Raw genomic sequence first — 57,671 nt, forward strand, 5'->3', positions numbered from 1 at the left:
TGAAATGAAATTTCAGAAAAATACAAAAAATAAAGAAATTAAATTTCGTTTTTTGATAATTTTGTGAAATCCCTCAAATATAAATCATTTTATCATTCCCGTTCTATAGCTTGGATTGTCTTAAATTGGTAAAATATTGATTGTAAGTATAATTGCATAAATTAAAGGTCATATAAGGAAAGAGCATACATAATTTATTCAAATTTTACGAGACAAGAGAGGATAAGAATTTGAAAATAAGTCAATTAATTGCAAATAATATTAATAAATTAGATGCAATTTTACCTGAGAATCAGTCATTGGGAATTGCTGGATTATCTGGCTCTGGCAAAACTACTTTTTGTCAAACAATTGGTGAGGAGTCAAAAAAACGTCTAGTATCATTACTTCCAAAAGCTGAATATCAATATTTATTCCCAAATATAATGGAAACAAATTTTAGTGCGATTAAGATGGAAGAAATGCCATTAGTACTTTTCCTAGGCAAATCATCCATTTCTACTAATCCACGTTCAACACTTGGAACACATACAGGTGTTTTTAAAGACATTCGTGTAAGCATTGCAGAAAAGTTTAATCTTTCTCCAGAAGTTTTTTCATTTAATAATGAATTAGGCTGGTGTCCGGATTGTAAAGGCCGCGGAATTACAAAAAATATTGAATGTAAAAAGTGTAAAGGAAACCGTTATAATCAAAAAATTGAAGAATATACAATTGAGTTATTTAATCGTCCACATTCTATTTCGGATATTAATAACTTAAGTGTAGAAACAATCTTATCACTAGCAGAAGAATTACAAATAAGTGAAGCTAAACAACATTTACTAAACAATATAATCAAAATGAATATTGGCTATTTATCACTAAATCGAATTACTGGAACATTATCAGGTGGAGAAATAACTCGACTTTATTTAGCAGAATTTATGGCAACTAGTGAAAATACTGTTATTATCATCGATGAAATTTCGGTAGGACTTGATCAAGATACTTTAAATAGAATATTAGACGAGATAAAAGAATTAGGATTTAAAAATCAAATATGGTTAATTGACCATTCTGATACTGTACTGGATGTAACAGATGATCAAGTATTTTTTGGACCTGGAAGTGGCAAATATGGCGGGAAAATTGTTGAAGAATCTCCACGACCTAAACCAATTTATTGGGAAAGAAACGAGACTTTACCAAATGAGTTCTATGAGTTTAAGGATCTTCATTGTCGAAATATCCAAATTCAAGAAATACAGATCCCTAAAAATAGACTAGTAACATTTACTGGCGAATCTGGATGTGGTAAATCTACTCTAGTAAATGAATGTATGTCAAAAGACTTTGTAAAACGATACCCAAAAGATAAATTGGTGATGGTAGGTCAGGATCGGAACCAATCGATTACGAGTCGATCAACAGTTGCTACTTTCCTAGATATAAAGAGAAAGTTAACAAAATATAGCGAAGAAATAGATGATATTTTCCTACGTTCAATCGAGGATATCATTGAAGAACTACCGAACGAAGACATTGCACATAAGCGATTAAGCTTATTAATCAAACTTGGGCTTGGGTATCTTACTCTTGAGAGAAAAACACAAACACTATCAACTGGTGAATTTCAATGTGTACATTTAGTTTCTGAACTATTTTCTAATACAAGAAACCCTCATACATTATTCATTTTTGATGAGCCCTCAAAAGGATTATCACAAAATATATTAAATCAATTTATCGATAGTGTTCGAGAAATTCTAAAAGATGAATCAATCTCTATTATGATGATTGAACACAATGCTTACATGTTAGAAAGCTCGGATTATATTGTTGATTTTGGAAAAAGAAAAATTGCTCCCGTTGAACATCTCGATGTTGTAAATCATGATGACTATTTTAATCAGATAAAACAGGATCATGAAAAGCCACAGGCGCAAATTTCATCATCACTTAAAATACAAAAGGGAGTTCAATATATACAAGAAAATAATATAAATTATTTCAAAAATGCAGAAAACATTTATAAAGGTGGAATATTAAAAAGTCTATCATCGATGGCACGACTTATTTATGGAGAATATGAATCTGATGCTATTCTTCCTGTTATTGCAATTGATTTAGAAAGACATTTATACAGTCAATATACATTTTTATATGAAATAGGCGGACTAATCAATCAAATCGTTGCTTCACATCCGACTAATAAGGATACAAGAAGTTTTGACTTTTATAGCCAAGAAAATCATTGTCCATCCTGTTCTGGCCGTAGAGTAATTGAGAAGTTTAATATTGATGTAGTCATTCAAGATAAAACAGTATCTTTTTGGGAAGGTTTATTACATTCAGATGTAATGGAAGTTTTAAAATATTACCAATATCCTAAAATACAATTCCTCTTTGATGAAATAAAAAATGAACTTGGCCAAGACATTAGCAAAAGTTTTAATGAGATGTCAGATGCAGAAAAGCATACTTTTTTATATGGTTACTATGAAAAAACTTTTTATGATAAAGCTGGAAAGACACAAAGATTATGGGAAGGCTTTAATACGATTATTGGACGATATATGTCAATTTCAAAATCGGCTATCAAAGAACAAATGAAGGCTTCAAAAGAGCAAATTATATGTCCTATTTGCGAAGGCACAGTTTTAAACCACCACAAAAAACTAATGTTTGGCAAATTAAATATTCGTGAAATCATCAATCAACCTGTCGATCAAGTAATTAAAACAGTTGGACAGTTAACAGTCTTAGAAGAAATAAAATCAATTGTTGGTGGAGAGACAGCATTAACAGTAGAAGTTTCTTTACTTTCTCGAGAACAACAGGTTGCTTTAAAAATGTTAGAAATAAAACAGGCAAGTTTCGTTGGATATGAAGTTGTATTACAAAATGCACTACCGTTCTGGGAGCGTGTTAAGACGAATATTGAAGAAGTAAGCAATAAAAACTTAATAACGATAACTGATTTTAAAGATATATTTGAGACTAGAGAAGACATTATAGACAAATATTTTACGAATGGTAAATTCAAAAAACTAACATATGTTTATGAAGCATTTGGATATAAAAAAATCGTTACACTAATTAATAAAGTAAAAGCAAGTAACCCTTGTCCGTTCTGTAAAGGAAAGAAAGTAATTTCTGAAGATAATTTACATGACGGAGTATATAAATTAACAATACCTTGTGTTAGCTGTTTAGCTAGTGGAATCAATGAGAGTGGACGCCAACAGCTAGTTGAGGGCATTGCGGTTCAAGCATGGCTCACTGGTAAAGTAAGTGAAATAGTTCCTGAAAACCAACTAACTGAGGAAGTTATGGATATACCGATATTTAATCGTATTAGAGAACTAAATAAACGTGATATGATGGCAGTTTATCAATGTTTAATTCAAAATAATTAACAATAAAAAAAACTCATTTTCAAAGATCGTTTTGAAATGAGTTTTTTATTTTGTTGCTAAAAATATATGTGTCAATATAACAGGTAAAATTGTTGGGAAATTTTCATAGAATAATGTTCACACTTTATACATGGAAATAAAACAGAATACTTTGTATGATTATTCTGTAGCAAAAAACGAATTTTCTAAAAATATATTTTTAAAATAATAATATTTTAATTGAAAGTAGGAGATATGATGAATCATTTAAACTTAGGTAGGAACTTAAAAATTTCATCGGGTTTAACAGTATTTGTAATATTCTTGATGACATATCTTTTAAACTAAAATATAGTATTTTACATCATAATTTGATCTGAAAACTCATTTGTTAAAAATACAAATGAGTTTTTTATTATATTTCTTTTATAAATAAAGAAACTATTATATCATTTCATTTGTATAAAAATAGAACTGTAAATTAGAACAATGGTTTTTTCAAGATTATATAAAGATAACATACATACAAATGTTCAGAGCTACTTTGATATTATTGGTTTATCTTAAGCATGCCTTTACACAATATAAAAATCAGAGAACACTGCTGATATTGAATTTACTGTATATTTTAAATACGTTACTTTTAATAAATTACAATAGAAGAAATTAAATAGAGAATCACACTTAAGTAGTGGTCCTCTTTTATAAAAATTCATTTATTCACTCATTAAATCTTTCTCTTTCAAAAAACCTTTTTCAATGCAAAAAGGAGATAGCATGCCAGTATAGAATATAAGCATTGTAAGGAGTGTGAGGGGCATGATAGACGGAGATGTAATATTAACTAGTACTCAAATAAGAGAGCAGTTGGAGTTGAAACCAAGCACCTTTAGAAAGTATCAGGACATCTTAGAGAATGTTGGTTATACAATCAAGAAGAATAGTAGAGGACATCGACAATATTCAAATTATGATGTCTTGATCTTCGAAAAACTAATTGAATTAAGTAAGCATGATGGTATGACGTTAGAGAAGTCTGCGAGAATGATAAAAGAGCAAACCAATAGAATAATACCTCATACTGACATGATAGTTGAAGAAAAGTCTTTAAACTTAACAGAGCACTTAATACAGATAAACAATGAACACCAGCTGCAAGCAATTGAAAAACTTATGAATGAAATGGAAGAAAGACTTTCTAAAAAGATGGATCTACAACATAAAGAAGTATTAAAGCAACGAGAAAAGCAAACTAGCTTACTGATAGAAGAATGGAGAGAACAAAGAAAACAAGATCAACAACTGTTATTAGAAACGGCAGCCACTCAAGAAAAGAATCCATTACTAAAGAAAGTAAGTGAAAAAATAGAAGAATTAAAAAAATGGTATTTCGAAATATAAGCTTATATTACATTCTAGCGATTTCGCGTTGCTTTTATCATTGGAATGATAATAGCCATCTTATATGGAATTTTACACTTAATAATGAATAGCAGAAATTAGGGAGCACTTAAAACAAGTGTTCTTTTTTATATATTTGAAATTATTATGTAAACTTGTTTTTAATTGACCGTTCTTCAGGAATGATGGATTTTCATTAACTCATCATTCTAGTACCCTTATTAAGTTTAAAAAATGCAGTGGAGGTAATGTTACTGACGAAATGGATTGTAATTAAATATCTTAAAAACAGAACATACATTCTGGTGTTTTGAATATACTTATGGTAAAATTAGGTAGAGTAGAGTTGTGGTAGGTGCCTTTCTTCGCTAAGAAGGGAGGTGAGAATGTGACTGGTTATGAGATTGCAAATTTAATTATTCAATGTGTTGGAATAACTGCAACTGTAATCTTAAGCATAATCGGTATTATCATTTCTATTAGCAAAAAAAAATAACCACCCTACCCCTCGAAATGGTTGTGGTGATTATTTCTTCACTTGATCCGAGGAAAGCAACTTTACCAATTACTACTCGGAAGGGGTGTGTTCGCAGCACATCCCTTTTTAGTATATTCTTTATGACTTCATTATAGTCCTTTTAGTATAGTTTGACAATGAAAGTTAAAGTTGTTTTTAACTGAATGAATCGTTAATTTGCAATTTTTTCATTTGAATTTTGCGACACCTTTTTCGGTGAATTCAGTAGCAATATTAAAGCGATACCTAAAAATGTCATAAAAATTCCAACTACTTGGGTTGGTGTTGGTTTAAAACCTGTTATGACTGTATCTAACACAATGGCCACTGCAGGATCTAAAAATGTTAATACAGCAATCATATTAGAAGGTAAAAATCGAATATTACCAAAGAATAATGCATAAATAATGCCTGTATGAACAAATCCAATAATTAAAATAAAACTCCAGTTTTCAAAATGCAAGTTTTGAAATGAATCAAATTTAACAAAAGGAATTAAAAGTAGAAACCCTAATGTTGTCTGAAGTAATGTCGTAAAATATGAACTTGTTTGTGTAATCCCTTTATTCACAATCATTAATAATCCATAAAAGATAGCAGCAAGAAATGCCCAAATGACACCAGACGAAAGAAATTTATCAAGTGTAAAATCAGAATTAATACCGGATAAAAGAATTGAGCCGATAAAACTACTTAAAACTCCAAGTAAAGGAACTACCGTGATTTTTTCTTTATAAATTAAACTACCAAATAAGAATAAAATAACGGGAGCTAAGTAATAAATTGAAACTGAAATTGTAACTGATAAATTTTCAAATGATTTAAATAAAAATATCCAATTCAAAACTAATAGGATCCCACTAAATAATGAAAGAGTTATATCTTTTTTATTAAATATTTCTTTTTTAGCTATCCCTGAAAAATACCAAACAGAAAATAAAAAAATACTTGCAAAAACACATCGAATAAAAACTAAATCAATGGCTTTTAGGCCTGTTTTAGGAGCGACAAAACCTACTGTTCCAAAAGTAGCCATTGCAATAATGATACTAATTGTCGCCTTTTTATTTACCGCCTTATTCCCCAATATGTATCACATCCATTTCATATGTAATTTCAATATTCTGTCAAATAAGTATATACTAAACTTTAGTGTTATATCAATCGAATTAATCATAGATATGGATATACCTTCCTCATAGGGTGTTCATGAAGAAGTAACATGTCAAAAAGATGAGATTAACTTCCTCATAGAGTATTCATGAGGAAGTAAAAAGGGAAGAAGATGAGACATAGTTTCTCATAGGGTGTTCACGAGGAAGTAAAAAGGCAAGAAGATGAGATATACTTCTTCATAGGGTGTTCATGAGGAAGTAAAAAGGCAAGAAGATGAGATATACTTCCTTATAGAGTGATCATGAGGAAGTAAAAAGGCAAGAAGATGAGATATACTTCCTCATAGGATGTTCATGAGGAACTAAAATGCGAGAAAGATGAAATTTACATACTCCTAAAGAGTTCATGAGTAAGTAAAAAGCCAGGAAGCTAATAATTCCTTATGCATAATAAGTTCATAATAGATAGATTTCCCAAGCCTTTTAAGAGTTTTAAAATCGAAGTTTTCATTAAATTCTGTTTAAATTATTAGGCAAATAAATAGATTTCATTTATACTATAATTTGTAGTTTTAAAGTATTATTGGTAATAAATTGTCAATTAAGTGACAACTATTTTAAATAGTGAGGGGAATTTAAATGAATATCGTAGTAGTAAATGGTTCACCTAGAGCAAATGGTCGAACTAGATTCTTAGCAAAACAAATCGCAGACTCTAATAATTTTACAAATTTAGATTTAGCATTTGAACAAGTTCCTCTTTATAACGGGGAAGCTGAACAAAAAGAAATAGAAGCAGTTAAAGCTATTAGAGAATTACTAGTTAAAGCTGATGGAATCGTTATTTGTACACCAGAGTACAATAATGCGATGAGTGGAGCTTTAAAAAATCTAGTTGAGTTATTAGGCTCTGAGCCATTTAAGAAAAAGCCAATTTCATTATTAGCAGTAGCTGGTGGTGGAAAAGGTGGTATAAACGCTTTAAATAGTATGAGAACTGTAATTCGTGGTGTATATGGAAATGCATTACCAAAACAACTAGTGTTAGATCCAGTTGATTTTGAAAATGATACAGTTGTGAAGCCTGAAGCTTTTGCAAAAGTAGCTGAAGTAATTGATGAATTACAAGAATATGTACAAAAAGAAATTTTATATAAAGAATACATAGAATCAAATAGTGTTTCTAAGTAATAAAAATGGTCCTAATCAATGATTGGTTAGGACCATTAAAAATAGCTTAACATCTTTGTTAAGCTTAAAGTAAATTATCATTTACATTTCTAATAGGAAAGTTCACTTTGTATCGTACAGCGATAATTCTAATTGCGGTTGTAATTAGAAAACAAATATACAAAGATTGCAGTTTAGTAAATTCACCATGTGTAAACAAAATTGTTATCGAGCCAATAATTGCTGCAATTGCATAAATTTCTTTTCGGAATACAAATGGAATTTCTCTTGCGAATACATCTCGCATAATTCCACCACCAATTCCAGTGATTAAACCCATCGAAATAATTAAAAAAGAACCTTTTAAACCATGATCAATTGCCGAATATGAACCAACAGCAGTAAAAACACCTAGACCAATTGCATCAGTAATGATTAAAGTTGATTGGAACTGCATTGTTCGTTGATAAAATAACCATGTTACAATTGAAACGACTGTACTTACGATAAAGTATTGAGGTTTTGCGAAAGCATTCGGTACCGTTTGACCTAAAATAATATCACGAATTAACCCTCCGCCAAGCGCAGTACAAGCTGCTAAAAAAACAACACCGAATAAGTCCAATTTCTTTTGAATACCAACCAAAGTACCAGAAATGCTAGCAGCTATAATCCCTGCATAAACAAAAACCTCGAGCAAAATCATCCATTCTATCCCCTTAATTCCATTTTCTATGATTCATTTTAGCAACAGGTAAGGACTATTACAATATTAAAATAACTTTGAAAACGCTTCATTTAAAAAAAATTTTTTACATAAAAAATTTACAGTATTTTACATGAAATTCACTTGAAATTTATAGATTGGAGAGGTTAAAATGCAAAACAAAATTAAACAACATAAAAATAAAATTTTATCAAAAGAAATTCAATTAATAATGGATAAATTTAATATTGTCGGGTGTCAAGCTACTGCGGTTTTAAAAGATAAACTGATTTGGTCTGATGCTTATGGTTATCGTAATTTAGAAACAAAAGAATTAGTTACAGAAAATACGATGTTTCGAATTGCTTCTATTTCAAAACTTTTTACTGCTACTGCAATAATGCAATTAGTCGAAAAAAAACTAATCGATTTAAATCAAGATATTAGTCAGTATTTAGGTTTTAAAGTAAGAAATCCTAAATTCCCTAATTCTTATATTACGTTGAAACAAATTTTAACTCATACATCTTCACTTAACTCAGACGATGCTTCAAATAGTGTATATGCTAAATACATTAAAGATGGACATTCAAATTTTTCTTTACAGCTTACTGAATTATTAGATGAAAATGGAAAGTATTTTACGAAAGAAATATGGGGGGATTGGGAACCAGGAGATCAATGGATGTATTCAAATATTGGTGCGATCATATGCGGTGCAATTATTGAAAAAGTCACTAATATACGCTTTGACCAATATATCAAAAAAAATATTTTTGAACCTCTAGAAATGAAGAATGTAGCTTTTTCATATTCTAATTTTAATAAAAGCCATGAACTATCAAATATATATGAAAAAAATAAAGATACAAACGAATATAAAGTATCAATTGACGATGTTAGGCAGAGTGGCTATTCGAAAACTCATTGGGATCAATACATCATCGGTAATCATGGAGGATTATTTGAACCTCAAGGTGGACTAAGGGCATCCGCAGTTGAATTAAGTAAATTTTTACGGGCACATATGTTAAATGGGAGTTTAAATGGACAACAAATACTTGGACAAAAACCGTCAAAATTAATGACATCAATTCAATGGTCTAGAGAAGAAAATAATCACTTCTATAGTAAAATGGGGCTTGGATTTCATATTAGCCATGACTTCTTACCGGGTTACAAAGAAATGATTGGCCATGCGGGTGAAGCTTACGGATTAATCAGCAATTTATACTGGAATGTAGAAAAACAATTCGGCATTATTTTTATTTTGAACGGAAGTCAGTTTGATTTATCTGAAGATTCAAGATTTGAAGTAGAAAAAGAATTAGCTGAAGTTATTTATAAACATGTTATTGAAGAACGATTATAAAAACAGATGTAGGGTAAATAATAAAAAATAGTGAATCGTTGTTTCCTAAACTACAATTTTTAATTTCTGTTCGATTGCGGAGTAGAAATACAGACTTAAATTGTTTGAATAACTGCACTCTCAGTTAAAAGGATCTATTTTTCAATAGGTCTTTTTTTATTTGTAATAGAAAATCCCAATTAAATTTTCATCAATTTTTCATAAAACTTTTATATAATAATTTCCGATCAAAAAAATGGAGGAAATTTAATGAACTACTCAATATTTAAATTAATAAATAGTTTTGCAGGCATTTGGCCTGCATTAGATAATGTAATGATATTTTTATCTAAATCTGCCATTTTAATCGTAATAGGACTTTTATGTTATTTATGGATTCAAAAAGGTAGCGAACGTAAGTATACAGCTTTTTATATCGTTTTAACACTTATTTTAGCACTAGGTGGTAACTTTATTATCCATCAATTTTATTACCACGCACGACCATTCGTTAATCACCATGTGACGAAACTGATTTCACACTCATCCGACTCATCTTTTGTAAGTGATCACGGGACATTAGTATTTTCTACTGCGCTTATTTTATTGTTTAGAAAAGATCGATTAGGTTTGATTTCATTTGTTTGGGCGATCTTAGTTGGTATTTCAAGAATCTTTGTTGGAGTACATTATCCATTTGATATAATTGGTGCATTTATTTTGGCTGGTATAGTTGCAATTGTTGTTATAAAAACATCAACATTAACGGAACCATTAATGAAAATATTATTGAAAATATATGAAAGAATAATAAAAAAGTTACCAAATAATATGAAAAAGAAATTAAGTTCCTGATTAAGAACTTAATAGAGGAGACATCTTTTGAAAATTTTATTTGCTGAAGACGATCAAAAATTAGGAAAAATGACAACCCATTTATTAAAAACACAAACTCCATTTCAAATTGAATGGACTACTAATGGGAAGCAAGCATTGGAATTAGCTAATCACTATGATTTTGATTTACTTATTTTGGACTGGATGTTACCAGAAATTAGTGGTTTAGAAATATGCAAAAAGCTTAGAAGAGATGGATTTAAAGGTCCTATCTTAATGTTAACAGCGAGAGATAGTATTAATCACCGTGTTGAAGGATTAGAAGCTGGAGCGGATGACTATTTAATCAAACCATTTGATTTTAGTGAGCTTTCCGCAAGAATTAAAGTACTTAATCGAAGAAATTTTGCGCCACTTCAAGATGAAATCATCACGATTGAAGACTTAACATATAATCGGACAAATTTTAGTTTAAGTAGAGGCAATGAACAAATAATTTTAACGCAAAGAGAATTACAACTATTTGATTTATTAGTAAAAAATAGAGGGATCGTGCTTACTAGAGAAGTTATTTTTGAGAGAGTTTGGGGAATTGAATCAGAAGTAACAAGTAATGCTGTTGAAGCGTATGTAAAAAATCTTAGAAAAAAAATTGATCCGCCAAATCAGAAAACTTATATAAAGAGTGTTAGAGGTGTTGGATATACAATCGAAAAATGAGATCTCATTATTTCAACAAATTAGCAAGCGATTAACATTTTTCAATCTTAGAATTTTAATGATTTTCATTATTTTATTTAATATTTCAGTAGGAATTGTATTGTCGTTTTACATTTACTTAGACCAAAAGAGTGATCTAATTACAGTATTAAAGCAAGAAATAAAAGAAGTAAAAATGAATGCTGCATCTCAAGGTCCAAATGATGACATTGCTCAAAGAAAACATAAACGTAAAAATGTTTATTTTAATTATTTTTTAAATAAAAATAACCGATATGAAATCTATGATGAAACAGCACCCGGGTATACAAAGGATATAGAAAAAGTTTTAAAACAGATTAATCCTATTCATAATAAAGTCGTTATTAAACGAATTGATCCTCATGATAAAGAAGAACTAAATTTAATGATTGCTGCAGAAAAGGTTTATGATTCATCAAATCATTACCTCGGTACAATCTATAGTGGTAAAGATTTATCGTCAGTAATTTATTTAATAAAGCAGTTTATCAGTATCTCATTTTTACTTTCAATTATCTTTTGTTTTATGGCGTACTACTTCGGCAAGAAAATTACAAATCAGGCAATGGAACCAATTATTGCGTCTTATAAAGAACAGCAAGAATTCGTGGAAAATGCTTCACATGAACTAAGAACACCGTTATCTGTATTACAAGCCGGTATTGATGTATTAAGCGTTGAACAAGATCGCCTATCTGATTTTGGAAAAGAAACCTTATCAGATTTAAAAAAGGAATTAAGTGATACACGTAATCTAGTCCATCAATTACTTTTTCTAGCAAGACTTGATCACAAACAAATCGCCAAAGTAAATAGAGAAGAATTTAGAATCGATGCCTTTTCGGAACAAATTCAAAAAGCATGGCAATATAAAGCATCAGAAAAAAAACAAATAATCAAGCTATTAAATGAAGAAAAATTTATTGTTAAAACAAATCAAGAAAGTTTAAAACAATTGATTAATATCTTTGTTGATAATGCAATTAAATATTCAAATGAGGACCATACCATTTCGTTAAATTACTACGTAAAATCAGAAAAAAAAGCAAACTATTTCTATTATGAAATAAATGATAATGGTATTGGAATTCCAAAAGAGCTACAAGAGAAAATATTTAATCGGTTTTATCGAATAGAAGAGCATAGGTCAAGAGATGAAGGGAATACTGGACTCGGTTTATCGATTGCAAAATCGATTATAGAGTCTTTAAATGGAGAAATTATTGTTAATAGCGAATTCGGTAAGGGAAGCAGTTTTAAAATTAAAATTCCGATTTCAAATTTATTTCAAATTAAGACAAACATATAGAGAATGATTTTTAAGGGAGTTAGAGTTATATGGAGATTATTAAAAATATTATTGATCTCATATTGCATTTAGATCAACATTTATTAACCTTTGTGAACAATTATGGGGCAATAACTTATTTCATCTTATTTTTGGTTATTTTATTGGAAACGGGTCTTGTTGTGACACCATTTTTACCAGGAGATTCATTAATTTTTACAGCAGGTGCACTTGCTTCCTTACATTTATTAAACTTTTTTGGATTATTAATCCTTTTCATAGTCGCAGCTAGTTTAGGTGATTCTTTAAATTATTTTATAGGTAAGAAATTCGGTAGTAAATTAAGTAAGAGTAAAAAAATAAATACTAAATACATTCATGAAACTGAAAACTTTTATAAACAAAAAGGTCCTAAATTTATTGTATTAGCAAGGTTTATTCCGATTGTTAGAACTTTTGCTCCGTTTGTAGCCGGGATCGGTGAAATGAACTATTCAAAATTTATTTCATATAACATTTTCGGAGCGACGCTTTGGGTTGGACTAATGGTATCGATTGGTTACTTTTTTGGTAATATTCCTTTTGTTAAAAATCATTTTGGCATATTAACGATTGGGATCATTTTCGTATCAATCATTCCAATATTAATCGATGTCATTAGAAAATTTATTAAGAAAAAATAAATTGAATCCAAACAAATTAATCAATTTTAGGAAAACATAATACTATTTTCATTAAATTTTCACTTTTATTTTGTACATTAGTTGTATATAAAGGGAGGCGAAAATGGATAATGTATTTTCTAATATTTTTTCAAAATTTAAAAGGAACAAATCAAAATGATTAGTAATTGGATAAAAAATAAATCTGAGAGAAAATTAATTTATATAGCATTAGCAATTTCGATCATTATTTTCATCATTGCTGAGTGGAAAGTCTCGCATCGAACTGAATTATTAACGAATATAGGACCACATATACAAAATGGAATACAACAAGGTTTTCATAAAATAAATCCTTTAAAAATGTATGCGAAAGATAAAGGTTCCCTTGGAAGAATAGGTGTATTTGCGGCATTTATTCTCTTTCCACTATATTTTTTAATTAGATTTAAAAAATTAAATGACAAAAAACAATTTAAGAAATACTTAGCTAGATTATTGAAATGGTGCAAGTTAATACATGTCCCAATCTCGTTAATTACTTTTGCTTTAATTACAGTACACTCTGTGATTATGACTTTTTTTGAATGGAAAACAGATGCTGTTTATATTTCAGGTGTTATAACTTATTTGCTCCTTATCCCATTAGGAATATTCGGTTTTTTAAGATATAAACGAAAAGATAAAAACTGGCATTACTATCTTTCATTTGCAGTTGTAATCTCAATGTTAATTCATACATTCGTTTAATTAATTTGTCTATTCTGAGAGGTTGATTAGTATGGTATTGCAGCCTAAAATACTTGTCGTTACATCGAGTTTTGGAAATGGGCATAAAGAAGTATCTAAAGCGTTAAAAAGTGAGTTTGAACATATTAACTTTAACGATGTAACAATAATTGATATATATGAAGAAGCATATCCAACTATAAATGTATTTGCAAAAAATATTCATTTGCAATTATTCCAACATGCCCAAACAATTTATAAATGGTTCTTTTATGGGACAGAGAAATTATTCAGTACAGTCATTTTTGACAGGCTTTTAGAATTATGCGGAAAGAATATAAAAAGTATTCTTCAAAAAGAGAAGCCAGATATTATCATTACTACATTTCCAGTTGGGTCTGTAGCAAAATGGAAAAAATACTCTTCACATCCTTGTAAATTATATACAGTTGTAACCGACTATTATATTCACCGTTCATGGATTCATAATGAAATCGATCGCTATTATATAGCGACGGAAGGATTAATACATCAAATGGTGAATTTAGGCGTTTCTTTATCGAAAATATTTGTATCTGGTATACCTCTTCGCCAAGAATTTAAAGAAATAGATTTTTTAAATGAAGGTACAAGTAAATCGAAATCCAACGATCAAATCTTAATAGTTGCTGGGGCAGTTGGATTATTAAAGGATGTAGAAAAAATGGCCAAGCAGTTACTTGCTGAAACAAAACTTAAAGTAGCAGTTGTTTGTGGCTATAATCATATACTTTATAATAAATTAAGTAAGTTAAATGAAGAATACAAAGATCGACTGCAAGTATTTGGCTACGTAAATAATATACGTAATTTGTATAAAATATCTGATCTCTTAATTACGAAGCCTGGTGGTATTACATTATCAGAATGTATTGCATGTAATTTACCGACTATCCTATATAAACCAACACCAGGTCAAGAAAAAGAGAATTCCCGAATATTTGAAAATGCGGGGGCTTCAGTTACAGTTAAGTCGTTAAATGAATTAACTTTTTATATTAATCGAATTCTTTTCAAATCAAATCATTTAGAACAAATGAAATCATCTTTAACTGCATTAAATAAAGGATTTAGTTCACAATTAATTGTCAATGATATTTTTAGTTCAATTTCTTAAAAGTTTAATGACTAATAACTTTATGAATACGTAAAAACACCACAAGGTATTGAGTTTCCTTGTGGTGTTTGGGTTTAATTAGCTAATGATCAATTCTAACAAATTGATATTGGTTTTGTAAACAATGTTCAATAAATCTCTCTAATGCTTTTATTGTATGAATAGGCGCATCCTCATCTGCACCAAATGTATCTCCATTATCATGTAATAAAATAATTGCTCCTGGTTTTGTTTGATTTAACAAAAGAGTATAAATGCCTTCACTTCCTTTTTTACTACTCCAATCATTTGCCATTACAGACCATAAAATAATTTTAAGCTTTTTCTGAAATAGGAGAGGCAGTGAAACTAACCCCCAAGGTGGTCGATAATAAACTGGATCACTGTTCGTTATTTTCTTAATAATACTTGCAGTCTTTTCTATTTGATTTTTTAATTGTTTTGGACTGAGAAACCAATTACATTTATGTTTATAATTGTGTATTCCAATTATGTGACCATCTTTATGTATTCTTTTAATGATCGTAGGATACTTTTCTGCCTCTGAACCTAATACAAAAAAAGTTGCTTTAATCGAATGACTTTGGAGTAAATCTAAAAGTAAATTCGTATAAACTGGATGTGGACCATCATCAAATGTTAAAGCAATTCGTTTTTGATTATTAATTGAAACTGTATGTATTGAAAAAAATTTAAATAAACGTGTTAGTAAACTCGGGATTGGTCCGTAAAGAATAAATAATAATAATAGTACGCCCCCGATTATGATGAAAATTCTAAGCATAAATTCTCCTTATGTAACTTTAAATAAAAATAATCATATAACATTATTATAGTCCAATTTACTATTTGGTGGTAATTAAAAGAAGAAAATATTATGATGAAATAAGATTGTATTGTCGAAAAGTGAGTAGGTGGTAAAATGAGTAAGATTATATCGATCCAAGGCCCAATGGCTGGTGGAAAAACAACACTTGCGAAAAGATTAGAAAATCAATTAAAAAATTTTCAAGTAATCTATGAAAATCCTTATCCTATTGTTCAAAATAGGAATAATTTAAAACTTGATATACATACAATAGAGGGGTTTATAAAAAATCAGCAATTATTTATTGAAGCTGAAATTAAGGGATTTAATCATTTTTTTAATGAAAATATTCTTTTTGATCGTGGACCAGAAGATATCGAATTCTATACGCTCTTTTTTCCGATCGCAAACGGTTATTCATGGGATATAGAATATTATTTAAAAGATGAATTAAATCAACTTAGAAAATGCAGATCTGATTTAATTATTTATTTAGATGCTGAATTTGAAACTCTTGAAAGAAGAAAACAAAATGATTTGTCAAAAAGAAGAGGTTCATTTGACCAAAATATGAAATTATATCAATATGAAAAAGAGTGGTATAAGCAGTTTAACACTAAATTTATTGATGTAAATGACAAGGCATCAATTGAAGTAGAAAAATCAGTCTTGGAAATATTAACGAATAATAATTTTCTAAGAAAATGAATTTCACTTTAGTAAAAAGGGATTAAACCTATTACATAGAATTAATACATTATACGTTTCAAATTTTCCATTTTTAACTAATGAAGTTTAAAAATGGGATTGAAAATACATACACAAAATTGGATAAATATATTTGTGTAAAGAATAAAAATTTTGAGGTGAACAATATGATCGTAGTTACAACTGAAAACATTGAAGGGTATAAACTAGTTGAAGTAAAAGGACCTGTATTTGGAGTAATTGTACGTAGTAGGGGACTAGGTGGCGATATTTTAGCTGGTCTAAAAAGTCTTGTTGGTGGAGAAATCAAACAATACACTGCAATGCTTGAGGATGCGAGAAAAGAAGCAATGGATCGAATGACTAAAAATGCGAGTGAAATGGATGCAAATGCAATTATCATGATGCGCTTTGATTCAGGTGAAATAGGGCAAAACATGAGTGAAATTGTCGCATATGGTACGGCTGTTTTAGTAGAGAAAATATGATGGAAAAAACCTTGTAAATTCAAGGTTTTCTTATTTTAATTTAAATAGAATTAAATATAAATAAAAAAAGTGCGGACAATTTCACGGACAAGATTTAAAAAAAACCGTACAAAAAATCTCCGTTAAAAAACACGTTGCGTATTATAGTAAAAAAAACATATTACTCATAAAAGAAATAGCACTGTAATACAAAAATAAAATTGTTTTATAACCTCATGCATTAAACTGACTGCATTTCTTTTTTTAAAATTTATTGACCTATGCTTCTTCCGGATTTTAGATCATCTTTATAATTTAGGGGGAGGAAATAGGGTAATGAATGTCTTAGAAAAAATATAAAAGAAAAGAAATTGAAAAAGATAGATCGAATTGAAATAAACCTAGATCCTGAACTATCTAATTTGTTTACAAAGTATTGCAAACAAAATGGTACAAACAAAACTAAAGTAATATCTTCTTTAATAGAAAATCTTCGCAATAGAGTTGAAAAACAGGTGCACAAAAATACAATATTTTATAATGAACTCCCGAATTCTAATGAAGAAGCAATAGAGAATCTAATTAAAGTCTTACAAGAGGAACTGGTCAATGCTCGGGCACAAAAGGTTGAAACATTTACCAAAAGTGATTAAAAAGATACGAAATTGAAGCAATAAATGAGAAAAATTATTTTTATTGTCTTTTATGTAAGATATGGTTACAAGCCAAAACTTTCAGACAATATCGCTCCGAAAGAACTCATAAAATCTTGCCCGAACTAATCTATCAGGATAATCAATACCACGTTATTACAGAATATAGAAATGCAATTATAGTGGGATCTATTAATATTTCTAATGGAAAAAATGTTCAAATTAAACCAAAAAAATCTTCCGAAAAATTTAGTCAGTAAGCCGACACTGTGCTTAACAATCGAAAATAAAAAATATATTGTAGAAGAAGATCAAAAATATATTTTTGAATTTAAGCCTGGTTATGAACTTGGAGATTTCAATAATCCGTTTAGTAAATGTATGGTAATGGAGCTTTCACTAAAAAATGATGTTTATGAATGCTTAATGCCAATAAATAGTCTATAAAAAAGAACCATTCATATTTTTGTGAATGGTTCTTTTTCTATTTTTGGGGTAGTTCAGTATAAAGCGTTAATCCAATATGGATTAACGCACTTTTTGTTTTTCAAAATAAATTAATTTATTTTGATTGACGATAACACTAACATTGTTTATATTAATATTGTTAATATAAATAATGTTAATATAGTTTTAGGCGATATATGTATAAAAGAGGGGGATAATAAATTGAAACATTTATATTTATCCATAATAAAAACACAAAGCGTTATGATTGGTTTAATAACAGCAATAATATTTCAAGTTCTATTTAGCATTATCTGGCTTACAGGTTACGATCATGTTACTGATCGAATTAATAAATTTAAAATTATTATTGTAAATAGTGACTCTAAAATTGGTGATCAAATAGCAAATAGTTTGGAAGAAAACTTAAAATTTAAAGTTACGCAATTGTCGGATATAAAAAGTGCAATGAAAAAGTTGGATGATCGTAAAGTTCAAATGGTTATCCATTTACCTGAAGATTTTACTGAAACGCTTCAAAATAACGAAAAGGCAAAAATTATATATTCTTTAAATGAATCAAACCCAAGTATGTTAAAAGGTGTAATGCAAATAGTACAAAATAATGTAACTAGTACGATTAATAAAGAAATGGTGAAGTCGGGATTACAAAATACTTTTGAACAAATGGAAGTACCTTCTTATACAGCTAATGAGTTAGTACAAGGTCTCTCAGATCGTGTACATCCTGTTGTTAATAATATTAATAAAGTTTCAAATTTTTCAAAATTGATGGTTCCAATGATGTTAGTAATGGCATCTTTTACTGGGGCAATGTTATTTATTTTAGAAATGAATAAAGCGTTTAAACCTTATAAGATTTTATATAATCGTTGGCAAAGATTTGGGACAAGAGTTCTTTTAATATTTACGGCTGCTATATTAATCTCTACTTTTGGAACTATTATGGTTAACTTAATGGGTGTACATTCAGATCAAGGTTTTTTTACAATGTGGTTTTTTCAAATAATATATGTGCTAACTTTCTTATTTTTAGCCCAAATTCCATTTTTTATTGTGAGCGATGCAGGTGGATGGGTTAATATTGCTATGTTATCTATTCAACTTTTATCATCTGGTACAACTATACCGAGAGAGTTATTGTCAAGTTTTTATCAGACTGTAAGTAACTTTTTACCTGCAACATATGCAGTTGAAGGTATAATGAAACTTGTTACTGGAGGTTCATCCATTTATCATGAAATAATTATGCTTTGTAAGATATTAATGGTTATTTTTGCAATTACCTTAATACTAGTAACCATTCAAAGGGAAAAAAGGAAAGGGAAAGTTATAACTATATAATATTGGTATAAATAAACTTTGAAATATATAAAGTGCAGAAAAAATAGAGGTGTAAAAAATGAACATACAAAATGTTATTCTGGGATTTTTATTAGAAGAACCAATGAGCGGTTACGATATTAAACGGATAATGGAGGTATCTGTCGCACATTTTTTTGATGCATCTTTTGGAGCAATTTATCCAGCTCTAAAAAGAATGGAGAAAGAAGGGTATGTAAAAAAGGAAATTATTCAACAAGAAGGGAAACCGAATAAGAATTTATATGTGATTACAAATAAAGGAAAAGAAGTTTTTAATACGTATATGGAAAGTCCTATAAATCCAACAATAATGAGGTCAGATTTTTTAATTCGTTTATTTTTTGGGAAATTTACAAAAAAAGAAAATATTATTAAATGGATGGAAAACGAAAAAAAGCATCTAAAACAAGAATTAGAAAGTTTATTAGAAGTGCAAACAAATTCACCTGATACTGATAAATATAAGAAAATAACAATTGAGTACGGTTTGGAATATTCTAAAATGACAATAAGTTTACTAGATGCAAAAATAAAGTTTTTAAGAGAAGAAGATCAGGAAATATAAGTGTAGTTAAGAATTCAATGTCCTTTTTCGACAGTACAATAGAAGTGAAGATAAGAGTGGAAATTGAATACTAACAAAAAAGTGGTTGGCGTATATGCCAACCACTTTTTTAATTAATTAATAATCAATTTATAAGGCATTGCGCTTGCATTTCCGTTAAAATCTTCAACTTTAATATAGTAGTTTCCTTTTTTGAGATTAACATTAAAGATTTCATTGTCTCCATTGCTGTAAAAGTCAGAAAAAGCGACTTGTTTTCCTTTTGAATTGTAAACTGTCACGACTCCGTCAAGGTCAAATGGGACTTCTAACTTTATTGTTTTGTTGCCATCACTTTTTTGAACTAGTTTGTAATAGTCAGCATCGCCTATGTTGTTTGTCATGTTTATAAAGCCAACATTTGAAAACTTACCGGACTGGAACTTTAAAGAGATTGGTTTAGTTGGTACATTGTTTTTTACAATAGAACCAGCATCTTCATCTTTCGTTACTACTTCTTTTACTGTAAACGTATATGGTGTTAGATTTGTTTCTCTATCAAAGTAGTTTTGTATTTTAAAGAAGTAGCCGCTTCCTTTTTTCGCTCGGAAGGAACTGATTTCAGGTTGATTATCGTATGAAAAATCTACAATCGAAACGTTTTCTTTCTCTTTTTCTTCAAGTTTCTGATTTCCATTCGTATCCTCATAAATAAAGAACACAGAATCAAGCTCTCTTTTCAATTCTGTATGAGCGCTATTATATTTAATAGGAAGTGAACCTGGTTGTTCAATTGCACTGTAAATACTTGTTTTATTTGGCTTGAAATAGAATGTATCAATATCACCAATAGATGATAAGTTGCTTACTATAGGTTTAGTAGTTATCTTCTTAGCTGTTTCAAATGTATCGTTATGCTCAAAATTATCATTTGTGTTTTTAAATGCAGTAGAAATTTTGAATTCATACGGGTCAAAGCTTGATCTATAGGATGAATCATTCAATAGGATATAATAGGTTTCACCTTTTTTTAGGCCAATATTGAATGAATTATTCCCCTTCAATCCTGTACCATCGACCGAATTCGTATCCAAACTTGAGTATATTGAATCAAGATCATTTATTCGGTCACTGTACTTATGTACAAGGGCAATTGGAACATTATATCCCTCTTTATTCGTAAATTTCATTTCAAAAACAGAGTTATCTTTTGGAGTAAACTTAAACCAATCTTCATCTCCTCTGTACTGAAAATAACCTTTCTGTGCTTTATCTAATTCAAGAGGAATCGCTTTATCTTTAATAAGATCAAAATAACTAGTTCCTTTATGATATTGGTAGTCCATATTCGTGAATTTATCGTAAATTTCCTTGAATTTATTAATCCCATTTTCTTTTGATTCCATATTTACGCTTACTTTTCCAACTTGTCGAAAATTATCTTCATCCTGTGAAATATCTTTGATATCAATGTCAACTTGATATGGCTTTTGAGAAGTATAGCTTCGTGTAAAATCAATCTCTTTTCCGATTAGTTGATCGTATTCACTTAGTAAAGGCTTGTTTGTTACTTCAAAAATATATTCCATTCCAGGAAGTGCAGTCATTGAAGCTGTCTTTGATTCACCGTAACCTTTAACTTTAAATTGATCAACAACATTAATACTTTCAGAGGTTGTACCATCCTCGTTTACAACTTTATTAACCATATGTAGCCTAAAAGATGGATCTATACCTTCGACAGCAGATACATGGAATTTTAATACTTTTTCTGGATCACCTATATTTCCGGGTACCTTAAATCGATAAAAATCAGAATCGCCAGGTATAGGATCTTCTTGTCTAGACGCTAATGAAGTTGTTAATTCATCTGTATAATAATTCGAGAGTGATGTTTTATATGGAAGAGAGTCGATAACAAAGGGCCTTTCCAAAGTATTTCCATCATCGTGAAGTAAATCTTTACGACTTACAGAAAGTGAGTAGGTAGATTTTCCGTCTTCATTGTATTGCCCAAAGGAGTCCTTTAAAGCTATTACAATTGTTCCTTTTTTGGGAGCTTTGAAGTAAGAACCTTCAGCCTTTCCTGCCTTTCGATCATTAACTTCTAGAGTATACTCAGGTTTCCTTGCTCCTTCTGGATAGAATTGTAATTCGTATTTCAAATCATATTGGCTTGCTCCTTGAAGGCTTATTTGGATATTTTGATTCTTTTCCACATCAAACTTGTAATAATCTATTTGTTCAATTTTTTGCAAAGCACCAGTAACTGATGTTTCCGATGATAGAGTCAGCGGTTTTGCTTTATCTAAAATTTGATCATCCTTAATAACTGATTGAGCTGGTATCTTCTTAGGATCGAAAGAAAGAAGTTTAACAAGGTCGATCATACCGTAACCATATTTTGCATCATATCCTTTTTCCCCTAAATCTTTCGCCGTTTGAGTTAAAATATAGTTTACTTGATAAGGTGTAAGTTTAGGATATTTAGATAATAATAGTGAAACGGCACCAGTTACCATAGGAGCTGCCATAGATGTACCGCTCATATGTACAAAAGTTGATCCTTTATCAGGGGAGTAGACCGTCGAGTATATGTTATCCCCGGGCGCTGTTACATCAACAGATGGACCGTATGTTGAAAATTTAGTTATTTTATTGTTCTTATCTGTTGCACCAACGCTTATGACTCCATCATAGGATGCTGGATATTCTATATTTTCCACCCCAGAGTTACCCGCTGCAGCGACGATTACAATTCCTTTATCAATTGCTTTTTTTACCGCATCTCTTACGATAGGTGATGGACTATAAGAACCTAGGCTCATATTGATAACGTCAACTTTTTGTTTAATTGCCTCTAAAATACCTTCAGCGATAACATAGTCAGTACCAAAATCAGATTTGTTAAATACGTCGATTGAAATAATTTGAGAATTTGGTGCAATCCCGTAACCGCCGATACCGTTATTTTTTTCAGCAGCTATGATCCCTGAAACATGAGTACCATGAGAATCTGGTATTCCTTTTTTGATAGGGTTCATCGCATTTTTGTTAGCGACTACTTTATTTACTAGTTCAGGGTGTTTTGTATCAATACCAGTATCAATAACTCCGACTCGAATTTTGTTTTTACCCGCTAACTTTTGGGCTTTTTCAACATTAAGATTTTTTAGATGGTACATTTCAGAGGTTTTTAGATCTACAGTTCCTAGCCTTTTAAAAAGAGCACTTTTAGAGATTGAAGTAACTTTTGGTAGCTTCGCGTAGGCTTGGACTACTTTTTCAAGTTCTCCTACATTCTTTACTTCAATCACATCATAGCCTAATGAAGATATTCTTTTAATTAGTCTACCGCCAGATTTGGCATGTTCACTTTCAGTAATTGGCGAAGTATATCGGATAACAAGTTGGTTTTCAGAAAATTGTTTTTGACCAACATCAAAAGCCCCTGCAGATTTATTATTTTTCTTTACAGTACTAACAACTTTTTCTGATTGAGAAAGAGTTGGACGCTGATTATCTGAATCCTTAGATACAGCATGAGAAACTGTTGGTAATTGAGATGAAAGTGCTAAGGTTGCAGACAAGCCGAGTAATGCTAGGTTGTTGATTTTTTTCTTCTTCATAACTAAAATACCTCCCAGAAATTTTTACAATAGGCTTCGATTTTAGAAAGGTTTTCAATTTTCAATGAAAACTTGATTATTTAGTCAGATTGTGACATAAATCGTTGTTTTTAGAATCTAATAAATTTTCTGCCTATTTGAGACTTAATAATACAAGGCGCATTAAGTAGCATCAATACTCGATTTTTGATTAAAACAATCAAGGATTTTTAATTATGAAGTTGGAATTGCACTTATCAAACCTCTGTTCAATTTGTCGATTTATGATATATGAATATTTTATTAAGATTAATTTTTAAAACTTTTTGCAGTTCGACTCGAAGAGATTTTAATTTAAATAAACAAGACCCCTCAATTAAAATAATCCAAAACTCATTGTTTTTTAATATCAAAACACAAATTTTCTTATCATCAAATTTATCAATCATAATCAACAAAAATCGACTATTGTTAAATGTTCTGAACATTTATATTATTAAGTCGTTCTTTTATAACTCAAAAAGGAGGTACTAGTGTATAGAGAATGGTTGCACACCCATTCTGTTCAAGGTTGTTAAAAAATTTATTTTTTAAAAGTTTTTTTGAGGAAAAAGTTTCTTTTTCGCAAATTCGAGTTCAGTAATTGTTTCAAAAAAAGTATTGTAAGAGCTTTCAAATTTCTCAAAAAGGCAACATCTACAAAACGTGTCATCTCGATTAATTACACTTCTAGAATTACATAATCGTATCAAACTTTAAAAATGTAGTTTATAAAGTTTATAAAAGGAGACTGCAAATGAGAGGGTTAAAAGGGAGAAAACTGAATATAGTAGCTTTTTTGATTATTTTTTCTATACTTGGAACGATCTTTCAACTAAAAGGGAGTGCCGTACAAAAAGGAGAAACGAATTCAAACCCAATTGTAGGAAAGGTGGACCAAAAGGTTATACAGGCTTTTGAAAAAAACAAGTATACGACAGTGATTGTAGAGTTAAAAAACCAAGTAGATGTTGAACAAATTGCTGATCAAGCACGTGAAGAAGCTAAGAAAATGAAGGTTACCAGTTATCAAGAGAAACTCCGCGTCCGTTCAACCATTTTATCAGAACTAAAAACTAGCGCTGAACAAACACAGAATAGGCTTAAGAATTTTATCCATCAAAAGAAATCTGAAGGTAAACTGAAAGATTATCAATCTTTCTACATCGTAAATGCTGTTTCATTTACTTCCACGAAAGAAGTCTTACAAGAAATAGCAACTTTTCCAGAAGTCGACCATATTTACCTTAACGAACAGCATGTATTGCCTAATCCGAAGACGTCTGAAGTCAAAAAGTTTACAAGTGAACTACCTTGGAACCTGGAAAAAATTCAGGCAAATAAAGCATGGGAAAATGGGCTGGATGGAACTGGCGTCGTAATCGCAACGCTTGATACTGGGGTGGACGTAAACCATCCGGCACTTAAGAAACAATACCGAGGTTTTAATGCGGATGGCACCTTTACACACACTTTCAATTGGCTAGACTTAGTGGGAGATAGCCCTACTCCAGTTGATTTAATTGGACATGGTACACATGTGACAGGAACAATGGTAGGACATGACCCAGATACTGGCATGCATACCGGAGTTGCTCCAGGGGCACGCTGGATTGCAGTAAACGCATTTTCAGAAGACGGCGCGTTGGATACAGACTTGATAAAAGCAGGAGAATGGCTTCTTGCACCACTGGATGAAAAGGGAATTCCTCATCCTGAGATGGCTCCAGACATTATTAATAACTCATGGGGTGGCGGTTCTACCATGAATGAGTGGTTTAGATCAGTTGTAAAAGCTTGGGTAGCTGCTGGGATAATACCGGTTTTTGCAGCAGGCAATGACACCAATGAGACGCCAGTCGGGCCAGGTTCTGTAAGCAATCCAGCTAATTACCCTGAAGTTATTGCAGTTGGTTCTACAAATATAGCAAACCAAATTTCAATATTTTCTTTAAGAGGACCGTCTCCATATGGTGGAAGTGAAATAAAACCAGATTTGACTGCACCTGGGCAAGAGATTCTTTCAACCCTTCCAAATAACGAATATGGCTTATCTTCTGGAACATCTATGGCTACACCACATGTTTCAGGCGCTATTGCCATCTTAAAACAAATGCAGCCAAACATGTCAATTGAAAAGCTTAAGGAAACCTTGTATGTCGGATTAATTCCGTTATCTGATTCAAAATATCCAACTTCTCCAAATGACGCTTATGGAAGAGGGTTACTTGATTTAACAGGGATGATTAAGAGCAGTGCAAACGGCGTAGGCAGTCTAGTAGGAAAAGTAGGTTATAAAACAGTTGATAAAAAGAAACCAACTGCAAACCATGAGCCTCTTCCATATGCTTATGCTAATGCGCCCTTAAAAATAAACGTACAAGTCTCTGACGATAATGCAGTTTCCAAAGTGGAACTGCATTATCAAGTGGATAGATCACCAGAGCAAACAGCAAATAGTACACTTTTTAAAGGCGACTTTAAAAGCGGATCCTATTCAAGTGAACTTCCTAAAGAACAATTAAAGGGAAAAAAATTAACTTATTACTGGGAAATTACGGACTATGCAGGGAATAGTACGAAAACTGCCCCTGTTCACTTAACCTTAAAGGAACCGGTGTCAGTTGGTTATTCAACAAACTTTGAAACAAACCCTGTAGGGTGGTACAGTACTGGTAGAAACAGTTCGTGGAATTGGGGGAAGGTCATGAACCCTATCGTGAAGGTGCCTTCTGGAGCAAATGCTTACGGCACAGTGAACCCTGACTGGAGAAATACTGATTCGGCCTGGACTTATAATAATAATGAGGAATCAATGCTAATTATGCCTCCTATCCAAGTCAATAAAGGAAAAGTGACATATCTTAACTTTAAGCAGACTTTTGGCAAACCGATTTCATTCAAAGGGATTAATGATTATGGCCAAGTTCTTGTTTCTGAAGACATGAAGAACTGGCATGTAGCTAAAACGAATGATGAGCATTTATTCTTAAAATGGGAAGCCATTTCAGTCGACCTGTCCTCCTACTCAGGGAAAACTGCTTATGTAGCTTACCGCTTCCATTCGGATAGTGCGGTTACGAATTTAGGATGGTACTTAGATGATGTTTCTATTGGAGCTAAGGCTACTGGTACAGTATATCAACCTTCACCTTTACTAACTGCAATTGAACCAGTTGGGGATGCTACAAAGGTAAAAGGGACATATGATAAACAAGTTCTCATCCCCCTTAGTGCGCAAATACAAATTATTGAAAGTGGAAGGCTTTTAGCGACCGAACCAACGGACGGAAGCTTCCATGTAAAGCTACCAGCGGATGAATACCATATAAAAGCCGAGGCTTATGGCTTTAAACAAAAGATTCAAACGGCAAGTGTAACAAAAGATACATCGACCAAAGTGAATTTACAGTTAACCCCACTAAATAAATCAATCATCAAGGGAAAAATCAAGAATAGCGAAACAAAAAAAGCTATTAAAGGAGCAACAGTGAAACTTATTGAAGACGCTGTTATAGAACCGGTAAGAACTAGTGCAAATGGTAAATATTCGCTTAATCCATATATTGGAACTTATACGCTTGAAGTAAGTGCTCCAAATTTTCATACTTATAGGAAAAAGGTTGTAATTAAGAAAAATAATATTAGTTCAATAGATATTCAGTTAAAGCCTTATAGGGGTACTGCAAGTGAAATCAGTTATGATGATGGCTCTGCTGAAACTGTCTTGTCGGTCGCTGGTTTAGACGAGGCCGCAGTAAAAATGTCATTGAAGGATGGACAGGAACAAGCGATGCTGACGGCGGGTCTATTTTATATTGACCCACACTGGGATAACCCAGGAGGAGTGAATTTTCAAGTTGATGTATATGATGCGACTGGACCTGAAGGTGCGCCTGGTAAAAAATTAACTGAATCAATTGCTGCAAAATCAAAGGACGTACGTGGTTGGGTAAAAGTAGATCTTAGCCCATACTCCATTTTCGTGCCGAAGGAATATTTTCTTGTGTACAGTACCCAAGCTTACAGCCCTTATATACCGACTCTTGGCCTTGATATAAACAGCCCGTTCTCAGACCGAGTATGGTACATGAGCAAAAGCCCATGGTATAAAATATATAATGGAGATATTGGTACTGGTAACCCGATGATGCGGTCTATCGTTTCATATGAAAACAAATAAAAATTTCGTGCCCGATTCCGGTTCTTACCGGAATTGGGCTTTTTATATGTAACTATTTACAAAATGGAAATAAGTAATGATTACGTTTGACACAGGTAAAATAAATTATTTTAAGAAATAAAATATCTCAAACTCCATACTTTCTACAAATTTTATTTGTAATATTTGTAGTAGCTAGTCAGTAATGAAAACATTGATGAAAAAACTATCTAAATTAAATTTGTGTGTTTAGTCAAAATAAAATTTTAAGAGGTTGATGAAGATGATATCAAAACTCCTTTAGAATAAATCGATAAAAGTATTTAAACCATGATCTAACAGATTTAGAAAAAAATATAGCTATATAAACAATTTAGTAAATTAATTCAATATACAAGGAGAGAGAATATGATTAAAAGAATATTATTTGTACTTCTAGGGACGTTTTTATTTCTTTTACCTACAGCCAATGCAACAGCTGACCGAACGGCTCCTGCTATTCCATCAGTTCTTTCCGTTAAAGAAACCGCAACGATAATAAGTGGGAAAGCAGAAGAGAATCCTATTGTTAAACTATATCTTAATAATAAATATTTATCTAAAACAACAGCAACTAAAAGTGGAAACTTTAGTTTTAAGGTTAGTAAATTAAAAGCTTTTACTACTATTAAAGTATTCTCACTAGATGTGGCTGGTAATCAAAGTAAGCCATCTTACAGTGAGGTTAAGAGTAAACAGCTATATTCAAACGGACAACTTCTTATTATTAATACAAAATCTAATAAACTCTATTACTATAATAAGGGGAAACTTGTGAAATCCTTTAGCGTTGCAACAGGAAAAGCTTCAACGCCAACACCAACAGGAAAATTTAATATTTTAAATAGGATAAAAAATAGGCCATGGTATAAAGAGAATATTCCTGGTGGAGCACCGAATAACCCACTTGGTAAACGTTGGATGGGATTAAGTGTAGGTAATTCTCCTGGAAACTCCTATGGAATTCATGGAAACAATAAAGCAAGTTCGATCGGAAAATCTGTCAGCTCTGGTTGTATTCGTATGCATAATAGTGAAATTCAATGGCTGTTTGATCAAATTAAAGTTGGAACAACCGTTATTATAGCTAATTCAGCAAATACAAATGGTCAAATAGCTCATTCGTACGGTCTTTCTATTTCCTAGACTAATGGGAAACAACTAAATACTACTCCGAACCTACTGTTTGTAAAAAAAATTTGAAATCTGACTTCACTCTGAGCAAACCCTGATTAGGTTTGCTTTTTTATATGACTTTTTAATTTTCTCATGATAGGACTTTATTTTAATTGTCTACTATAAGGGGATAATTGCTAGTTTGAAATCAAACTCCATACTTTATACAAAGTTTATTTGTAACATTTGTGGTAGATAAATAACTAAATACAGAAATAGGAGTCATCTCATGAAAAAAATATTAATTGTTGAAGATGAAAAATATATGTTGAATTTATTAAGCGCTCAATTAGCTAATTTTTATAAAATAATTGAAGCAAAAGATGGTGCAATTGCGTTAAAACTAATAAAGGAAGATTCTTTTGATTTAATCATTTTAGATATCATGCTACCTTACGTTGATGGCTGGACGCTTTGTAAAAAGATTAGAGAAAAAGACGATACTCCTATTCTAATGTTGACTGCAAGAAATGAACTTTCAGACAAAGTTAAAGGCTTAGAGATTGGTTCAGACGATTATTTGGTGAAACCATTTGAATTTGATGAATTAAAGGCAAGAATAACTGCTCTATTAAGAAGAGCGGAAAGAAATTATAATTATCAAGCTAAAAAACATATTTCGATTTTAAATTGTGAATTTGTTTTATATAGTGAAAGCCGACAGTTATTTATAAATCAGCAGAAATTAGTCTTAACTTCAAAAGAATTTGATTTAATAAGTTTCTTTGTAGCTGCTCCTTCTCGTGTATTTACTAGAGAAGTTTTATTAGCTCAGATATGGGAGGTCAATGAAATTAGGGATCTTCGAATTGTCGATACACATATAAAAAATATTCGAACTAAACTAAAAAAAGTTGAGAAAGATATTAGGTTTATTGAAACAGTTTGGGGAGTAGGATATAAATTTATCGATGTGGAACGGGCATTAGTAAAGTCGAAATAAAAAAGAAGTAGTTTCTAATGTTTTAATTTAAAGCAAATGATTGTTTAAACAACCTAAATATTACAAAATTAGTTGAAACCATTTATTTTTCTTATCCTAAGAAACTCGCATATGTACTCTTTTTAGTCTTAAATGTACAACAACAATTAATAGAATGTTAAATCTATGTCAAAATTATTATTAAGACACAATATCAGAAGGAAGAAGAGTATAGCAGTGAAAACTATATTAGTTGTTGAAGATGAAATGTATATGGTTAATTTGCTAAATATTCATTTAAGTAATGAATATAAAGTTATTAATGCTAAAGATGGTGCTGTTGCCTTACAGTATATTAATGAAAGTTTGTATGATTTAATCATCCTAGATATTATGCTTCCTTACGTAGATGGGTGGAAACTTTGCGAAAAAATCAGGGAAAAAGGGGGGACACCTATTCTTATGCTTACTGCTAGAACAGAATTATCTGATAAGGTTAGAGGTTTAGAAATAGGTGCTGATGACTATTTAGTGAAACCTTTTGAATTTGATGAATTAAAGGCTAGAGTAAAGGCATTAATTAGAAGATCACGTCAGAATAAAATAAGTAATAGTCCAGAGACTAAAGAAATTATTCTGTTTGAAGGAATGTTTCGCTTAGACTTGGAAAGTAGACAATTATATATCAATAGTCAATTTGTGGAATTGACCGCTAAAGAATTTAATCTCTTATCTTTACTTGCTTCATCTTCTTCTCGGGTTTTTACAAGAGACGTATTGTTGGATCAAATTTGGGATGATTATGAAATTAGGGATTTACGTATTGTAGATACGCATATTAAAAATATAAGAATTAAAATGAAGAAAGTAGAAAAAGACGTAAAGTTTATAAAAACTATTTGGGGTGTGGGGTATTCATTACAATTAAAAGAGGAAATAGAATGAAACTTAATAGTATCGGAATGAAAATAGGATTTACCATCATGATTCTATTTTTAGTTGTGCTATTACCATTAGGATTTTTTATAGATCGTATTTTTCTACAAACATATACTTCACAAGTTCATCAAAAAGTAAATGAGCTATCAAATAATATTGTAGAGACACTAAATAAGCAACATGGTACTATTCCAGACTATTACGAATTTTTAAGCTTAATAACTGGGGAAGAAATCGTAGTGTTTAATTCAAATGGAGTAATCATATCTAATTCAGCTTTCGGTTATAAAAAAGGGAAGTCTATGCCGAAAGAGTTATTTAGTATTGTGAAAATGGGGAAGCACTTTGAAAGGGATTATTATGACCATGAAACAAATGAACATTTTATTTATGTTGGACGCCCAATTATACAAAATGAGACATTTCAGGGAGGAATACTAGTTTTTTCTCCAATTAATGAAATGATTGACATAAGAAATTGGATAATCAGGTCAATTGTAGGTGCTATTATTCTTGCGTTAGGGGTTACCATTTTTGTTTCAAAAAGGATGTCTAAACCTATGATTGAAATGGAAAAAGCTACTAGAGAAATAGCTAAAGGCAATTTAAATACAAAAGTTCAAATCAAATCAAATGATGAAGTGGGCTCATTAGCACATGCGATCAATGATTTAAGTATAGAATTGAATAATTATCGTACAAATCGCAGTGAACTTTTAGCCAATATTTCACATGAACTACGAACTCCTATATCTTACTTAAAGGGTTATGCACAATTAATTAATAGTCATAAATATCGGGATATCAAAGAACTGGAAGATTATTCAGGAATAATTGAAAAGGAATCGGATCGGTTAGCGAAGCTAATTCAAGATTTATTTGAGCTTTCCAAGATGGAAGAGGGACAAATAAAATTATACATCCAATCTGTCGACATTGAAGATATTATTGAAGCGGTCATCCAAAAAGTGAAATTCAAGGCAGCGAAAAAAAATATAAATTTAATATTTAATGTAGAGAATGAATTACCTTTAATAATCTCTGATGGGTCTAGAGTAGAACAAATTATCATAAATCTAATCGAAAATGCTATAAATTACACAGAATCAGGAGAAATAGTGGTTACAGCCAAATTTATAAAGAAATCGATTATGGTTTCAATAAAAGATACAGGAGTAGGAATTTCTGATGAGGATCTTCCTTTTATTTTCGATCGATTTTATCGAGTTGAAAAGTCACGTTCAAGAGAAATGGGTGGCACTGGTTTAGGCCTTGCAATTGTATATGAGTTGGTAAAACAACTTCAGGGTAGTATTACAGTAAAATCTGAGATTAGAAAGGGGACAGAGTTTCTCATATCCTTTCCTGAAAAATAGGTTGTAAAAATATTTATGCGGGGAAAAGAGAATGGATTATTCTCTAATCTTCTTAATAAAAAAAATACCCAAGCGGAATTTCATAATGCTTGGGTACTAAAATAATGTTCAGTGATTACTTATGCTAACTCGTTAGGATTGCTTGTTTTTTATCTAAGTAATTAAAATCGTAGGCATTTTCAATAAAAACTTGATGCCAGATCATGAATACAATTATGGTCCACAGTTTGCGACTGTTATCTTTTTTGTTAGTTACGTGCTCTTCTAATAGTTTCATCACTTCTTCTTTTCTAAACAAATACTCGGTAGAACTAGCATGAATTAATTCAATGGTCCAATCATATATTTCATTTTTTAACCAATGACGAATCGGTACTGGGAACCCTAATTTTTTTCTGTTTAATACATGATTAGGGACAATGCCTTGTGCAGCTTGTCTAAGAATGTATTTAGTCGTATTGTGGCTGATTTTATGATTTGCACTGATTTTGGATGCCACATTAAACACTTCTTTATCAAGAAAAGGAACTCTTAGTTCCAGAGAATGAGCCATAGTCATTTTATCTGCTTTCAGGAGGATATCACCTCTTAACCAAGTTTGAATATCTAAATGCTGCATTTTTGTGACTGAATCATATGCACTAGCTTCTCTAAATATAGGACTTGTTATCGTTGTATTGTCTAAATAACTTTGGTAATCAGAGAATATTATTCTTTTTTCGTTCTCAGTAAACATCTTGGCATTTCCGATATACCTTTCTTCTAATGGAGTTGTACCTCGCTCTAGAAAATTCTTCCCTTTAATCCCATCTGGAAGAATTCGGCTCATTAACCTTATAATATTTTTTATGGAAGCAGGTATATAGTTGAACATCCTTAGTGAATGTGGCTCTCGATAGATATTATATCCTCCGAAAAGTTCATCAGCCCCTTCGCCTGACAATACAACCTTTACATGTTTCCGCGCTTCTCGAGCAATGAAATAAAGGGGGACTGCTGCCGGATCAGCCAATGGATCATCCATATGCCATATTATTTTCGGGAGCTCAGCTAAGTACTCCTCAGGAGAAATGATATAACTAATATTTTCTAAATTAAGTGCATAAGCTGTCTCCTTTGCCACATCCACTTCACTGAAGCCATCTTTTTCGAATCCAACGGAAAAGGTTTTTATATTTGGATTCACCTGTTTAGCTAATGAAACAATAAAGGAGGAATCAATGCCTCCCGATAGAAATGAGCCAACAGGGACATCGCTTCTCATATGAACATTAACTGAATCCAAAAGGACGTCACGAATAGATTTACTTAATTGAGCTTCCGTTTGATTCAATGGCTTAAACTGTGGTTTCCAATAGCTACTGATGACCATTTTGCTTCCAGGTTTTTTAGTAAAATAGTGACCTGGTTCCAATTTTTTTACATTTGGAGTCATTGTTTCAGGTTCTGGAACGTATTGAAAACTTAAATAGTGTTGGAGAGCATCCCGATCCAATCCACCATCAATTGCAAGAAGGGTACTCTTTTTTTCTGAACCAAAGTATGTTTTGTCTCCTTGTTCAGAAAAAAAGAATGGTTTTATCCCAAAATGATCCCGCGCTCCAAATAAAATTTTTTCATCTTTATCCCAAATCAGAAAAGCGAACATGCCCCTTAATTTTTGAACAGATTTCTCTTTATATTCCTTATAAAGAGCTAGGATTACTTCTGTATCAGATTCCGTAACAAATTTATATCCCTTATTGGACAATTCTTTACGTAATTCAATATAGTTATAAATTTCGCCATTGAATACAATCCAATATTTTTCATTTTCATCGGAAAGTGGCTGATGTCCACTTTCGATATCAATGATACTTAGTCTTCTAAAGCCAAAATTTATATATTGATCAAAATAGTATCCTTCATCGTCTGGACCTCTATGGACAATCAACGAGTTCATTTCTTTAATATTTTTTTTGAATAAAGAAATTCTTAATTGAGGTTCATTATGAATACAACCTACAAAACCACACAAAATTCTCACCAACCTAACGTATTTTATTAATGGATTTATCTAATAATAGGTACACGCGATAAAACCAAATGGCTAAGCCTTACAATGTTAGGATACTAACTAAATATGTAGAATTTATGGAGTTGAATTATTTCTTGTTAGATTTTTTAAAAAAATAAGAAATTTTAAACTAATATGGGGAAACTGACAAAGATTAAAGAACTTTTTAATCTTTATACAAAAAAATCACATCGAAAAACTCAATGTGATTTTTGATTTTATTATTTATTTTAAGAAATCTTGCTCTAAAAATTTAGGATTTGGGTATTTATAAAATCCTTCGCCAGATTGTTTTCCTAGTTTTCCTTTATCAATAAATTCCCTTTTTAGATAATCAGCTATTGTAGCAGATTCGTGATTACCTTGTTCTCCTAATGTTTTACCAACATTATAGGCAGTATTGATGCCAATAATATCTAGCCATGCGAATGGACCGAATGGTGCTCCGGAAGTAAGCATCCATGTTTTGTCAATTGATTCTGGGTCTGAAATACCGTTTACAAGTAAACTTTGAGCAGCGAATAAGAACGGAATAAGAAGCGAATTCATTACATATCCTGGTTGTTCTTTATGAATCGGAATTGGAACCATTCCAATTGCTTTTGCAAATTCGATAACTTCATTAAAGATTTCTTCTTTTGTTTCAGAGTGTTTCATAATTTCTGCAACATTAAATTTCCAAATTTCATTAGCGAAATGCAATGCTAAGAATTTTTCAGGTCTACCTGTAAATTCAACAAATTGACTAGGTAACAACGTTGAAGAGTTAGTAGCAAAAATAGTTTTTTCTGGTGCAACTTCCGCTAATTTTTGATAAAAGTCCTTTTTTATTTCAAGTAATTCAGGTACGGCTTCAATCACTAAATCCGCGTTTTCAACTGCTTTCGCTAAATCAGTATACAGTGTTAATCGGTTGTATGCCGCTTCTAATTCTGATTGTGTAGCTCCGATATCTTCTTGGTAACGTTCCATGTAACTTTTAAAACGCAAATTCGTCATTTCTAAAGCGTTTTCATTAATATCGTATAATGATACTTCAAATCCTTTAAAAGCTGATTGAAAAGCAATTTGACTTCCTAGAACTCCTCCACCAGCAACAGTAATGTTTTTATAGTTCATATTAATAACCCCCTATAATAAATGTGTGTTTCTTCCCCTATAGATTGTCCCCTAACAATACAAAGGTTATCCTTCACTTAAATGTTAACGTTGATTGAACAATCAACTTTAGAACAAGAGATAAAAAGTTAGCTTTAATTTTTCTAATCTAAACTTGTTAATCTTATTCGGGATGATTGCTTGAACTTATATTATAATTTCATTGAAATTAAGTAAAATTAGTCCTAATTAATTAGAATTAAGTCCAACTTAAATGGAGGTATCTATGTATTTAGAACAATTAGAATATATTCTTGAAGTTGCCAAAACAGGTTCGATTATTAATGCATCGAAAAATCTGCATGTATCTCCGTCAGGCATAAGTCAGTCTATTTCACAATTAGAAGATGAATTTGGAGTGAAAATATTTAGCCGAGCTCGTGGACAAAGTGCTGTTCCAACGGATGAAGGCGAATTAATAATTAAACAAGCAATTCAAATAATAATGAACGTCCAAAGGCTTCAAGAAATGGTTGGTTCTTTTAGCTCTTTAAATAAAGGGAGCATGAAAGTAGCAGCAATAACCGGTGTTATGCCATTCTTGCTCAAAGCAAAAACAAGTATCAAAGCTGATTACCCTCAAATTGATTTTCAAATCATTGAAAGCAACACAGAAGAAATTATTAATGATGTGAAACAGCATAAAATTGATATAGGATTTATTGCAGTAGGCGAGTTGATTATTGATAGTGATTTAAGCAGTGAAGTTCTACTGGAATCTGAAATAAAGGTTTATGTAAATAAAAATTCTTTGTTAGCCTGTAACAAAAGGGTAAAGCCTCAAGAACTACTAAACTTCCCGTTTATTATATACAAAGATGAATATTATAATTGGTTAACTCAGGAACTATTCCGTGATTTGGGAAAAATTGATATAGTGTTTTCATCGAGTAACGTTGATGTGTTAAAAAGTGCTGTTGCAGAAGATATAGGGATTAGCTTGGCGCCAGATTATTACATGAAAAATGATCCGTACGTCTTAAATGGCATTGTTATCCCTCTAGAGATAGAGGTTAATGAAAAAATCACTAATCTTTCTATTCATATGGTTTGGTCAAAAGATAAACACTCATCTAACTTGATCCATAAATTTGTAAAATATGTGAAGGCATGTCTACAATAATAGCCATTAACAATATCAAGATTGAAAAACCTGCTCCTAGCTGAGCAGGTTTTTTTATAAATAATTATTAAATGTAGCAATACTTTTAATTTGTTGAAGTTTTGCGTGGACGTAAATGAGATATTGTAATTTTATTATGTTGATTAATTGTTGAATAAAAATATCTAGCTAGAGAGCAAGCTCAAAAAAAGCTTTGATAAAACCTAAATAATATTTAAGTCATACTTAATATTATTTAACTACTATTAATTTTACATTAATAAAAGTAAGACTTTAAAATATAAATGCTTATCTTTAATAGTAAATTTAAGTAAATTAGTTAATTTTACTATTTATTCTTCAAGTTTTAATAAGCTAGTACGTCATTAAGGGAGGTATTCTATTCAATTAAAAAATAAATGTTTACTTAAAGTAGTACGATCCATGAATATGACAAAGGTGATGAAAAACATGGAATTGAAACAATTAGAATATTTTATAGCAATTTGTGAAGAAATGCATTTTACAAGGGCTGCAGATAATTTAGGGATTGGACAATCTGCTTTAAGTTACCAAATTAAGTCCTTAGAAGACGAACTTGGAATTCTACTTTTTGATAGATTGGGTAAAAAAATAGCAATAACTGAGGCAGGAAAAATTTTACAAGAGCATAGTAATAAAATTTTAGACACAATCAAAAGCGTCAATGATGATTTACAAGAATTGCAAACTGTTAATAGAGGTAAGTTAATCATTGGCGCACTTTCTGGAGATTTAACCTATATTGCTTCAATGGCATTATTAGAGTTTCATTCCATCTATCCACAAATACAGTTACAATTTTTTGCATTAGACGATGTCATAAAGAAAATTAAACAAAATGAAATTGACTTAGCATTAACAATTATTCCACCTGAGGACGACCAATTAAATTTGATTCCTTTATATGAAGAAGAATTTTACTTGGTCGTACATGCTGAGAATGAAGTAGCAAACAAAAAAGATTTAGATTTAAGAGATATACAAAATATGCCGTTAATATTAAATCCAAAAGACCATTGTTTTAGACATTGGTTTGATACAGTATGTGGTAATCAAGGGATAATGATCAATCCGATTATAGAATCGACCGATACAAAAGCGATTATCAACCTTGTTATGGAAGGTAAGGGCGCAACTATTTTATCAAGTAGACTATTTAACTTAGAAAATAATGGACAATTAAGTGCTATTCGAATAAAGCCATCTCTCAATAGAAAAGTAGCAATCGTTCATCATAAGCAAAAGCAAATCGGAGCTGCAGCGAAGGCGTTTAAAAGTTTATTGAATTTATGTATAGAAAAATATAGTCCTGAAAATAGAGAGCGTATTAGCATATGAAAAGAAGATGTTCCTACCGCAATCTGTTAAAGATTTACTATATTTATAAATCTATATAACATGTTTAAAATTAATAGAATAATTGAATTATAGTGGTTAAATGATTGAAACCCAATACATAATAAGTATTGGGTTTTTTATTAAAGTATCTCAATATTAAACAATCTAAGACGGGAACAACTGAAAATTATACATTTGGCTCCTGTTTTGCTAACTCTTGTAACATGCCTCCAATTTGTTCAACTAATAGTGAAGGCGCTTTCTTTGGCGAGCCTGCGTTAAACGGTGGCTGAGGATCATATTCTAAAATCAATTGGACACCTTTGCTTATGTCTTCGCCGAATTCCCATGCTAATAATTGAAGTGCCATATCAATTCCAGAAGATACACCAGCAGCGGTAACAATTTTGCCTTGGCGAACCACTCTCTCATCAGTTGGAATTGTTCCGAGTGATTTTAGCAGTTCGAAGGATCCCCAATGACAAGTTGCAATTATCCCGTTTAATAAGCCTGCGGCGCTCAAAATCAGTGATCCGTTACAAACAGACGTAGTCCACTTTGTTGTTTTATGCATAAGGCGAATCCAATTTAACGTTTCTTCATCATTCATTGGCGTTTTATAATTTGGAGGGCAGCATCCTGGAACAATAAGAACATCAGCTGAAGTAACTTCAGAAAAACTGTAATCAGCATGCAAATATCCCATATTTGAGTCCAGTTTAATTAACCCTTTTTCTTTAGCGACAAACTTCACTTCACATTTCAATGAAGCTGAAAATACTTCGTATGGACCAATTGCATCTAATGCTGTGATTCCATCGAAAAGCATGATTGCGATTTTCATTATGATTTCTCCTTTGATGTTATTTGTACTACACATTGATAATAACATACCTATACGGGGTATGTGTGTGTCTGAAATGTGAACAATGAGCAATAATGAATAAAATAATAAAATATGCATATTTTATGCAAAAAAAGAATCTTGATTTAAAAAATCCCCTCGAAAATGATAATAAAGAATATTTTTCATCTACTAATTCCATCTGTAAATGACAGTCTCTTCTTAATCAATTTATTTAATCATTTTGTTCGAAAATCCAGTATTGATAACGTTTCAGTATACTTTTATCCTTAAGTAAGTGATAAAAGTATTAATAGATAGTAAGCTTCTAAGAATTTGTTTTTAACAAGAAAGACTTATAGAGTGATATTAATATGCTGTTTATACAGTTGAATTAATATAAAAAAATAAGGAGGAAAATAAATGAAAAAGAAGGAATTTAATCGTATTACAGTCATGACAATTATTTTCAGTTTATTCCTATCTCTGTTTAATCATTTGACTTTTGCATCTAGTAAAACGATTAGTGAATCACTGAAGAAATTGCCAAATGATCAAATTGTTAAACTTCAGCCAAGTGAATCAACTGTATCTTTCAGTCTATTCGAAGAAAAAAAAGTTAAAGTTGAAGCAGAATTTAAGGATGGAATAATCAAAGATGTAACAAAAAATGGTAAATGGACTTCCCAAGATGAGATGAAAGTTACGGTTATTGATGGAGTATTAAAGGCAGTTTCCACTGGAACAACGAAAGTTCAATTTAAAATTGGTTCAGCTGTAACGATCATTGATGTAATCGTTTCTTCAAATGGAGCAATACAAAGTGAAAACCCTAAACCGGATACACCAAAAATTGTATCTTTAATGCTTTCTGCTTACAATATTGTCTATTTAAATGAAGGTGAAAAAAAATCAATTCAATTGAAAGCTTTATTCAGTGACGGTTCTGTCAAAGATGTGACGAAATCAGCAATATGGAATTCGAGAGTTACTTCAATTGCTGAAGTATCAGATGGTGTACTAACAGGTATATCACCAGGGGATGTTGCGTTAAACGTAAAGTACTCGAATTTACCTGAGATAAATTTCTTTGTTTCTGTAAAAGAAAAATTAGTGGAAGAGAAAGGTTTAATTCTTTCTGTAAGTCAATTAAGATTTGAAGAAGCTGATAAACCAGAACAGGTTTCAGCTTATACTAGAAGCAATATATCGGGTTCTAAAGAAGTAACAAGTCTTGGGAAATGGAGTACATCAAATTCTAATGTTGTCGCTGTAAATAGCAGTGGGCAGGTAACTCCTGTTGGAGTTGGTGAAGCTTATATTTACTTTAAATATGATAAAATGGTTAACTCGGTACTAGTGAATGTTGTTAAGCCAACGAACCTAGTTACTGAAACTCCAATATTAGAAATTTTACCGAATGAGTCAGTTGGGGCAGTATTGAAAGAAGTATTTAATGATGGAATATTAAACGATGTTACAAATATGGCAAAGTGGACGATTGAGGATAGTAGCCTTGCAACTGTTACAGAACAAGGTGTAGTAAATGCAAGAGGTAAGATTGGAAAAACAAAACTAATCGCATCATATCGAAGTGAAGTTCATTCTCCAGTTGAAATTGAAGTGATTATTACAAATAAATTAACGACTCCTAGAGCGATTGGTCTTACAACTTCAACTTCTCATTATTTTTTAGGAGTAGGTTCAGAGAAGGAAGTTTCAATTAAGGCTGTTTTCAGTGATGGGTCAATAAAAGATGTAACTGATTCTGTTGAATGGAGTGCAAGCAATCCAATTATTGCTTCAGTTGAACTAAATAAAATTCACGCGAATTGGAACGGAAGAACCGTTTTAACTGCTATGTATGATAGTAAAATCGTGCAGATTCCAGTTACAGTTGCAGATAAATATGGTCCAGCAAAGCCTGCCATTCCTAAGTCTGTTACTGTTACACCAAATGTAACAAATATGATTGTAAATGAAAAGCAACAATTAAACGTAAAAGTAACTTATACAGATGACAGTGTAATTGATGATACACCTTATTCAATTTATAAGACTGATAATCCAAGTGTAGTTACAATCAATGAAGATGGGCTTCTCACAGCCGTCGGGACAGGTATTGCGAAAATTAGTGTTTGGAGTATGGGGTATACAGAACGATTAACAATCATAGTATCAGAAACTCCTTCTAAAGTTGAGCTCAATCGAATTGTTGACCTCTTACCAAATGAATCGGATATTTCACTTACATTAAATGAACATACACATCGATATTCTATTAAAGCAAAATATCAAGATGGCACGACAGCGGATGTTACTTTTAAGGGGAGAAGTACTTCTTTAAACCCTGAAATTGTATCAGTTGATAATGGTGTACTAACTGCAATTGCACCTGGAACTACTCAAGTGCTAATCAATCAAGGGAATAATACTGAAATTTTGGATGTTACAATTCTTCCCAATTCCTCTATATTAGAACAGGATTTAAAAATAGAATCATTATTATTTAATACATTTGATGTAGTGGTTCCAAAAGGAAATTTATTTCCATTAAGAATCTCCGCTCAATATAATGATGGTGCTCAAAGAGAAATCACAAAATCGGTACAATGGACTTCAAATGATCCATCAATTGCTGTGATTGAGGAAGGAAAAATTACAGGAAAGTCAAAAGGAAGTACAACAATTTTTGGTAAAATTGAGGGATTTCCTGCAATTAAAATTCCAGTTACTGTAAATGAAAAGAGTGGTTCTAGCGATTTAATAGGTATTACTTTAAGTGAGGGTATGTTAATGATGCAGCCAGGTAATGAACCAGTAGATGTATATGCCTTTGCTGAGTATACAGACAATAACGTAGTTGAAGTTGATACTGATGGAATATGGGAGTCAACTGATGAAAGTGTAGCAACTGTTGATAAAAATGGAAAAATTACTCCGGTTGGTCTAGGGGAAGCTTATGTATATTTCCGTTATCATAATGGGTTGAACGATGCAGTTTGGGTAAGAAATATTAAACCAGAGGCTTTGATTTCAAATGTGACAGATGTTGAATTAGAAACAAACGAGTCGTTGTTAGTTTCTCTACGTGCAATATTTGGACCACGTGATATCTTTGAAGTCACTGATCTTGCTGAATGGTCAGTAGCTGATAAATCAGTAGCTACAATTTCAGATACTGGAATTATTATTGGACAGGCAGTAGGGAAAACAAAAATCACTGCTTCTTATTTAGGAAAAACAGTAGAAATAAATGTAGAAGTAGTCGATAAACATACAACACAAGTATTAGGAATATTTGCAGCTCCAGACTATATTGTCAGCTCAGCAGGTAAGAAAACAAAAATGATAATTAATGCAATTTTAAGCGATGGAACAATAAGAGATGTTACCTCAGAAGTAACATATAGATTATCAAATCCTGACATTGCAAACACAACAACAAATAATGAAATTGTCACAGGTGATGACGGTTCAGCCATCGTTATGGCTGAATATGCAGGATTTTATACAATTATTCCTGTAGTTGTAAATCAATAGTCGAGTGAAAACATTAGCTAAAGAGAACGAATAAAATAAGGTTGAAAAAAATAACCTGTATCTATGATTATCTAGTAATCTATGATACAGGTTTTATTTTTTCTTGACTTATCGTAATTGTAAATGTTGTTTTATTTTTCCAGGCTTAATTCACGACTTTGTAAGGTTAAATATTCTTGTTAAAACAGATGCAGCAAAGGGTAGGATGAAACTAGCTTATTCCTGGCTGAAAGAATAGCATCTTTATTAATGTGGAAAACTATTCCAGTAGTAAAAGTATAAAAGATGATCTACTAATATTTCCTAAATTAAAGTCAAAACAAAACGAGTTATTTTATAACCTGCATCAAAAGATATTTTAGAAGCAACTGATAGCCCACATTCGATTTAGATCCTCAAAAAGGAAGAGTAGCAATCGGGATGATAGATCTAATTTTTCAGGAGTTCCAGATATAACAGCCTTAACGTTACTAAGTTATTCTTGTAAAGACTTAGAATACGGGTAGGTAATATAATTGTGGCTTTGATGTTTGAAATGCAACAGAATACCGAACTTAGGGATTGCATCTTAAAGTAACTTATGCAATTGCCGATACAATAGTAATATTCTGATATTTACTATTACTAACTTTAATGGAGGAAGAAGGATGTCTAATATAGAAATTCAAAAATACCTTAAAGAAAATATCATAAATATAAAGAATACTTTTAATGGTACATCGGACCTTATTGTGAGAAAGATGAACGTGGACTCTAGAGGTCCTGTCGAAATAAATATTGTCTATCTGGACGGAATTATTGATTTAGACTTTATTCAGGAATATGTGATCAAGCCTTTATTAGAACCATTCAAGACTGTTGGTTTTAATCAATCATTAATTGATCATATAATTGAAAGAATTATTGAATCGGCAGATGTAAAAACCACTACTCAGTATAAGGAATTAACCAATGCCATCGTACAAGGAAGTACTGTTATACTGATTAACGGGTATAGAAAAGGAATAATTATACCATCTCCTAAATGGGCGGAAAGAAGCATCGAAGAATCAATAGGAGAACGTTCAGTAAGAGGTCCACAAATTGGATTAACAGAAAAAATGAAAACAAATATTAATTTGATAAGAGGTTCATTAAAAACTCCAGATTTATGTGTAGAAACAGTAGATTTTGGCTCTATTTCACCAACATCTGTTTCTATATTATATATTGAAAGAATTGTTGATAAAGGTATATTAAATGAAGTTAAAAAGAGGTTAAATAGTATTACCATTAAGTATGTCCTTAGTGAAAGAGTATTGGAAGATGTGTTAGAGGGAAAACCAAAATCTTTTTTTTCTCGATTAAGACATTCAGAACGAATTGACGGGGTAGTGTCCTCTTTATTTGAAGGAAGAGTAGTAGTTATTGTTGATGGGTACCCTTTCGCCATCATAGCTCCTGCATTATTTTTTGATTTTATTCAGGCACCTGATGAATATCACATATCACCCGGTAGGTTTACTAACCGGATAATGCGATTGATCGCCTTTATATTAGGTGTATATCTGCCAAGTGTTTATGTTGCTATAGCAAATTTTCATAAAGATGATTTGTCAAACAATATTTCAAAAGCAATCATTTCAAAGGATGAGCTATTGCCTACCTTTTGGGAAATTGCCATTCTTTTATTTTTGATAAAAATGTTAATAGATGTTTCGTTTCGTCTTCCGAATAGTGCGGTAATTTTAGTATCTTTAATTGGAACAATAGTAATTGGTCAAACGGCAGTTACTGCAAAATTAATCCACCCAGTCAGTTTAATAGTTATAGGGATAACAACTCTTTCTAGTTTCTTAGTGGCTAACAGGGGACTAGTTGGAGCAGATGTCACTTTAAGACCATTTTTTTTAATTATTGCTAATTTTTTTGGGTTTTACGGTTTAATTGTTGCTACAATAATTCTAATAATTTATATGGCAAGTCTAAAATCAGTTGGTGTTCCATATCTGTCACCATTAGTTCCATTTAAAATGAAGGAATTAAAAGATACATTTTTTAGAGGAGATTTACAGAAACTTATAAATAGCAAGCATACCTATACCGAAGATAATGATTAAGATTTGCATTGTGAAAACTATATACAATATTAACTACTACTAAGGTTATGCCTGAAACGTTTACATCCAGAAATGCGACATGGAAAGTAATCGACACACCTGGTCATGCTTTTGATCATAAAGCTTTGTTAAATGAGGAAACAGATCAATTATTTACGGGAGATTTATTTGTAAGTGACCGGACAAAAGTCGTATTAGCAGAAGAAAGTATCCCTTCAATTATTCACTCATTAGAGAGAGTATTAACATATGATTTTCAAGATGTATTCTGCAACCATGTAGGGTTTGTAGAAGATGGTCGTGCATCGCTTAAACGAAAACGAGACTATTTATTATCTATTAAGCAATAAGTATTATCTTTACAAAAAGAAGGGGATTCAGTTGAAGTTATCCGTAATAAGCTATTTCCCAAAAAATACCCAATTAAAGGCTTAACTAGGGAGAAAATACAATACATTAACTTTTAATATAAAATATTCGATTAAGCAAATCTTCTTTGCCAATATAAAATAAAAAAAGAGAACCCGGTTCTCTTTTTTTATTTTAATCATCGAGTTTTTTTATTAGCCAACCACAAAATATAATGAATAAAAAACAACCAATTCCTACCCAAAGCCCTAACATTTTCTCATCCTTTACCGAAGACAAATTCACCAGATACGTAAGAATTCCCATTCGGTGTATCATACTGTAATCGGATTTGTTCACCAGCATTAACGTGTACTTGTCTTGTTTAAGTAAGAAAAGTATTGCAATTATCAATGAAATATATGATTTGCATTTAACATTTCATGTGACAGCTGAACGAGAGATTAACTCAGCTTATTATAAAATTTCACATACCGGTATTAGTTTATAAAAAGAATATATAAGGTCAGTAGTCATAGTTTGACAATGGTCGAAGTTAGTGAAATAGAAATTGACCATGTGGTTTATACATAAAACAAAACACTTATATTCCTAACCTTGAAGAACTAGGATAAATACCCGGTATATTTATTTTTGCTCTATAAAAATTTTATACAATCATTAACACGAAATGAACATTTAATCGCGTAACGTTGAAAGAATAAATGATGCAAATAGCTAATCACTATGAAACAATTAATAAATTGGAAACCGAGATTCAAGCTCGCAAGGAGAGATATCAAATGACAATCGAAAAGATAGAAAACATCCATCGAACTACGATTGAGAAACTCGAAAGCAAAATGATTAATCGTGGAATAAGCTACAGAGTAGATGTTGACAAACTGAAAACTGAATTTCAGTCAACAATCAATAAAGTAGAGAACGAACAAAAAGACCTTCGTAAAGATTATATGAATCAAGTTAACGTGGTTAACCAGCAGTTACCTAAACAACAATCTCCATCCAATCCAACTAAAAATTTTTAAGAAACTGAAGAATTCTACTGATTTATAATTTAAAGAGCACTTGGCTTTTTTATTTCCAAAATTGCCACCAAGGTTTACCTTTTTAGCATAAGCTATTTGTGGCAAACAAGTTCTAGAAAATCCATTATTTTTCAATTTAATCCCTTAATCAGTATTTTTCATTTTATCAAGGTACATTTTATACATTTTATCGATGTTTTCTTTTTTTGATAGAATTTCTTGGGTAGTTGTTCCATCATGTTCTTCTCTGGCATGTTTTGCGAATTTAGAGTAGTTAGTCCACTTTTCACATAACGAACAAGGGACCAAATTACCATGTTTATAATTAGCAAGGGCAGTAAAATGAGATTCAACTTTAATAATAGATTTTGTAGTTCTTTCAGTTTGTGTAGACTCTTCATTTAAATCTTGATCTTCTACAACTATTCGATCAAATCCTGTTTTAGTAACAGTCAATTCTGACTTTTTATCCATTGATAACACAACTTTATTCCTTAATTCATGTTTCTCGTCTAATAGAAGTGGTACCCAATGTGAAATATATTCATAGTTAAATTCCCATGCGTTCAAATCTTCATGGAAGTAGGCAGCATTGTATTTAGCTAGTTCTTTTTCGAGATAATTCCCCCTAAAGTTTTTACGGTTCATATTTATTCCATGGTCTTTACAATTATTGAGAACTTCATCCTCTGTTAAGGATTTTTCGTATACAGGCTTTTTAAAAAATGGCATTTTAGATTTTATTCTCGTGATTGCCAAATCAAGAGATTGTTCCAATTCAGGATTTTTAATAAAAAGAATGCACGAAGTAGGGCTTCGGCTGATATCTTTTCCATTTTTATATTCCCCTTAGTTATTTTTTTATTTTTAGTATTATCAAATAAAGTCATAGTTATTAAAACAATTTCCATATTAAAATGGAGGAAGAAATAAATGATTTTCCTATTTATAATGCTGAATAATTTCATAACGAGAATATTAAAATGGGGAAATGGCACGTAAATATTACATAGTTTGAATTGGAAAATGGCAACATTTATCATTAATCATCAAACCTTTAAAATTTCATTCAACATTTCCAAGCCACCGGGACCTTATAGTGGTAATTTTTCTAATGGTCACCAATCTAATTTTTGTAGTTGACTACACTCAGTAATTTGAGTCGATCCGTGGATTCAGCAAGTGAAGCGAAAGTGTACTATTTTGTAATGAAGCATAAAACAATTTTATTTTTTTAAAATTCCAATACATTGAGTGCATAGACCTCTCAAAAAAAAATTGCTATAATCAAATTCATAAGGTGATCTGGTAATTCGGGAGTAAGCTAATCAAACTAAGATGTTATTTTTTGCAGGTTCATTAAAGTTATGATTTGAACGTCCAAATAGTTCATTCCTGATATTTTTTGAGATAATAGTTATAACGGACAAAATAACGGACATAATTTGGTGAGTAGATTGTTTTAGTATTGTAATACCAATACTTTTAGGGGGTCTGTCTACATGAAGTACAATATGAGTGAAATTGTTGCTTATGGAACTGCTGTAGTAGTCGAGAAAATTTAGTGGAAACATTTATTTTCGGTTTTTATGGTATCCAAATTTTATTTCTCATTATTTGCTTATTACTAGGCTATTTTATTTACGATAAACGATTTAATCGAAATCATGGAAACCAAATACCAGAAGGATTTCAACGAACTAGCGAAGTTAATATTGATCCTGTAACAGGGGAGAAAACAAGAGTTTACTATAATCCGGATACAGGTGAACGATTTTATAAAAAAGAAAAGTAATAATTTAAAAACGCCCCAAAAGGGCGTTTTTGTCTTGAAAATCAATGTTATTTGATTGTTGAGTTAATTAATTCAAGCATATCATTAAAATCAAACGGAGATTTTGTTTTTACGGTCTCAGCAAATTGAGATACAATTTTTAATGTTTCAATGCTTTCGATTGGATGATGGCCAGCTGCACTTTCTGCCGATAACATGACGGCATTTGTACCATCCATTACTGCTTGAAATACATCTGTTACTTCAGCTCTTGTTGGAAGTGAATTATCTATCATTGATTGTAGCATTTGAGTGGCTGTGATCACATATGTCCCATTTGAATTACACTCATGAATCATCGCTCTTTGTAAAAGAGGAATCCATTGATAGGGTAGTTCAACACCTAAATCACCACGAGCAATCATAATTGCATCTGTTTCTTTATTAATTTCTTGGAAATTTTTTATTGCTTCGATTGTTTCAATTTTTGCGATTAATTGAGGTGTTTTATCACTTTTTGAATTCATAAAAGTTCTGATTTCTTGTAAATGCGACGCCCTTCTAATAAATGAACATGCTATATAATCTAAACCTTCTTGCAAAATGAATTCGATGTCTTTTCGGTCTTTTTCAGTTATAGCAGGTAAACTTGTAACGACTCCGGGTAAATTTACCCCTTTATGTGAAGAAATTTCGCCACCAGTTTTTACTGAAGTGACAATCTTATTTTGTTCTATTTTTTCAACAAATAATTCCACGGCACCATCATTAATTAATATACGATCTCCTTGTTTCACATCATTTATTAACCCTTTATAATCTACACTTGCTTGATTACGATCACCTGTAATTTCATCAATTACGAGAGTAAAAGTTTGATTAGATTCAAGATTTATTTTTTCGCCTTCAATTTTACCTAATCGAATTTTTGGACCTTGGAGGTCTCCTAAAATCTTGATTTCTTTTCCTGTCTCTTTCCTGATAGCTTTTATTAGTTCAATCACATTGTGATGACTTTCGTGTGTACCGTGTGAAAAATTTAGTCTTGCGATCGTCATGCCGTGTTGAATCAATTCAGACAGTATTTTTTTATCAAAACTAGCTGGTCCAATCGTACAAATTCGATCAATTGTCATTGGTATCGCCTCCATTTACTGGAATTATTATACCCAAGATAAAGTAGAAGAATCTAAATTATTTATGAAGTGTTAATTAAAAAAGAATATCTTAAATAATCTATATTTCTAAAATTTGACATTTTTCTACGTTTTAAAGAAGGAATTCATGTAACTTTTGTAGAACACTACTAATCGATCAAAATTTAGTGTGAGGTGAATCTACTAGTGATTAAACAAGATGTATTAAAAGTTGTAATTGGAGCAGGTGAATATAACAATAATCCAACATGGATTCAAACTCAGGAAGAAGAACTTAATCTATTAGTTAAGTCCACGTGGGAAAATAAATTTGAGAAAAATTCAATTACAGCTATTTTAGCTGAACATGTTTGGGAACACCTTACATATGATGAAGGTTTAGTAGCTGCTAAAATTTGTTATGATTTTTTAAAACCATCGGGTTATATTCGTTGTGCAGTACCAGATGGATTTTTTCAAGACGAAACTTATCAAAGTATTGTTAAAGTTGGTGGACCAGGACCTATAGATCATCCTGCTGCAAGCCATAAAATTGTCTATAACTATAAAACACTAGTTACGATGTTTGAAACAGCGGGTTTTGAAGTTAAACTGCTAGAATATTGTGATGAAGAAGGAAATTTTCATTTTATAGAGTGGGATGGCAAGGACGGGGTTATTTTCCGTTCAAAAAAATATGATCCTAGAAATCACGGAGAAAAAGTGCTGTTTCCGTCAATCATTGTAGATGCAATAAAGCGATAAATTACCAAAAATATCATTTTCTAAACAAAGAACTGAAGCTTAACTTCAGTTCTTTAAAATAGATTTAATTAGTAAATCATTATATCTCTGATTTCTTTCGTTATTCGTTCGATTTGACCTTGAAACATCATAGAAGGTATGAAAATAGATTCTTCGGGATGGTTAATTACTAGATAAGCACTATGTGATGGTGTTTCTTTATAGCGATATTGTAAATTAACACGAGTAATATGATGAGCGGGTAACGTACGCTTAAAACCCCAATGTTCGTATGTAACACCGTGATCGTTTATTCTAATAACCATACTACGAGTATAGCCAATATAAGCTAGAAAGATTATGCATACCAAAGTCATTATCATATATGACTTAATCGTAATAGGAAAACCATGCCTTTGTACATAAAAGATAAAAGTGATTAAACAAATCGTAAACAATATTGCAACTAAAAAATTGGAAAGCCTTCCACTACTTCTAAATTCCACTGTTGATACACCTCTTTCATATTAATATAGTTTTGACTAAAAACTTTAAATATTAACATTTGGATGATCTCTTTTAGTATGAATCAATATTTTTTCAAAAATCAGGCTTATCCAATCTAATAACACAAACAATCCATCTTACTATAAAAAAGAATACAAGTGTAAGGAGTTTATGATGAAAATCCAACCTCAGAAATTTACGATAAATGGCCTACAATATATTATTAGACATGCAGTACTTACTGACGCTATACAATTATCTAGTTTGAGAGTACAAATTGACGGGGAGACAGAAAATTTAGATAGAGAAGCTGGAGAAGCATTTATTGATCCAAAAGGCTTTAAACAATTAATTATCTCTGATACAGAAACGATTAATAATTTATTTTTAGTAACAGAAGTTGAAGATAAAATAATAGGTTTTTCTAGATGTGAAGGTAATGAATTAAAAAGACTTTCTCATAAAGTAGAGTTTGGAGTTTGCGTCTTAAAAGAATTTTGGGGATACGGAATCGGTAAAAATCTTTTAAAACTATCAATTTCTTGGGCAGATGCAAATGATCTCCATAAAATGAATTTGAGTGTTTTAGAAACGAATGAAAATGCAATTAAACTTTATAAAAAGTTAGGCTTTGAAGTTGAAGGTGTATTAAAAAACGATAAGGTACTTTCAGATGGGAAATATTATAATACGATTTTAATGGGTAGATTTAATAAATAAATGTTCATTAAAAAGAGGCAGTTAATTTGTCTCTTTTTACAACCGTTTGATTAATTAAATTATTAGCTAAGTATGATAAGAGAGACTAAAATAAAGACATTTTCAATATTATAAAATGAATTTTCTGAAAAATCTAGTTTTTTATGCGTTTACTTGAATTAGATAACCTTCTTTTTATATGAAGGAATGAATGACTTGAAATAGAAATTATTATATGGGAGCTTAATCTTGGCCAACTTGTATTAGCTAAAATAGAGATAAGTTGTAATTAGATCAAAATTTGAAGAAGAGGTGTTTCAAATGATTTTAGGTATCAACCCTTATTTAATATTAAATGGAAATGGAGAGGAAGCTGTTTCATTTTATGAACATGCATTCAATACAAAGACCCTTGTCCTTCAAAGATTTGGCGACATGCCTGGGGAAGAAAATACAAATCTATCTGATGAAGAAAAAAATCGTATCTTACATGCACATCTCAAGGTTGGAACAACAGATCTAATGATTTCTGACACATTTACAGGTCTACCTTATCAAATTGGCGACCAAACTACTTTAGCTATTTTAATAAATGACGTTGAAACAACCAAAGAAGTATTCGGTAAATTACAAGATGGTGGAAAAGTAATCATTTCATTACACGAAACTTTTTGGAGTCCTTTATACGGACAAGTAACTGATAAATTTGGAGTTACATGGCAAGTTTCAACACAGTCAGCTCAATAGATGAAAGATGCTTTCTGGATAACGAATAAATCCAGTAGAATGTGGGGTAACCCTTAAGGCTGACACAAATTAGTTTAACGAAAAGAGTTACTTTTGTGACTCTTTTTTTATTTTTGTATCTTTAATCATTAAATTTCCTGCCTATATAATCAATTACTTTTAAAAATGAAAATAAAAACCTTTTTATCTTCCATTTTTCAAGTATAATGAATCATATTGAATTAATGAATATGATTTTTCTTAGGGAGAATTCTATACATATATCGAAAAAAACAAAAACGAGGTTAAGAAATGACTAAAAGAAGTTATGCGGACTATCATCTAAGTGATGAAATTAAAAGAGCACTTGCTGTATTAAAATACGAAACTCCAACTGAAGTTCAGAGTGAAGTTATACCGTTGGCGATGGAAAATAAAGATTTAGTCGTAAAATCTCAAACAGGAAGCGGCAAAACGGCCTCTTATAGTATTCCTGTTTGCGAAATGATCGAATGGGAGGAAAAAAAACCACAGGCTTTAATTCTAACTCCAACTAGAGAGCTTGCGGCTCAAGTCCGTGAAGATATTACGAATATTGGAAGATTTAAACGCATAAAAGCTGTGGCCGTATATGGTAAAGAACCGTTTACGAAACAAAAGGTAGAATTGGAACAAAAAACACATGTTGTAGTTGGTACACCTGGAAGGGTTATGGACCATCTTGAACGTGAGACCCTGGATATAGATCAAATAAAATATCTTATCATAGATGAAGCTGATGAGATGCTTAATAGAGGTTTTATCGATGAGGTAGAAGCGATCATTAACAAGCTCCCTTTAAATCGAGTTACGATGGTTTTTTCTGCAACCTTACCTAATGATGTTGAAAATCTCTGCCATGAATATATGAAAGATCCGATTCAAATTGAGATTGAATCAACAGGTGTAACCGCCGATACTATTGAACATTTTTTAATAGAAGTGAAAGAGGAAGAAAAAATTCAACTCCTTAAAGACATCACGGTTGTAGAAAATCCAGATAGCTGCCTAATTTTTTGCCGAACGAAAGAAAATGTAGATACTGTGTATAGTGAATTGGAAAAAGCTAATTATTCATGTGAAAGACTCCACGGGGGACTGGAACAAGAAGACAGGTTTGCTGTAATGGAAGGATTTAAAATAGGGAACTTCCGCTATCTAGTAGCAACCGATGTAGCTGCAAGAGGTATTGATATTGATAATGTAACCTTAGTCATTAACTATGACGTTCCAATGGAAAAAGAGAGCTATGTGCACCGTACTGGAAGAACAGGCCGTGCCGGAAATAAAGGGAAAGCAATTACGTTTTCAACACGTTTTGAAGGAAAGTTTGTTAAAGCAATTGAAAATTATATCGGCTTTGAAATACCTAAAATAGAGGCACCTAGTCAACAAGAGGTGGTTGATGGAAAAGCTATATTTGAAGAAAAACTTAACAGCAGGCGAGTTGTAAGAAATAATAAAACTGCCCGAATTAACCAAGATATTATGAAACTTCATTTCAGTGGCGGAAAAAAGAAAAAAATTCGTGCAGTTGATTTTGTTGGAACAATCGCAAAAATCCCTGGAGTGTCAGTAGATGATATTGGCATAATAACTATTCATGATCAGATGTCCTATGTTGATATTCTGAATGGAAAAGGGTCACTAGTTTTACAAGCCATGGAGAACGCGACGGTCAAAGGAAAAAAATTAAAAGTGAGTAAAGCAATTAAATAATGAAGTAAATGATTAGCTTATGGTGAAAAAGGGGTCAAACATTTAGGTCTAAATATTTATTCAATTATTGCATACTTAGAACAAAAAAGTCGATTTTCGCAAAAACGGAAATCGACTTTTTATTGTACATTAATATTCAATAATTTGTGAAAAGGGAGGCGCTATTTAAAATCAATTAAATTTTATAAGCAAGCTTCTAATGCAAGTTTCATCATTTTATCAAATGAAGTTTGTCTTGCTTCAGCGCTAATCTCTTCATGTGTAACTAAAGAATCTGAAATAGTGAGTAAACAAGCTGCATTCTTTCCTAAGACTTTCGCATTATGGAAAAGTGCATAGCTTTCCATTTCTGTACAAATACACTTATGCTCATTATAAAAATTAACAAAATTTGGAACTGAACTTTCATAATAAAAAACATCACTAGAATGTATTCTTCCTTTAACAATAGGAGTATTGATTTGTTTTGCAGTTTCTTCAATTTTGTTTGTTAATGATTCGCAAGGATATTGAATGTCACTTTCTACGCCTGCTTGAGTTTTTGCAAATGTAGATTGACTCCACGCACTATCTACAAGCACAATATCGTGAATATTAAGTTCATCTGTATAAGCTCCTGCACTACCAACTCGGATAATATTTTCTACATCATAAAATTTGTATAATTCGTATGAATAAATTCCAATACTTGGCATCCCCATACCAGATCCCATTACAGATATTTGTTTTCCTTTATAAGTTCCTGTATAGCCAAACATATTACGTACTGTATTAAATTGCACGATATTTTCTAGATATGTTTCTGCAATATATTTTGCACGTAATGGATCTCCTGGCATTAAAACTGTTTTTGCAATTTCTCCTGATTTGGCTGTATTATGTGGCGTTGTCATAGTATTTTCTCTCCATTTCTATTCTAAAAATTTATTTAACTAATCTATACAACTTATATTCTTACTCATTTCACATGTTAATTCATCTTAACATTATCATTCTTTCCTAATTTGTTTGCGTTTACAAAATAAAACAAAACAACACAATCAAAATAATGTTAAATTAATACTACGAAGTATAGTTGTATAAGTAGTTGTCTATTTTTCTTCAACTAAATTATATTTCAACAAAATAGATAAATCAATAGCAACTTACACAGACTCAAAATTTATATTAAAAAAATTCTAGAAACTTTATTTGAAAGAAATGAATGATTAGGTTTGCCGTTTCCACTTTTAACAGACAAGTTTGCGAATAATCCATAACCCGATATAATAATGATAAGGAGTGTTGTTATGTCCGTTGAAAATAAAAAAAAATTACCTCTATACGTAGGGGTTTATGAGAAATTATTTAAATTAATTAATGAGGGAGTCTATCCGATTGGAAGTAAGCTTCCTTCAGAACCAGAACTTTCTAAGATGATGAATGTAAGCAGAATGACGCTAAGACAGGGATTGGGTTTATTAAAAGAGGACGGTTATATTGAAACAATCCATGGACAAGGTAACTTTATTAAACAAAATTTGAATTTAAGAAGTGTTGGATTAGAAAAAATAGATAATACAGTGTATCAATGCTGCACAGAAACAATTGATGATGTAGATGCTTATTTAGAAGTTAGTTTTTCGGATGATTATGAATATGTTAAAAAGATTTTTAATCAAGATTCTGCAGTGTTGATTAGGTTTAATAGATGGTACAAAGCTAAAAATAAAATTGTCGCACATGCTTATACTATGTTCCCAAGTGAGACAGCTTCCTTATATCAAATGAATCTAGGCGACCATCTGGGTGTATTAAAAATTCTGGAAGAAGATATTTATAAATTAATCCATTCATCAACAATCGAAATAAAATTTACAGAATCAGTCCTTCCTTCTTCAAACCATGAATTACGTTCAACGAATAATTTATTCGTTTTACTAATTGAAAATCTATATGACTCAATGGGGAATATTGTACTTAAAAATAAGATCTATATTCCAATCGAACTTAGCTCAATAAAAATAAATCGCATAAACAAATAGCGGAAAATGCATTGAATGTTAAAAGGAAGAAATGTTAACTAGACGAGTATGTCAGTTTTTTGTTGAGAATTTTAATTACATAAGATTTTGCTCTTCCAATCAATTTTGAATCAAATTATGAACATTTCAGCAAACTATATCATATTTAATTGATTTTAAAGGAGAGCAATATGATTAAACTTGTATTAATCAGACACGGGCAAAGTTTATGGAATGTTGAAAATCGGTTCACAGGTTGGACAGATGTAGATTTAACGAAGAGCGGGCTTTCTGAGGCAAGAGAAGCTGGTATCATTTTAAGGAAAAACGGATTTACATTTGATGTTGCCTATACATCAGTGCTAAAAAGAGCAATTCGTACATTATGGATTATATTAAATGAGATTGATATGATGTGGATTCCAGTACATAAAACATGGAGATTAAATGAACGACATTACGGTTCACTTCAAGGGCTGAATAAAGCCGAAACAGCTCAAAAATATGGTGAAGAACAGGTTAATATTTGGCGAAGATCTATGAATGTTAGACCACCTGCTCTAAAACCAGATGATCCAAGATATGAAATAAATGAACCTCGTTATAAAAACTTGTTAAAAGGTGAATTCCCACTTACTGAAAATCTGGAGGATACAGAAAAAAGAGTTTTAAAATATTGGGACGAAGAAATTGCACCAGCCTTGAAAACAGGCAAAAAGGTTATTATATCTGCACATGGAAATACGTTGAGGGGAATCGTACAATATTTAGATCAAGTCTCCGCAGACGGAATTGCTTCGCTTAATATTCCAACAAGTATTCCTTTAGTTTATGAATTAAATGACGAGCTGAAGCCTATTCGACATTACTATTTAGGTATGGATGGAGAACTTCCACCCGATGTAATCCCAAAACATATCCCTAGCGAATTACTTGACCAATTCGATGATGATCATCCAAATATAACAATACAAGATGAGTAAGATGCAAAAAAGGATGGGTTTAGCAATCGTGCTTCCCATCCTTGTCATTATGCTTCAGATAACTTTATTTTTTTTATTTGTAATTGTACTAATCGGAAAGATAATGTTAGTGCTGATACTCCTAAACCAACGATTAATCCAACCCAATATCCTTTTGCACCAAGATTCGTATTAGAAAGTGCATACCCAACTGGTAATGCTATTACCCAATAAGCTAAAATCATCATAATCAACGTGGCATTCACATCTTTATAACCTCTTAATGCACCTTGGATTGGCGCTGCAATTGCATCAAATAGTTGGAACATGACTGCAAAAATTAAGAATCCGCCTGCCAAAATTTGGACAGATGGGTCATTTGTATACCATCCAGCTACATCATATCGGAATAAATAAATGATGATCCCAAAAAATGAAGCAATTGAAACTGCCATTACTAAACCAATTTTGCTATATTCTTTTGCATTTTGAAACTCTTTCGCCCCAACTTCATATCCGACAGCAATAGTTAATGCCATCGAAATACTTAAAGGAACCATATAGAGAAGACTTGCAAAATTCATTGCCACTGTATGTGCAGCAATCGTTTCAGTATCAAATTCACTTAATAATAATGTTACGACCGAGAACACACTTACTTCAAAAAAGATACTAAGTCCAATTGGAACTCCTAATTTTAAAATACTTTTCCAAGTATCAAATGAAATTGGAGGAAGCTTTTTAAATAGATTAAAGCCGCTAAATGGCTTTTTAGTTTTAATAATATAGAAAGCAATTCCAAAAATAATCCAATACGTTATTGCAGATGCTACACCAGAACCTACGCCACCTAAACGTGGAAGACCAGCTTTACCGAAGATAAGGAAATAGTTCAAAATTACGTTAACTGGTACTGAAATAACCGTAATGATCATAGTAGTTCTTGTTTTACCTAAACCATCAATAAACTGACGAATGACTGTATATAGAAATAAAGGTAAAATGCCAAATGATAATGCGAATAAGAAATGAAGAGCAACACGATGAACTTTCGGATCAAGATTCATATGATTTAAGATTGGATGAATTGAAAATATACCAATAATAATAATGACAACTGCAATAATCCCAGCCAAATAAAGTGCCTGCGTAACAAGAGGCGTTATTTTTCCATCCTGTTTTGCACCATTTAAATTGGCAACCATTGTTGTAATTGCGACTAAAATGCCAGTTAACCCTGTACTAATTGGAGTCCAAATACTAACACCAATCGCAACCCCTGCTAAATCCCCTGGACTACTATTCCCAGACATGATTGTATCAAAAAATGACATCGAAAATAATGTCACTTGAGTGATTAAAATCGGAAGTAGTAGTTTAAAAAAGCGTGATATTTTATCCGTTTTAGTAGTATTCAATTTATCGACCTCCTAAACAAACACTTTTACAATTGTAT

At 31.2% G+C, this 57,671-nt stretch carries 46 protein-coding genes; 34 read left to right on the forward strand and 12 right to left on the reverse strand.

Translation table 11 applies throughout. The features are described from left to right. The first annotated feature begins 230 nt into the window (after positions 1-230). On the forward strand, positions 231-3,401 hold the full coding sequence (locus ABEY15_RS16205; RefSeq protein ID WP_429891186.1) for an ATP-binding cassette domain-containing protein: 3,171 nt from the start codon (positions 231-233) through the stop codon (positions 3,399-3,401). 798 nt (positions 3,402-4,199) lie between these two features. Further along, a complete protein-coding gene (locus tag ABEY15_RS16210) occupies positions 4,200-4,781 on the forward strand; it encodes a MerR family transcriptional regulator (protein ID WP_429891187.1) in 582 nt (193 codons plus the stop codon). A 689-nt stretch (positions 4,782-5,470) separates the two neighbouring features. On the opposite strand, the gene ABEY15_RS16215 is transcribed toward ABEY15_RS16210, so the two are convergent. Then, the gene (locus tag ABEY15_RS16215; protein WP_429891188.1) at positions 5,471-6,385 is read right to left on the reverse strand and encodes a DMT family transporter; all 915 of its coding nucleotides are present in this window, start codon (positions 6,383-6,385) and stop codon (positions 5,471-5,473) included. 667 nt (positions 6,386-7,052) lie between these two features. Between ABEY15_RS16215 and ABEY15_RS16220 the strand changes: the two genes are divergently transcribed. After that, positions 7,053-7,604, forward strand: coding sequence for an NADPH-dependent FMN reductase (locus tag ABEY15_RS16220; RefSeq protein WP_429891189.1), 552 nt, complete (start codon positions 7,053-7,055; stop codon positions 7,602-7,604). A gap of 64 nt (positions 7,605-7,668) precedes the next feature. On the opposite strand, the gene ABEY15_RS16225 is transcribed toward ABEY15_RS16220, so the two are convergent. Next, a complete protein-coding gene (locus ABEY15_RS16225) occupies positions 7,669-8,289 on the reverse strand; it encodes a trimeric intracellular cation channel family protein (protein WP_069032588.1) in 621 nt (206 codons plus the stop codon). A gap of 172 nt (positions 8,290-8,461) precedes the next feature. On the opposite strand from ABEY15_RS16225, the gene ABEY15_RS16230 reads away from it, so the two are divergent. The 7 genes from ABEY15_RS16230 to ABEY15_RS16260 all read left to right on the forward strand — a co-directional run bounded on the left by ABEY15_RS16230 (position 8,462) and on the right by ABEY15_RS16260 (position 15,053). After that, entirely contained in the window at positions 8,462-9,661 is a 1,200-nt protein-coding gene (locus ABEY15_RS16230; RefSeq protein WP_429891190.1) for a serine hydrolase domain-containing protein, read from the forward strand. Between the two features lie 249 nt (positions 9,662-9,910). Then, the gene (locus tag ABEY15_RS16235) at positions 9,911-10,495 is read left to right on the forward strand and encodes a phosphatase PAP2 family protein (RefSeq protein WP_429891191.1); all 585 of its coding nucleotides are present in this window, start codon (positions 9,911-9,913) and stop codon (positions 10,493-10,495) included. Between the two features lie 27 nt (positions 10,496-10,522). After that, on the forward strand, positions 10,523-11,197 hold the full coding sequence (locus ABEY15_RS16240) for a response regulator transcription factor (protein WP_429891192.1): 675 nt from the start codon (positions 10,523-10,525) through the stop codon (positions 11,195-11,197). 100 nt (positions 11,198-11,297) lie between these two features. After that, positions 11,298-12,527 (forward strand): sensor histidine kinase, encoded by a 1,230-nt coding sequence (locus ABEY15_RS16245; protein ID WP_429891193.1) that lies wholly within the window; start codon positions 11,298-11,300, stop codon positions 12,525-12,527. 29 nt (positions 12,528-12,556) lie between these two features. Beyond that, positions 12,557-13,189 (forward strand): VTT domain-containing protein, encoded by a 633-nt coding sequence (locus ABEY15_RS16250; protein WP_429891194.1) that lies wholly within the window; start codon positions 12,557-12,559, stop codon positions 13,187-13,189. Positions 13,190-13,345: 156 nt separating this feature from the next. Then, positions 13,346-13,918 (forward strand): hypothetical protein, encoded by a 573-nt coding sequence (locus ABEY15_RS16255; protein ID WP_429891195.1) that lies wholly within the window; start codon positions 13,346-13,348, stop codon positions 13,916-13,918. A gap of 31 nt (positions 13,919-13,949) precedes the next feature. Further along, positions 13,950-15,053 (forward strand): MGDG synthase family glycosyltransferase, encoded by a 1,104-nt coding sequence (locus ABEY15_RS16260; RefSeq protein ID WP_429891196.1) that lies wholly within the window; start codon positions 13,950-13,952, stop codon positions 15,051-15,053. Between the two features lie 82 nt (positions 15,054-15,135). Here ABEY15_RS16260 and ABEY15_RS16265 read toward each other — a convergent pair whose 3' ends face one another. Next, entirely contained in the window at positions 15,136-15,837 is a 702-nt protein-coding gene (locus ABEY15_RS16265; protein WP_429891197.1) for a polysaccharide deacetylase family protein, read from the reverse strand. A gap of 138 nt (positions 15,838-15,975) precedes the next feature. On the opposite strand from ABEY15_RS16265, the gene ABEY15_RS16270 reads away from it, so the two are divergent. From ABEY15_RS16270 to ABEY15_RS16295, 6 genes are all read left to right on the forward strand, one after another. Further along, positions 15,976-16,569: an AAA family ATPase gene (locus ABEY15_RS16270; RefSeq protein ID WP_429891198.1), complete on the forward strand. Its 594-nt coding sequence runs from the start codon at positions 15,976-15,978 to the stop codon at positions 16,567-16,569. A gap of 167 nt (positions 16,570-16,736) precedes the next feature. Then, a complete protein-coding gene (locus ABEY15_RS16275; RefSeq protein ID WP_097977451.1) occupies positions 16,737-17,057 on the forward strand; it encodes a YbjQ family protein in 321 nt (106 codons plus the stop codon). A 350-nt stretch (positions 17,058-17,407) separates the two neighbouring features. Further along, on the forward strand, positions 17,408-17,689 hold the full coding sequence (locus ABEY15_RS16280; RefSeq protein ID WP_429891199.1) for a hypothetical protein: 282 nt from the start codon (positions 17,408-17,410) through the stop codon (positions 17,687-17,689). Positions 17,690-17,893: 204 nt separating this feature from the next. Continuing rightward, positions 17,894-18,136 (forward strand): hypothetical protein, encoded by a 243-nt coding sequence (locus ABEY15_RS16285; RefSeq protein WP_429891200.1) that lies wholly within the window; start codon positions 17,894-17,896, stop codon positions 18,134-18,136. A 222-nt stretch (positions 18,137-18,358) separates the two neighbouring features. Then, a complete protein-coding gene (locus ABEY15_RS16290; RefSeq protein WP_429891201.1) occupies positions 18,359-19,501 on the forward strand; it encodes a YhgE/Pip domain-containing protein in 1,143 nt (380 codons plus the stop codon). Between the two features lie 58 nt (positions 19,502-19,559). Beyond that, positions 19,560-20,087 carry a PadR family transcriptional regulator gene (locus ABEY15_RS16295; RefSeq protein WP_429891202.1) on the forward strand — a complete coding sequence of 176 codons (528 nt, stop codon included), beginning with the start codon at positions 19,560-19,562 and terminating at the stop codon, positions 20,085-20,087. Positions 20,088-20,200: 113 nt separating this feature from the next. On the opposite strand, the gene ABEY15_RS16300 is transcribed toward ABEY15_RS16295, so the two are convergent. Beyond that, a complete protein-coding gene (locus ABEY15_RS16300; protein WP_429891203.1) occupies positions 20,201-23,695 on the reverse strand; it encodes a S8 family serine peptidase in 3,495 nt (1,164 codons plus the stop codon). A gap of 775 nt (positions 23,696-24,470) precedes the next feature. Between ABEY15_RS16300 and ABEY15_RS16305 the strand changes: the two genes are divergently transcribed. The 5 genes from ABEY15_RS16305 (at position 24,471) to ABEY15_RS16325 (ending at position 32,327) form a co-directional block, all read left to right on the forward strand. Further along, on the forward strand, positions 24,471-27,896 hold the full coding sequence (locus tag ABEY15_RS16305) for a S8 family serine peptidase (protein ID WP_429891204.1): 3,426 nt from the start codon (positions 24,471-24,473) through the stop codon (positions 27,894-27,896). Positions 27,897-28,283: 387 nt separating this feature from the next. Further along, positions 28,284-29,060, forward strand: a complete 777-nt coding sequence (locus tag ABEY15_RS16310) for a L,D-transpeptidase family protein (protein WP_429891205.1) — start codon at positions 28,284-28,286, stop codon at positions 29,058-29,060. A gap of 259 nt (positions 29,061-29,319) precedes the next feature. Next, a complete protein-coding gene (locus ABEY15_RS16315) occupies positions 29,320-30,033 on the forward strand; it encodes a response regulator transcription factor (RefSeq protein ID WP_429891206.1) in 714 nt (237 codons plus the stop codon). A gap of 165 nt (positions 30,034-30,198) precedes the next feature. Beyond that, entirely contained in the window at positions 30,199-30,957 is a 759-nt protein-coding gene (locus ABEY15_RS16320) for a response regulator transcription factor (protein ID WP_429891207.1), read from the forward strand. Continuing rightward, a complete protein-coding gene (locus tag ABEY15_RS16325; RefSeq protein ID WP_429891208.1) occupies positions 30,954-32,327 on the forward strand; it encodes a sensor histidine kinase in 1,374 nt (457 codons plus the stop codon). Before ABEY15_RS16320 ends, ABEY15_RS16325 begins: the two co-directional genes overlap by 4 nt. Positions 32,328-32,451: 124 nt before the next feature. Here ABEY15_RS16325 and asnB read toward each other — a convergent pair whose 3' ends face one another. Further along, positions 32,452-34,344 (reverse strand): asparagine synthase (glutamine-hydrolyzing), encoded by a 1,893-nt coding sequence (gene asnB / locus ABEY15_RS16330; protein WP_429891209.1) that lies wholly within the window; start codon positions 34,342-34,344, stop codon positions 32,452-32,454. A gap of 264 nt (positions 34,345-34,608) precedes the next feature. Continuing rightward, a complete protein-coding gene (locus tag ABEY15_RS16335; RefSeq protein ID WP_429891210.1) occupies positions 34,609-35,502 on the reverse strand; it encodes a 3-hydroxyacyl-CoA dehydrogenase in 894 nt (297 codons plus the stop codon). A gap of 265 nt (positions 35,503-35,767) precedes the next feature. Here ABEY15_RS16335 and ABEY15_RS16340 point away from each other — a divergent pair, with 265 nt between their 5' ends. Continuing rightward, positions 35,768-36,664, forward strand: coding sequence for a LysR family transcriptional regulator (locus ABEY15_RS16340; RefSeq protein WP_429891211.1), 897 nt, complete (start codon positions 35,768-35,770; stop codon positions 36,662-36,664). Positions 36,665-37,114: 450 nt separating this feature from the next. Further along, positions 37,115-38,023: a LysR family transcriptional regulator gene (locus tag ABEY15_RS16345; protein ID WP_429891212.1), complete on the forward strand. Its 909-nt coding sequence runs from the start codon at positions 37,115-37,117 to the stop codon at positions 38,021-38,023. Between the two features lie 187 nt (positions 38,024-38,210). Here the strand turns inward: ABEY15_RS16345 and ABEY15_RS16350 are convergent, their stop codons facing one another. Next, on the reverse strand, positions 38,211-38,867 hold the full coding sequence (locus tag ABEY15_RS16350; RefSeq protein WP_429891213.1) for a DJ-1/PfpI family protein: 657 nt from the start codon (positions 38,865-38,867) through the stop codon (positions 38,211-38,213). Positions 38,868-39,290: 423 nt separating this feature from the next. Here ABEY15_RS16350 and ABEY15_RS16355 point away from each other — a divergent pair, with 423 nt between their 5' ends. From ABEY15_RS16355 to ABEY15_RS16370, 4 genes are all read left to right on the forward strand, one after another. Then, complete coding sequence (locus tag ABEY15_RS16355; protein ID WP_429891214.1) at positions 39,291-42,410, forward strand: Ig-like domain-containing protein; 3,120 nt, start codon at positions 39,291-39,293, stop codon at positions 42,408-42,410. 647 nt (positions 42,411-43,057) lie between these two features. After that, the gene (locus ABEY15_RS16360) at positions 43,058-44,509 is read left to right on the forward strand and encodes a spore germination protein (RefSeq protein ID WP_429891215.1); all 1,452 of its coding nucleotides are present in this window, start codon (positions 43,058-43,060) and stop codon (positions 44,507-44,509) included. Positions 44,510-44,556: 47 nt separating this feature from the next. After that, positions 44,557-44,859 carry a hypothetical protein gene (locus tag ABEY15_RS16365; protein ID WP_429891216.1) on the forward strand — a complete coding sequence of 101 codons (303 nt, stop codon included), beginning with the start codon at positions 44,557-44,559 and terminating at the stop codon, positions 44,857-44,859. Positions 44,860-45,660: 801 nt separating this feature from the next. Then, positions 45,661-45,906 carry a hypothetical protein gene (locus ABEY15_RS16370; protein WP_429891217.1) on the forward strand — a complete coding sequence of 82 codons (246 nt, stop codon included), beginning with the start codon at positions 45,661-45,663 and terminating at the stop codon, positions 45,904-45,906. A gap of 144 nt (positions 45,907-46,050) precedes the next feature. Here ABEY15_RS16370 and ABEY15_RS16375 read toward each other — a convergent pair whose 3' ends face one another. Next, the gene (locus tag ABEY15_RS16375) at positions 46,051-46,638 is read right to left on the reverse strand and encodes a hypothetical protein (RefSeq protein ID WP_429891218.1); all 588 of its coding nucleotides are present in this window, start codon (positions 46,636-46,638) and stop codon (positions 46,051-46,053) included. Between the two features lie 832 nt (positions 46,639-47,470). Here ABEY15_RS16375 and ABEY15_RS16380 point away from each other — a divergent pair. Next, positions 47,471-47,701, forward strand: coding sequence for a hypothetical protein (locus ABEY15_RS16380; RefSeq protein ID WP_175403448.1), 231 nt, complete (start codon positions 47,471-47,473; stop codon positions 47,699-47,701). Between the two features lie 47 nt (positions 47,702-47,748). Here the strand turns inward: ABEY15_RS16380 and ABEY15_RS16385 are convergent, their stop codons facing one another. Then, positions 47,749-48,816 carry a pyruvate kinase gene (locus ABEY15_RS16385; RefSeq protein ID WP_429891219.1) on the reverse strand — a complete coding sequence of 356 codons (1,068 nt, stop codon included), beginning with the start codon at positions 48,814-48,816 and terminating at the stop codon, positions 47,749-47,751. Positions 48,817-49,011: 195 nt separating this feature from the next. Between ABEY15_RS16385 and ABEY15_RS16390 the strand changes: the two genes are divergently transcribed. Next, a complete protein-coding gene (locus ABEY15_RS16390; RefSeq protein WP_429891220.1) occupies positions 49,012-49,581 on the forward strand; it encodes a class I SAM-dependent methyltransferase in 570 nt (189 codons plus the stop codon). Between the two features lie 68 nt (positions 49,582-49,649). Here the strand turns inward: ABEY15_RS16390 and ABEY15_RS16395 are convergent, their stop codons facing one another. Further along, positions 49,650-50,066, reverse strand: coding sequence for a hypothetical protein (locus ABEY15_RS16395; RefSeq protein WP_429891221.1), 417 nt, complete (start codon positions 50,064-50,066; stop codon positions 49,650-49,652). A 175-nt stretch (positions 50,067-50,241) separates the two neighbouring features. Between ABEY15_RS16395 and ABEY15_RS16400 the strand changes: the two genes are divergently transcribed. The 3 genes from ABEY15_RS16400 to ABEY15_RS16410 all read left to right on the forward strand — a co-directional run bounded on the left by ABEY15_RS16400 (position 50,242) and on the right by ABEY15_RS16410 (position 53,250). Then, a complete protein-coding gene (locus tag ABEY15_RS16400) occupies positions 50,242-50,787 on the forward strand; it encodes an N-acetyltransferase family protein (RefSeq protein ID WP_429891222.1) in 546 nt (181 codons plus the stop codon). Positions 50,788-51,087: 300 nt separating this feature from the next. Beyond that, a complete protein-coding gene (locus ABEY15_RS16405) occupies positions 51,088-51,513 on the forward strand; it encodes a VOC family protein (RefSeq protein ID WP_429891223.1) in 426 nt (141 codons plus the stop codon). Positions 51,514-51,804: 291 nt separating this feature from the next. Further along, on the forward strand, positions 51,805-53,250 hold the full coding sequence (locus ABEY15_RS16410) for a DEAD/DEAH box helicase (RefSeq protein WP_429891224.1): 1,446 nt from the start codon (positions 51,805-51,807) through the stop codon (positions 53,248-53,250). 182 nt (positions 53,251-53,432) lie between these two features. Here the strand turns inward: ABEY15_RS16410 and deoD are convergent, their stop codons facing one another. Next, positions 53,433-54,143, reverse strand: coding sequence for a purine-nucleoside phosphorylase (gene deoD / locus ABEY15_RS16415; RefSeq protein ID WP_429891225.1), 711 nt, complete (start codon positions 54,141-54,143; stop codon positions 53,433-53,435). A 396-nt stretch (positions 54,144-54,539) separates the two neighbouring features. Between deoD and ABEY15_RS16420 the strand changes: the two genes are divergently transcribed. Both ABEY15_RS16420 and gpmA read left to right on the forward strand, forming a co-directional pair. Further along, positions 54,540-55,274, forward strand: coding sequence for a GntR family transcriptional regulator (locus ABEY15_RS16420; RefSeq protein WP_429891226.1), 735 nt, complete (start codon positions 54,540-54,542; stop codon positions 55,272-55,274). A gap of 170 nt (positions 55,275-55,444) precedes the next feature. After that, positions 55,445-56,236: a 2,3-diphosphoglycerate-dependent phosphoglycerate mutase gene (gene gpmA, locus ABEY15_RS16425; protein ID WP_429891227.1), complete on the forward strand. Its 792-nt coding sequence runs from the start codon at positions 55,445-55,447 to the stop codon at positions 56,234-56,236. A gap of 47 nt (positions 56,237-56,283) precedes the next feature. Here the strand turns inward: gpmA and ABEY15_RS16430 are convergent, their stop codons facing one another. Then, on the reverse strand, positions 56,284-57,633 hold the full coding sequence (locus tag ABEY15_RS16430; RefSeq protein WP_429891228.1) for an MATE family efflux transporter: 1,350 nt from the start codon (positions 57,631-57,633) through the stop codon (positions 56,284-56,286). Positions 57,634-57,671 lie beyond the last annotated feature (38 nt).

It is taken from the genome of Gottfriedia acidiceleris, assembly GCF_050457485.1.
In the GTDB taxonomy this organism is placed as follows: domain Bacteria; phylum Bacillota; class Bacilli; order Bacillales; family Bacillaceae_G; genus Gottfriedia; species Gottfriedia acidiceleris_D.

Bases quoted from the DNA above. Each gene is read 5' to 3' on its own strand.
- ABEY15_RS16210 (WP_429891187.1), top strand. From the start codon at position 4,200: ATGATAGACGGAGATGTAATATTAACTAGTACTCAAATAAGAGAGCAG.
- ABEY15_RS16220 (WP_429891189.1), top strand. From the start codon at position 7,053: ATGAATATCGTAGTAGTAAATGGTTCACCTAGAGCAAATGGTCGAACT.
- ABEY15_RS16225 (WP_069032588.1), bottom strand. From the start codon at position 8,289: ATGATTTTGCTCGAGGTTTTTGTTTATGCAGGGATTATAGCTGCTAGC.
- ABEY15_RS16230 (WP_429891190.1), top strand. From the start codon at position 8,462: ATGCAAAACAAAATTAAACAACATAAAAATAAAATTTTATCAAAAGAA.
- ABEY15_RS16235 (WP_429891191.1), top strand. From the start codon at position 9,911: ATGAACTACTCAATATTTAAATTAATAAATAGTTTTGCAGGCATTTGG.
- ABEY15_RS16250 (WP_429891194.1), top strand. From the start codon at position 12,557: ATGGAGATTATTAAAAATATTATTGATCTCATATTGCATTTAGATCAA.
- ABEY15_RS16255 (WP_429891195.1), top strand. From the start codon at position 13,346: ATGATTAGTAATTGGATAAAAAATAAATCTGAGAGAAAATTAATTTAT.
- ABEY15_RS16260 (WP_429891196.1), top strand. From the start codon at position 13,950: ATGGTATTGCAGCCTAAAATACTTGTCGTTACATCGAGTTTTGGAAAT.
- ABEY15_RS16265 (WP_429891197.1), bottom strand. From the start codon at position 15,837: ATGCTTAGAATTTTCATCATAATCGGGGGCGTACTATTATTATTATTT.
- ABEY15_RS16270 (WP_429891198.1), top strand. From the start codon at position 15,976: ATGAGTAAGATTATATCGATCCAAGGCCCAATGGCTGGTGGAAAAACA.
- ABEY15_RS16275 (WP_097977451.1), top strand. From the start codon at position 16,737: ATGATCGTAGTTACAACTGAAAACATTGAAGGGTATAAACTAGTTGAA.
- ABEY15_RS16285 (WP_429891200.1), top strand. From the start codon at position 17,894: ATGGAAAAAATGTTCAAATTAAACCAAAAAAATCTTCCGAAAAATTTA.
- ABEY15_RS16295 (WP_429891202.1), top strand. From the start codon at position 19,560: ATGAACATACAAAATGTTATTCTGGGATTTTTATTAGAAGAACCAATG.
- ABEY15_RS16300 (WP_429891203.1), bottom strand. From the start codon at position 23,695: ATGAAGAAGAAAAAAATCAACAACCTAGCATTACTCGGCTTGTCTGCA.
- ABEY15_RS16305 (WP_429891204.1), top strand. From the start codon at position 24,471: ATGAGAGGGTTAAAAGGGAGAAAACTGAATATAGTAGCTTTTTTGATT.
- ABEY15_RS16310 (WP_429891205.1), top strand. From the start codon at position 28,284: ATGATTAAAAGAATATTATTTGTACTTCTAGGGACGTTTTTATTTCTT.
- ABEY15_RS16315 (WP_429891206.1), top strand. From the start codon at position 29,320: ATGAAAAAAATATTAATTGTTGAAGATGAAAAATATATGTTGAATTTA.
- ABEY15_RS16320 (WP_429891207.1), top strand. From the start codon at position 30,199: ATGTCAAAATTATTATTAAGACACAATATCAGAAGGAAGAAGAGTATA.
- ABEY15_RS16325 (WP_429891208.1), top strand. From the start codon at position 30,954: ATGAAACTTAATAGTATCGGAATGAAAATAGGATTTACCATCATGATT.
- ABEY15_RS16335 (WP_429891210.1), bottom strand. From the start codon at position 35,502: ATGAACTATAAAAACATTACTGTTGCTGGTGGAGGAGTTCTAGGAAGT.
- ABEY15_RS16340 (WP_429891211.1), top strand. From the start codon at position 35,768: ATGTATTTAGAACAATTAGAATATATTCTTGAAGTTGCCAAAACAGGT.
- ABEY15_RS16345 (WP_429891212.1), top strand. From the start codon at position 37,115: ATGGAATTGAAACAATTAGAATATTTTATAGCAATTTGTGAAGAAATG.
- ABEY15_RS16350 (WP_429891213.1), bottom strand. From the start codon at position 38,867: ATGAAAATCGCAATCATGCTTTTCGATGGAATCACAGCATTAGATGCA.
- ABEY15_RS16355 (WP_429891214.1), top strand. From the start codon at position 39,291: ATGAAAAAGAAGGAATTTAATCGTATTACAGTCATGACAATTATTTTC.
- ABEY15_RS16360 (WP_429891215.1), top strand. From the start codon at position 43,058: ATGTCTAATATAGAAATTCAAAAATACCTTAAAGAAAATATCATAAAT.
- ABEY15_RS16365 (WP_429891216.1), top strand. From the start codon at position 44,557: ATGCCTGAAACGTTTACATCCAGAAATGCGACATGGAAAGTAATCGAC.
- ABEY15_RS16370 (WP_429891217.1), top strand. From the start codon at position 45,661: ATGACAATCGAAAAGATAGAAAACATCCATCGAACTACGATTGAGAAA.
- ABEY15_RS16375 (WP_429891218.1), bottom strand. From the start codon at position 46,638: ATGCCATTTTTTAAAAAGCCTGTATACGAAAAATCCTTAACAGAGGAT.
- ABEY15_RS16385 (WP_429891219.1), bottom strand. From the start codon at position 48,816: ATGACAATTGATCGAATTTGTACGATTGGACCAGCTAGTTTTGATAAA.
- ABEY15_RS16400 (WP_429891222.1), top strand. From the start codon at position 50,242: ATGAAAATCCAACCTCAGAAATTTACGATAAATGGCCTACAATATATT.
- ABEY15_RS16405 (WP_429891223.1), top strand. From the start codon at position 51,088: ATGATTTTAGGTATCAACCCTTATTTAATATTAAATGGAAATGGAGAG.
- ABEY15_RS16410 (WP_429891224.1), top strand. From the start codon at position 51,805: ATGACTAAAAGAAGTTATGCGGACTATCATCTAAGTGATGAAATTAAA.
- deoD (WP_429891225.1), bottom strand. From the start codon at position 54,143: ATGACAACGCCACATAATACAGCCAAATCAGGAGAAATTGCAAAAACA.
- ABEY15_RS16420 (WP_429891226.1), top strand. From the start codon at position 54,540: ATGTCCGTTGAAAATAAAAAAAAATTACCTCTATACGTAGGGGTTTAT.
- gpmA (WP_429891227.1), top strand. From the start codon at position 55,445: ATGATTAAACTTGTATTAATCAGACACGGGCAAAGTTTATGGAATGTT.